Raw genomic sequence first — 55869 nt, 5'->3', positions numbered from 1 at the left:
TGCGGCCGAAGCCGGTCAGAAGCTCGCGCACCTGTTCGCGCATATAGGCAGCGTAGTTGGCGATGTTACGGCCGGCATTCAGCGCCTTGGCGTCGGGATGGTTGCGTAGCGGATGGTGAACGTCGATCGGGAAATCGGGATGGTGCCAGTCAAGCAGCGAATAGTAGAAGCCGATCTTCAGCCCTTCGGCGCGGAAAGCTTCGACCAGCGGCGTGAGCAGATCTTTGCGGCAGGGCGTGTTCGGCGCCTTGTAGTCCGTCACCTTGCTGTCCCAGAGGCAGAAGCCCTCATGATGCTTGGTCGTCACCACGACATATTTCATGCCGGCAAGACGTGCCCGCCGCGCCCACTCCTTGGGATCATAGAGATCGGGATCGAAATTGTCGAAATAGCGCTGGTAATGGTCGTCGGTCAGCTCTTCCCGGTTCTTCAACCATTCGTGCCGGGCTCCTAGGGCATAGAGGCCCCAATGGATGAACATGCCCAGGCGATCCTGGCTGAACCAGGCGTGTTTCTCCGCCCCTCCAGATGCCGGATTTTCCGGCTGGCGTTCCGAACTCGTCACAGGTTTCTCCTCCCTGTTTTCCGGCTCAACATCATATCGAACCGGTTCGGTAAACGATCATCTCGCCTGATCCGATGTCTGTCAAGCCGAAATTCGCGATCACAAGTTCAGAAAGGAAGCGGTGCAAACACGTGTTTTGCAGCACGAACGTTGCGCAGACCAATAATATCGGACATAACAAGCCATTAGAACCGGTTCGATAACCATGACCACCATACGAGATGTCGCGCGCCTTGCGGGGGTTTCAATCTCGACCGTCTCGCTCGCGCTCAACAGCCCGAAGCGGGTCGGCGCCGAGACGCTCGACCGCATCCAGCAGGCGATAAAATCGACCGGTTATCGCATCGACCCGGTGGCCCAGACGCTGGCGCGCGGACGCAGCTCGCTGATCGGTTTCGTCTCGGCCAATCTCGGCAACATGTTCTTCGGCGACATCCGCCGCGAGATCGAGCACCAGGCGCTCGATCACGGATATTTTGTCCTGATCGCCGACTCCTCGGGCAAGGCCGATCTCGAACGGGCGCTACTCGAGCGGCTGGAGGCGCAGAAGATTGCCGGCATTGCGCTGGCGGCAAACGGGCGCGGCGAGGAGTACGCCACCTTCCTGCGCGACTTCAAAACCCCGATCGTGATGTTTGACCAGAAGGTGGAGGGCGCCGAGCGCGATTTTGTCGGTTCCGACAATCCGCTGACCACCACCATCCTGACGGAACATTTGTTGCAACTCGGCCATAGGCGCATAGGCTTCATTTCCGGGCCGAGCGGCCTGCACACTGCCGACGAGCGCCTGAAGGGCTTCATGGATACGATGGCCGGCGCCGGCGTGGACCTTGATCCTTCGCTGGTGGTCGAAGGCGGCTACACCAGAACCGGCGGCCATGCGCAGGCCATGCGCCTGCTAACCCGCCGCGATCGGCCGACCGCCATCATCGGCGCCAACAACATGACGGGTCTCGCAGCACTTCAGGTCATGCAGGAGATGGGTTTCCGCTGCCCTGACGACGTGTCGCTGGCGATGGTCGACGACGTGCCCTGGAGCAACGTCATCACGCCACGCATCACCATGGTGGTGCAGGATGCGCAGAAGCTCGGCGAGCTGACGGCACAACGTCTGCTGGCAAGAATAACAAGCCCGGAGGGCGCCGCAGCACCGCCGCAGGATTTTATCCTGACGCCGAGATTCGTGCGCGGGGAGTCGACCAGGCGGTTGTGAGTGCTTATCTGAGTTCCATCACCGAGGCAAAGGAAGAGGCGCGCGGAAGGATGCCACGATAAAGCTCAAGAGAGCCTCATCCTGAGGTGCCCCGCAAGGGGCCTCGAAGGGCGAGGCGGGCACGCCGGCGGTGCTGAATGCAAGGAGCAAAGTTGCGGCATGTCCTTCGAGGCTTCGCCCTATGGGCTACGCACCTCGGGATGAGTCACCTGGGAGGCTGCCGCGCCAAAACCCAACAGATCATCTGCAACGTACCGCCGTTGTCGGCGATACCGGCAAGCGACAAGCGCGGTTCATCCATTGAAAGACCACCAAATTTGTCATACATGTGTGATGAATCGTGAATTTCGGGTGCCGCGCGTTTGAATGGCACTCGGATCAAAGCCGATGCGGGGGTCAGGCGTGGCTATGCAGATGAAGGATCGCAGCAAAGGCTCGGGGTCGCTGGTCACACAGGTCGGCGAAAGCCTCCGGCAAGCCATATTGAGCGGCCAATATTCCGCCGGCGACAAGCTTCCGAGTGAACATGAGTTGACCGAAACACACGGCGTCAGCCGGACCGTCGTGCGTGAGGCGGTGGCAGCACTTCGCTCCGACGGGCTTGTCGAGGTGCGCCAGGGAGCGGGTATCTTCGTACTCGGTGGCGATCCGGCGCTCTCCGCGCGGAAAGTCGACAAGGCCCGCGTCGCCTCCGATCTTGAGGTACTTGAGATCAGAACACCTGTCGAAATCGAGGCAGCGGGCCTTGCAGCCCTACGCCGCTCGCCGGCACAGGAGGAAGCGATATTCGAATGCCACCGGAAAATCCTCCGGTGCATCGAGAGTGATCAATCCATTCGCGATGCGGATCTCGAGCTCCATGCCGCGATCGCGGAAGCCACGAACAATCCGCTGTTCAGGCAGTTCCTGGAGTCCCAGGGTTCGGCGATCATCCCGCAGTCGAGGCTCGTTCCGGAAACGAGGACGGCCGAACAGACCGCCTATCGAAAGCTGATCCACAAGGAGCACGAGGCGATCGTCGTCGCCATCTCGGACAGGGATGATCAAGCTGCCCGCAACGCCATGCGCGACCATCTGGTCGGCAGCCAGGCGAGATACCGCAATCTCCTGAGGGATCTGCGAAGCTTTACGAGCTGACATCTGATCCCAAGAGCTCACACGTTCCAGCCGGTCATCAGGTGACCTTAACGGCGCGGACAAGACGTCTCACGATTTTCATGTTGAAGCGGTTAGCGCGAGCGCTGAACGCTGCCGATGCGCTCGGAAAAATGCTGGCGCTGTCATTGATGCATGGACGGGATTGGACGGGCTGCCTGCCCGTCTGCGGCTGAAAGCTAGTTGAAAGCTTCGACGTCATAGAAAGGGGCGGCATCGTGGAGGAGACACGGTCAAGGTGGCGAGACGACGATGCACGCAACCACAAGGAGGAGATTTCTATGCGTTATTCACGCAGCCTTTTTCACACCGTCGCTTTTTCCACGCTTCTCGCCGCATCATCTTTCGCGACCAGCGCCGCACATGCGGCCGATAAGATCACCATCATGGTCGGCGGTTATGAGAAGCAGATCTATCTGCCCGCCAAGCTTGCCGAATCGCTCGGTTACTTCAAGGATGAGGGTCTCGACGTCGAACTCCTGAACGAACCTGCCGGTGTCGACGCCGAAAACCAGCTTCTGGCTGGCGCCGTTCAGGGCGTTGTCGGCTTCTACGATCATTGTGTGGATCTGCAGGCGAAGGGCAAGTTCGTCGAATCCATCGTGCAGTTCAGCCAAGCGCCGGGCGAAGTCGAACTGGTGTCGTCGAAGCATCCCGAGATCAAGTCGGTCGCTGACTTCAAGGGACACAGCGCTGGCGTAACCGGCCTGGGCTCTTCTACCAATTTCCTCACCCAATACATGGTCGCAAAGGCCGGTCTGAAGGGCGGGGATGTCACATCGGTCCCGGTCGGTGCCGGAACGACCTTCATCGCCGCCCTGCAGCAGGACGCCATCCAGGTTGGCATGACGACCGAACCAACTGTTTCACGCCTGCTGAAGACCAAGGAAGCTTCGGTACTGGTGGACATGCGCACCATCGAAGGATCGCGCAAGGCGCTCGGCGGAACCTATCCGGCAGCCTCACTCTACATGGAAACGGCGTGGACAGAGGCACACAAGGAAGAGACTCAGAAGCTCGCCAACGCCTTCGTCAAGACGCTGCATTTCATCAATACGCATACCGGCGCTGAAATTGCCGAAAAGATGCCGAAGGATTTCTACGTCGGCGACAAGGAGGGCTACATCAAGGCCCTCGATGCCGGCAAGGGCATGTTTACCGCTGATGGCATCATGCCAGAAGATGGCCCGAAGACGGTTCTGGCCGTGTTGTCCGCGTTCTCCAAGAATATGCAGGGCAAGCAGATCGATTTGTCGAAGACTTATACGACGGAATACGTGAAGCACGCCCAGGCAATGTAAGCGCTGGACCCGTCACCCGCTGCCGTGGGTGACGGGTTACCGGCCTGTACGCCTGTTTCTACCCTTTGAGGAAAAAACATGTCCAATCATAGTCAGGGGGCCGCCATCGAGCTCCTCAATGTCAGCCGGCGTTTCGTCTCGCCGACAGGCAAGTCGCTGACGGCGCTACGCGATTTCACCATGTCGGTGGAAAAAGGTGAATTCGTCGCGGTCGTCGGCCCGACCGGCTGCGGAAAATCCACCACACTCAACCTCGTGACAGGTCTCGCCCGGCCAAGCGCGGGCGAAGTCCGGCTGATGGGCGGTCCGGTCAACGGCATCGACCCACGCGTCGGTTTTGTTTTTCAGACGGATGCCCTTTTCCCGTGGAAAAACGTCATCGACAACGTGATGGCGGGGCCGCTGTTTCGCGGCGCAGCCAAGGCCCAGGCGGAAGCCAGCGCCAAGAATTGGCTTGCCCGGGTCGGACTGTCGAAATTCCTGCATCACTATCCGCATCAGCTCTCGGGCGGCATGCGCAAGCGCGTCTCGCTGGCACAGACCTTCATCAACGAGCCCGAAATTCTGCTGATGGACGAGCCGTTCTCCGCGCTCGACGTTCAGACCCGCACCGTCATGCATGAGGAATTGCTGCGGCTATGGGCGGAACGCAAGGCATCGGTGGTCTTCGTCACCCATGATCTCGAGGAGGCCGTTGCGCTGGCCGACAAGGTCTATGTGCTGACAGCGGGACCGGCGACCGTCAGGTCGGTCTACAAGATCGATCTGCCACGGCCCCGCGTCGTGTCGGAAATCCGCTATGAACCGCAATTCATCGATTACTGCCGAACCATCTGGGAGGATCTTCGCCAGGAGGTGGATGCCGGATACCGGCGTTCCACCGAGGCAGCGTAAGGAGAATAACGATGGCCGATACACTTACCGACACCACGATGGCCCCGCTTTTCCGCCCCGGAACCTCCGATGCGGAAATCGAAGCCGTTGCCACTCGCGCGATCAAGAGACGCAAACAGCATGTGCTGTGCCTGCAGGTCGGCATTCTGGTTGCCGTGCTGGCACTTTGGGAAATTACGTCCAACCTGATGTGGATCGACGCATTCTTCTATTCCAGCCCGAGCGAGATCGTTTATCGGCTCTACGATTGGGCTGTCAACGGGACCAGTGAAGGCTCGCTCTGGTACAATCTCTGGGTCACGATGGAAGAGGCGCTGATCGGCTTTTTCGCGGGGTCCTTTACCGGCGTGATCGTCGGCATCAGCCTCGGCCGGAACCTGTTTCTCGCCGACGTCTTCTCTGTCTACATCAAGGCGATCAATTCCATTCCGCGCGTCGTCCTTGCGCCTATCTTCATCATGATCATGGGCCTCGGCCTTGCCTCGAAGGTCGCGCTCGCTTTTATCATGGTGTTCTTCGTCGTGTTCGCGAATGCCTTTCAGGGCGTGCGCGAGGCCGACCGCAACATGATCGCCAATGCACGCATCCTCGGTGCGTCCAACTGGCAGGTGACGCGCACAGTCGTCATCCCCTCCGCCATGAGCTGGATCTTCGCCAGCCTCCATGTCTCCTTCGGCTTTGCCATCATCGGGGCCATCGTCGGCGAGTTCGTCGGCGCCCGTTTCGGCATCGGCCAGTTGATCTCTATCGCCAAGGGCACGTTCGACGCGGCCGGAATGTACGCCGCCATCGTTCTCGTCATGATCGTCACCCTGATTGCCGAGTTCATCATGACGCAGATCGAGAAGCGTCTCGCAAAATGGCGTCCGCAACAGCACCTTGATACCCAGTGATCAAATCGACCTCCTCCACCTGCATAATTCCTTCAATCGGAATCGATTTATGGATAGAATTGTCCAGCAATTCAAAGTGTTACAGCGTCCTTTGCGCGTCTCAAAAGACGCACGGCGCTGTAAGGCAGATCGACGGAAGGTCGGGCATCATGCCCGGCCTTCTTTCATTTGATGCGGATCAATCTTGAAACGAGGATTTCTTCGAGCTCAGGTTCACGTCAGCGGAAGCCGTACGGTAACGACGAGACCACCGCCTTCTGCATCGTCGAGCGAGACCGAACCTCCCGCACCTTCGACGACCTCCCGAACGATCGAGAGCCCCAGACCGCTCCCCTCGGCTTCGGTTCCCATGACCCGGTAGAATCGTTCGAAAACCTGTTCGCGCTCCGCATCGGGGATACCCGGACCATCGTCCTCGACGGTTACGACGGCGTTGCCGTCCGCCTGCCCGACGGCGACGGTCACCCGTCCATTCGGGCGGGTATAGCGGATCGCGTTGTCTATGAGGTTGACCAACATTTCGCGCAACATCGTCGCGTCGCCTTCGACAATGACCGGGCGGACCGCTTCCAGGCCGACGTCGATGTTGCGCCTGAGCGCCTCTTCGGCATGCGCTTCGAGGATCTCGCGGGCAGCCTTGCTAAGGTCGGCCGCATCGCTGCGCGGGCGCCGGCTTCCGGGCTCGGCTCGCGACAAGGTCAGGAGCTGGCTGGCAAGACGCGAAATCTGCTTCGTGCTGGTGCGAAGAGCGACAAGCGCCTCGTCGCGGCGAGCCGCATCGGCTTCGCGGGCCGCCACGCTCGCCTGGGTCGAAATCAACGCCAGCGGTGTTCGGAGCTGATGCGCGGCATTGGATACGAACCGTCGCTGCGCAGCCATCTGGTTCTGGACACGCTCCATATGGTCGTTCAGGGCATGGACGAGCGGCTGCAGCTCGCTCTGCACCATCTCGGGCGGCAGCGGATCAAGACGATTGCGGCCGCGCTGGCGCACGGCGTCCCGCAGTCTCAGCGCAGGCGCCAAGCCCCGTTGGAGCCCAAGGATGGTCACCAGGCTGGCGACGAAGACGAGCACGAACTGCTTCGAAAAGTCTGAGAGCCACAATTGCCTTCGCATCGCATACTGGCTGTTATGCGTCACGGCGACGGTGACGGAGATCGCGCTGTCATCGGGAAGGCCGACGACAGGATGGTCGAGCATCATGACACGCACATCGGCACCATGGAACGCGCGATCCTCCGCTGCCCGCTGGACGGCCGGCAACGGCAGGTCGGGAAGACCGCTCACCAGACTGCCCCACGCGGTGATCACCTGGTAAAATACCCGGTCGCCGAAGCCCGTATCAAACATCTCCAGCGCGGAAGGCGGCACATCCACCTGAACATTGCCGTCCTCATCGACGCGGACGGCCTCGGCAATGACGCGAGCCGAGGCCAGAAGTGTTCGATCCGTCACCAGCTTTGCCGTCGCGTCGGCCATCCAGAAGCTGTCGTAGAGATTGAAGCCGATCGCGCCGAACAGGGTCAGCAGCACCCAGCAGAGCAACTGCACCCTCAGGCTCTGGCTGAGCCGCTCGATCGTTGCGCCCACCTTGGTGACGAGACTAATGGACATGTCTGAGGAGATAGCCGAGCCCGCGCAACGTCGCAATCTGAACCGAACTGCTCTCGAGCTTCTTTCGCAGTCTGTGGACGTAGATTTCGATGGCGCTCGGATCCGCCTCGTCGTCAAAACCGAACACGCTTTCAGAAAGGGCGGCTTTCGAGACTGTGTTGCCAAGCTTCATGACGAGTTGCTCAAGCACGGCATATTCGCGCGGGGTCAGTTGCAGCGGCTCGCCTGCGACGAAAAACTGCCGCGTCCCACCGGAGAAGCGCAGGTTGCCGACGGTGATTTCCGACGATGCCCGGTCCTGGCCGCGGCGAACCACCGCACGGATCCTGGCTTCGAGTTCGGCGATTTCGAAGGGCTTGGCGAGATAGTCGTCGGCACCGCTGTCAAGCCCTGCAACACGGCCGTCCAGGCTCGCATTCGCAGTCAAGATGATGACCGGCAGCTTGTTTCCGGACTGTCGCAGTCGCTTCAAGAGCGTCAATCCGTCAAGCTTCGGCAGTGCCAGGTCGAGGATCATCGCCGAATACTCCGCAACCTTGAGCATATGCTCCGCGTCCTCGCCGTCGTGGGCGATGTCGATAGCATATTGCGCCTGTCGCAGGGCTTTACCCAGCCAGGCCGCCAGATCCTTGTTGTCCTCCACCACAAGCAGTCGCATCCGACTTCCTTAGCATGTGCGGACCGTCTGGTGGAAGCGTGACACGGCTTCCACCGCCGATGTCTGCCATCGATGGCGCGAATTGTCCGTTATTTGTCCGGCGCGCGCATTTTCCTCTGTCTTCAAATCGCCGAATATGACTTCATGATCAACCTGGATGGAGCAAAAAATGTCCGGCCATGAAACTGTCCTTCTCGTTATCGACGCTCAAGAGTCCTTCCGACACCGCGATTATTGGGATGAAAACCTCGCCTCCGCTTATATTGATCGTCAGCAGGCTCTGATCGACGGCGCCGAAGCCGATGGAATACCCATTATCCAGATCTTCCATGTTGATAAAACCGGGCCGTTTTCGGAAGAATCCGGGTTTGTCAGCACACTCGCCCCGCTCAGGATCGCCCCCAAGGCGACGTTCAGGAAGGGGCGCCATAGCGCCCTAGTCGGTTCCGGTCTCGACGTGTGGCTGACCGAAAATGGCGTCCGTCGTATCCTCGTCTCCGGCATTCGCACCGAACAGTGCTGCGAGACGACCACCCGCCACGCCTCCGATCTCGGCTATCAAGTCGACTATGTCGGCGAGGCGACCCTGACCTTCCCGATGACCGACGCCGCAGGACGCACCTGGAGCGCGAGGGAAATCCGGGACCGGACGGAACTGGTCCTGTCAGGCCGTTTCGCTCGGATCGCGACCGTCGACCAGGCCCTGGCAGGGCGTGGAAAGTCACTCGCCGCATGACGGACGCCACGCAGCCCTTCGATATCCCGGTCTTTGTCGTCGTGCCGCCGCGCGTGCTGCTGCTCGACGTCGCCGGCCCGATCGAAGTGCTGCGCAAGGCGAACCTCGAACAGTGCACAGTGCGCTTTACCGTCACCTATATCGGTCCATCGGCGACGGTCGGCAGCTCGATCGGCCTTGCCGTTACGGGCGTCGCCGCATTGCCGGAACGCTTGCCCGATACCGCGCTTGTCATCATCGCCGGCAGCGCCGATGCCCCGATGGAAAACAGCGCCCCAGGGAACGAACAGGAGCGCGCCGACCAGGCTGCCATTGTCGCATGGCTGAAGCGCACCATTCTTCCGGGAATTCGTCTGGTCTCGATCTGCTCGGGCGCATTGCTCGCTGCCGAAGCAGGCATGCTCGACGGCCGCGATTGCACCACCCATCATGGCTGCATAGAGGATCTTGTAAGGCTCGCGCCCACCGCGCGCGTCCGGGACAACCGGCTCTATGTCGAGGATGGAGATCGCCTCACCAGTGCCGGCATCACCGCCGGCATAGACCTCATGTTGCATATCGTTGCCGAAGCGGCGGGACATGCCTGTGCGCTTGCGGTGGCGCGATATCTTGTCGTCTATCTCAGGCGCGGCGGCTCGGATCCGCAGCTTTCGCCCTGGCTCGAAGGTCGCAACCATATCCACCCGGTCATTCACCGTGCACAGGATGCAGTGGCCGCCAGCCCGTCTGAGGATTGGTCGGTGGCGTCGCTTGCCCGCCTCAGCGGCGCCAGCCCGCGCAACCTTTCACGGCTGTTCAACGAGCAGACGGGCATGAGCGTTACGGATTTCGTCAACCGCATGCGCGTGGCTCTTGCCCGCGAGATGCTCGCCGGTTCGCGGCTGGACATGGAGGCCGTCGCCATGCGCGCCGGCTTCGGCTCGGCACGGCAGCTACGCCGTGCCTGGAACCGCCTGAATGACGGCCCGCCGAGCGCGGCGCGGTCGAGGCTGCCTACAGGCTCATAGCGCGAGAGGAAGGGCGGACGGCTTGAGGCCGGCTTCCTGTACCTCGGTTCCCCAGATTTCGATCTGGGTCAGCGCCGGATAGGGCGAGGCGTCTTCGGCCTTGATCAGACCGTGCAGTTCCACCCACTCGACGACACAGGGCTCTATCGGAAAGGCCTGGGCGGCGCCCGATTTCACCAGAGGAAAACAGCAGGTCTTGCCGTTCGAGAAGGTGACACTGGCCTTTTCCCACCAGGAATCATGCGGAAAGTCAGCCCGGAGATAGAAAACGATCTCGTCGATCCTGACCGGCCTGCCGAATTCCACCGTCAGTGCCGCCTGCGGATCGCGATTGATGCCCCAGCTCGTATAGGGCCAAAAGCCGTGATCATCATTGGCCTTTTCGCCGTCGATCGCATTACGCGCGGCAAAGACCGCTTCTCCGCGGGTCTCGACATTGGCGCGCGCATGCGGAAACACAGCCCGGTTGGCGTGATCGTCCCAGGGATTGAGGGCGAGATTGCGCCGGTGAGCGATCTCCTCCGGCCGCGTGCTTCGCGCTGAAAGCCGGTGGATATCGCCCCTGAAGGCATTCGGCGAATAGGGTTTGCGCTTGTCGCCGAAGGGTACGGCCAGCGAATAGGCGCATTCCTTCATATAGACCAGACCGGGTTGGATCGCGCCATCCAGGGAGAGGTAGACGTGCCCAGGCTCGGAAACCTCCACGATGACGCGATCACCTTCATGATAGTTCTGGCGATAGACCAGGAACGCCTCGTCCCGGCCTGTAGAACTCGCCAGCACCGCCCCATCGGCATCCACGATCTTCAGCGTCAATTCCATGCTTGCCCTCCCCAGAGCATGATGCCGAAAACTGTGAGCGATTTTCGGACGACATCATGCTCTAACTCTTTAGTTTAGAACAGGATTCAGACTTTGGGCCGACCCGGCCTAAAGCCATCCCGTTCTAGACGATCCGCAATCTCAGGAGCCTGTCGGCAAACCTCACACGCAGCCGGTAGATTTTCTCGGGCCAAGCCGATCTCAGCCGGGCGTCCTCCACGACGATCTCGTCGATTTCCATCTCACCGGCGCCCTCAACGAACATGCTGCCGAGGTCGGCTAGGTCGATCCTGTCTGGGCCGACGGTCGGCGGCAGGCATGTCATCAGCGACAGGACCGCCGGCTTGCCGCCGTCATAGGTGTCGACGATCTCGACATGGCGGCCGCGCAGCAGCGAAACGACGCGCCGATAGCTGTGCAGCTGCGCTTCGGACGGATAGGCGCCTGAAATATCGAGCGATATGCGCGCGCTCCCTTCGTCAAACCCGACCTCGACATCGCGCGCGCCAAAAGCTTCGCCGGCCGACTGCATGACGCCGGCGAATGTCGGCAGGTTGTGGAACGCTGACTGCATCGTCCATATCTCATAGCGCCGCGCCGAAAAGGTCTTTGCGGTATAGGTCTCGACGCCGACGTCGATCAGCAACGGACGTCCATTCTTGTAAAGCGTCACGCTCCCGACATCGTTATGATTGTGGCCCTCGCCATTGTTGCCGCCCTTGACGGCAAGCGAAAACTGCTCGTCGCGGGCGATGAACAAGCCGATGCCGGGATAGAAGATATCGCGCTGCGATGCGGGATGAGGTTTGGCGGCAGCGGGAAGCGTCGGGCCGACCAGCAGTTCCTGCACGCGATACCAGAGGTTCCATTCCCCGGGCAGGTGCGGATTGTCGGCCCCAGCCCTGTCGGCTGCGGCGAACTCAGCCAGCATCTCAGAGCCGACCGCCTGTCCGAACAGGTATTCCCGCGCGCTGCAGGGTTCGACCACAGCGGAAGAATCCGCGAAGTTGAAATAGTAGCGGCCGGCCACATGCATATGAGCGATATATTCGGCCATGTTGCGGATCTTCGGCTGCTGCCAGACCCCGGCGAACAGGCCGGGCGCCACGGCGTCCAGGATGATCAACGCACCATGCAGGCAGAGCGCGGCGTGGCGGTAATAAAGCACGCCCTCCTCGCAGGCGCCGTCCTCGGCATAGTCCTTCAGGAAGGCGTCGAGGCTGCCGAGCGCCTTTTTGGCGACGGCGCGGCGCGTGGGCTGGCCCGTTTTCAGGGAGAAGACCGTCAACAGGATGTTCTGGGTTATCCATGCCGTCCAGTTGTTCATCCGCTCCTCACCGCGGCCCATCCACCAGAAATGCCGGCCGAGATAGGGCGAGAGGATGCGGATCTCGATCTCGCGCTCGACGCGTGCCGTAATCTCGGGGCTGATGCCGTCGAGCTCGTTGCGAAGCAATGCGACGATGGTGGCAAGCAGGGCGGCCGTTTCGGCGGCGAAGAGATCGACGACAGGCTGCGAATTGTCGGGAAGCGGCAAGCGTGCGCCGCTTCGTTCATAGGCGTTATGCGCCGGAAGCTGCCAACCGCTCTCCTCCGCGATCAGGAAAATGCCGTCGACGATCTTCGGCAGGAAGCGCGCGCCGCCTTCGACGAGTTCGCCGAGCACCAGATTGTCGAGCATCCGGCGCCGTCTGAAATAAAGCTCCTCGAAGCGCGCGCGGTTGCCGGTTTCGGTGTACTCCCGGTAGTCCGACGCCGTAATCAGCGGCCAGGCGCGCGCAAGCGTCTCTTCGGCTTCGCCAACGACCAGTTCCCGTACCGCCTGCGGCACCGCGCTCCATCTGAGGCGGTCGCCGCAGACCGCCCCGGGCGTGAAATCGCCCAGCACATCGGGCAGATCCTCTGAAATCTCGCTGAACATGTCTCTCCCCGTACCGGAAAAGCATCGATGGGCGTTTGGTCTGCATGCTCACCTATCATATGTCTTTTGCGCTTTCCATGAAATTCGTATGATCTATTTAGAACTTGTTTGACCAATACCGGATATGTGCTATGTGGTTGCAGGAGGAAGAGGAGGCATCGGTGTCCATATCGAATTCAGTCATCGCGACGGATGGCGCTCCGGCAACTTCTCGCCGGAAGGCTGCGGTCTTGTCCAAGCGCCAGCGCAGGATACGCAGCGCGCTCGTCGCCTATTCCTTCATTGCCCCGAATTTCATCGGCTTTGCCGTCTTCACGCTCGGCCCGATCCTGTTCGCCTTCGTGCTCGCCTTCATGCATTGGGACGGCTCGAATGCGATCACATTCGCCGGGCTGGATAATTTCTGGCGGCTCTTCGAGGACAAGGCCTTCATCGCGGCGTTCTGGAACACGGTGATCTATACGGTCGCCTCCGTGCCGGCGACGCTCATCTGCGCGCTCGGCCTTGCCGTTCTCCTCAACCAGAAGATCGCAGGGCGCGACTTCTTCCGCACGGCGATGTTCTTCCCCTATGTCGCCTCGCTGGTGGCCGTCGCCGTCGTCTGGAACATGATCTTCAATCCCGAGATGGGACCGGTGAACATGATCCTCTATACGCTCGGCCTCGATCCCAAGAACATGCCGGGATGGGCGGCCGATCGCCACTGGGCGATGGTGACGGTGATCCTCTTCGGCATCTGGAAGAACATGGGCTATTACATGGTCATCTATCTGGCCGGCCTGCAGGGCATCAATTCCGAACTCTATGAGGCCGCCGATCTCGATGGCGCCAATTCCTGGCAGAAGTTCATCCATGTCACCGTGCCGCAGCTCGGGCCGACGACCTTCTTCGTCACCGTGATGCTGACGATCCAGTCCTTCAAGGTGTTCGACCAGATCTACATGATCACCCAGGGCGGGCCTGGCACCTCGACACTCGTCCTCGTCTACCACATCTACAACGAGGCCTTCATTTCCTGGGATCTCGGCTATTCCAGCATGGTTTCGCTGGTGTTGTTCTTCCTCGTGCTTGCCGTCACCGTCTTCCAGTTCCGGCGCCAGAGGGAGGACGAGGCATGAGGATCGCCGGACGCAAGGTGACCGTCAGATCGGTCGCGATCTACGCCATCGTCATCGCCGTCACGCTCATCATGTTGATGCCCTTTGCCTGGATGCTTTCGGCATCCTTGAAGCTCAGCCGCGACGTGTTCGCCTTCCCGATCGAATGGATACCGTCCGAGCCGCAATGGCATAACTACGTCGATATCTGGACGAAGATCCCGCTCGCCTTGTTCATCTACAACACTTCGAAGCTGACGATCATCGTCACGCTGCTGCAGCTTTTGACCTCCAGCTTTGCCGCCTACGCCTTCGCCAAGCTGAATTTCCCCTACAAGAACACCCTGTTCCTCGGCTACATCGCCACCATCGCCATGCCCTGGCAGGTCTATATGGTGCCGCAATTCCTGCTGATGCGTGAATTCGGGCTCAACAACACCCATCTGGCGCTGATCTGCCTGCAGGCATTCACCGCCTTCGGCGTCTTCCTGATGCGGCAGTTCTACATGTCGATCCCGACCGAGCTCTGCGAGGCGGCGCGCATCGACGGCATGAACGAGTACCAGATCTGGGCGCGCATCATGCTGCCGCTGTCGAAACCCGCGCTCTCGACGCTGACGATCTTCACCTTCGTCACCACTTGGAACGATTTTCTCGGGCCGATGATCTATCTCACAAAGACCGAGCTGAAGACCGTCCAGATCGGCCTGCGCATGTTCATCTCGCAATATTCGGCCGAATACGGGCTCATCATGGCGGCCTCCGTCGTCGCCCTCATTCCGGTCCTCGTCGTCTTCCTTGTTCTCCAGCGCTTCTTTGTCGAGGGCATCGCCTCGACTGGATTGAAGGGTTAAGCCGTGAACGCCGTTTCATCCGTCGCCCCGCAGCCGATTACCGATGAAGAAGTGAAGGCCGCGCTCGATATCGCCGTCGAGCAGGTCAGGCGCAACCTTCCAGAATTCACCCACGCCGCGCAGAACCATTCGAGCATCAAGAATTTCTATCCCCCCGTGGCGAACGATCAGTGGACCGCCGGCTTCTGGCCCGGCGAGCTGTGGCTCGCATTCGAACACAGCGGCGACGCGGCTTTCCGGGATGCGGCACAAATTCAGGTCCAATCGTTCCTGCATCGGATCGTCAATCGCATCGAGACCGATCATCACGATATGGGCTTTCTCTATTCGCCCTCCTGCATCGCCGCCTGGAAACTCGTCGGCGACGAGGATGGCCGCAGAGCCGCGATCCTTGCCGCCGACCAGCTGATCGAGCGCTTCCAGCCGATCGGTCAGTTCATCCAGGCCTGGGGTCGTAAAGGCAAGCCGGAAGAATACCGCTATATCATCGACTGCCTCTTGAACCTGCCGCTGCTCTACTGGGCAAGCCGCGAGACTGGCGATCCGAAATACCGCGAGATCGCGCTCATTCACGCCCGCACCACGCTTGCCAACTCGGTTCGGCCGGATGATTCCACCTATCACACCTTCTATATGGACCCGGTCACCGGAGCGCCGGTGCGCGGCGCCACCAAACAGGGTTACAAAGACGACAGCGCCTGGGCGCGCGGACAGGCCTGGGCAATCGCTGGAATGGCCCTCTCCTATCGCTATGAGCGGGTCGAGGAATATCGCCAAACCTTCGACCGGCTGCTCGCCTTCTATCTCAACCGGCTGCCGGGCGACATGGTGCCCTATTGGGACCTCGTCTTTTCGGACGGCGACGGCGAGCCGCGCGACAGTTCGTCGGCCTCGATCGCCGCCTGCGGCCTTCTGGAGATGGCCGATCTCGCCGAGCCGGAACCGGCAGCACGCTATCGCACGCTGGCGCGGCGCATGATGAAGAGCCTTGCGGATCACTATGCGGTCAAGGATCCCACAGCCTCCAACGGCCTGGTGCTGCACGCCACCTATTCGAAGAAATCGCCGTTCAACAGCTGCCGCGGCGAGGGTGTCGATGAATGCGTCTCCTGGGGAGATTATTATTACATGGAAGCTTTGACGCGCCTTTCGCGCAGCTGGTCTTCCTATTGGTGAATTCAGGAGAACCCGATGGCCAGCATTTCGCTTAAAGAGTTGAACAAGAGCTACGGTGCGCTCACCGTCGTCCACGACATCGACCTCGAGATCGCAGACAAGGAATTCATCATCCTGGTCGGCCCCTCCGGCTGCGGCAAATCGACGACGCTGCGGATGATCGCCGGCCTCGAAGAAATATCGGGAGGAGAGCTCAAGATCGGCGGCGACGTCATGAACGACGTCCCTTCCAAAGATCGGGATATCGCCATGGTCTTCCAGAATTACGCGCTCTACCCGCATATGACCGTCTACAAGAACATGGCGTTCGGCCTGCAGCTCAGGAAGGTGTCGCGCGACTTCATCGATGCCCAGGTGCAGGACGCCGCCAGGATCCTCGACATCTCTCATCTCCTGAATCGTAAGCCGAAGGCGCTTTCAGGCGGCCAGCGCCAGCGCGTCGCGCTCGGCCGCGCCATGGTGCGCAATCCGGCGGTCTTCCTTCTCGACGAGCCGCTTTCCAACCTCGACGCCAAGCTGCGCGGCACGATGCGTTCGGAAATCACCAAGCTGCACAAGCGCCTCAACGCCACCTTCATCTACGTCACCCATGACCAGGTCGAGGCCATGACCATGGCGGACCGGATCGTCGTCATGAAGGACGGGCACATCCAGCAGGTGGATACGCCGCAGAACCTCTATGACCGCCCCGTCAATATGTTCGTCGCCGGCTTCATCGGCGCGCCGCAGATGAACATGCTGCCCTCGACCATTCTGCGACGGGGCGACGGCTACGTCGCTGTCTTCGATGGCCGGGAACTGCCGCTTCCCGCCCATTTCGACAAGGGCAGGATCGCGCCCTACGAGGGCCGCGAGCTGATGCTCGGCATCCGTCCGGAGAATTTCCACGAGCTGCCGCCGGCCGACATCGCGCCCGAGAACCTGGCGCCCCTCAAGGCGATCGTCGAACTTGCCGAACCGATGGGCTCGGAAGTGCACCTGAACATGGTGGCAGGCGGTCGCAATCTCATTGCCCGTGTCTCGCCGCGCTACCGGCCCGATATCGGCGAGGAGGCGACGCTGGTTGCCGATATGACCAATGCGCAACTGTTCGACACGGAAACGGAACGCTCGATTCTATACTGAGGCGCCTGCGGGAGACGGCTATGCAGTGGTTGCGGGACATGTGGACGAGGGAGGGACCGGGCATTCCGAAGGATGCTCCGAAGAGGACCGGCCTTGCGCTGTTCGCCGAGATCCTCGTCCGCGAATGGTGGGAGATGGTCAAGCTGAACATGTTGTTCATCCTGACCGGCCTCTTCGTCGTAACGCTGCCGGCAGCCCTCGCCGCCATGGCCCGGGTCTCGGTGGCCCTCGTGGAAGACCGCAACTCCTATCTACTGCGGGACTTCACGGAAGCCTTTCTGCGCTACTTCTGGCGCGCCACCGCCTGGGGCCTGGCGTTGGGTGGCGCCCTCGCAATCGGTCTTTATGCGATCGTCACCTATGCCGCAGGCGCACGCGACAATCTGTTGCTAAGCGCACCGCTGACGATCGCCCTCGTCGCCACCGCCTTCGTCGCGGTCCTCGCCTGTCATCTCTTCGTTTTGATGGTGATGCGCGATCTGCCGGCTCTCATGCTGCTGCGCCTCGCCGCCCTCGCCTCCATTGTCCGTCCTTTCCCGGCGCTTGCAGCGCTCGCCTTTACCGCCAGCCTCTGGCTGGCTCACATCCTCTTCTATCCGGTTTCGGTGTTCATGCCGGCAATCTTCAATTTTTCACTCGGAATGTTCGCCGTCGCATTCGGCGTCCATCGGGCGGCGGTGACGGTTCTACACCTGCCAAACGCAACACAGCCGCACCGCGAACCGCATAGACGAGACGCTTCATAAAATAACTGATCCAGAGATGATCCAGGGAAGGAGAACGGGAATGTATTTGGAAAAATTCGGGGGGACGGTGAAACTTGCCGTGGCGGGTTTCACCTTGGCCGCAATGACGGCCGGCGCAGCGCTTGCTCAGGACGCCGTGACGCTCAAATGGGCTTTGTGGGACTGGGACAAGACCGCTTATTACAAGCCGCTGATCGAGGCCTATCAGGCCAAACACCCTAACGTGAAGTTCGAACCGATGGACCTCGGCTCGCAAGACTACCAGCAGATGATCTCGACGCAACTGACCGGCGGCTCCAAGGACATCGACATCGTCACCGTCAAGGATGTGCCGGGCTACACCAACCTGGTGCGCGCCGGCAACATCGCCGATCTCAGCGGCTTCATGAAGGATCAGAAGATCGATCCGGCGCCTTATGGCGGCCTGATCGAAGAGCTGACCATCGACGGCAAGATCTATTCGCTGCCGTTCCGCTCCGACTTCTGGATCGTCTATTACAACAAGGACATCTTCGACAAAGCCGGCGTCCCCTATCCCACCAATGACATGACCTGGGCGCAGTTCGACGCGACCGCCGAGAAGCTTACGGGCGGCATGGGCACCAACAAGACCTATGGCGCGCTGCTGCACACCTGGCGTTCGACCGTCCAGCTGCCCGGCATCCTTGACGGAAAACACACGCTCGTCGATGGCGACTACGCCTTCCTGAAGCCCTGGTACGAGCGGGCGCTGACCCTGCAGAAGGACGGCGCCATTCCCTCCTACGCCTTCCTCAAGACGTCGAACACGCATTATTCGGCGCTCTTCTTCAACGGCACGATCGGCATGCTGCCGATGGGCACCTGGTTCGTCGGCACCCAGATCGCCAAGGTGAAATCGGGTGAATCGAAGAGCAAGAACTGGGGCATCGTGAAGTTCCCGCATCCGGACGGTGTTGCAGCCGGCACGACGGCTGCACAGATTTCGGGTCTGGCAGTCAACACCAATTCCGGGCACAAGGATGCAGCCCTCGACTTCATCAAGTTCGTCACCGGTCCTGAGGGCGCTGCCGTCATCGCATCGACGGGCACCTTCCCAGCGCTCAAGACCGCCGATGTCAGCGCAAAGATCGCGGCAACACCCGGCTTTCCCGAGGACGCGGCCAGCAAGGAGGCGCTGATACCGTCGAAAGCCTATTTGGAAATGGCGGTCAATCCGAACGCCGCCAAGATCGAGGTCGTTCTCAATCGCGTGCATGACGCGATGATGACCGACAATACCTCCATCGACGACGGATTGAAGGAAATGACCGAAGGCGTGAAGGCCATCAAGTAGGCGTCCAGAAATGTCGACGGCCGCGGGCAATATTTGCCTGCGGCCGATTTGGTTTGAGGAATTTCGAGCTGACGATGATCTATGATCCCGCAAGGGCCAATCCGCTTTTCGGCAATCCCCTGAGGACACGCGACGACCTGGCCAAGGCCGTCACCGATCTCTTCGAGCCGCTGCTGCCGTATTTTTCCGAAGGCGGCGCCCGTGTGCGCCTCGGTGCGGCCGGCGCGATCTTCGATCGGGCGGCGGCGGATCTGGAGGGATTTGCACGGCCGCTCTGGGGGATCGTTCCGCTTGCTGCCGGCGGCGGCACGTTTCCGCATTGGGATCTCTATCGCCGCGGCCTGGCAAACGGGACCAATCCTGCTCATCCCGAATATTGGGGCGATCTTGCCGACCGCAACCAACGGCTGGTCGAGCTCGCCGCCGTCGGCTTCGCCCTGGCGCTCGTTCCCGAGCACATCTGGGAACCGCTTGACGACAGCGAGAAGAAAACGGTCTCTGCCTATCTTCTCAGGGCGCGCGAGTTGGAATTCATCGATAACAACTGGAAATTTTTCCGTGTGCTCATCGATCTCGGGCTGGAACGCGTGAGCGTGGCGTTCGATCACCGGAAAACCCTCGCCTATCTCGACGAATTGGAGGCCTTCGACCTCGGGTACGGCTGGTATCGCGACGGGCCGGTTCGGCGGGTCGATCATTACATTCCCTTCGCCATGCATTTCTACGGCCTGATCTATGCCGTGCTGGCCAAGGGCGACGAGGCGCGCAAGGATCGCTTCCGGGGTCGCGCCGAGATCTTCGCCAGGGATATCCGCCACTGGTTCGGCCCGGATGGCGCAGCCCTTGCCTTCGGCCGCAGCCAGACCTACCGCTTTGCGGCGGGCGGCTTTTGGGGCGCGCTTGCCTTTGCCGGCGTCGAGGCGCTGCCCTGGGCTGAGATCAAGGGCTATTACATGCGCCATATCCGCTGGTGGTCCGCCATGCCGATTGCCGATCGCGACGGCGTCCTTTCGGTCGGCTACGGCTATCCGAACCTCTTCATGAGCGAGAGCTACAACTCTCCCGGTTCACCCTATTGGGCGCTGAAATTCTTCCTGCCGCTCGCTCTTCCGCAGGCTCATCCGTTCTGGACCGCCGAAGAGGCACCGCAGCCGGAATTTCCGGAACCGGTTGCGTTGACGCCAGCGGGAATGGTCGCCATGCACACGCCGGGAAACGTAGTCGTACTCTCCTCAGGGCAGCAGCACGACAAGATGCTCGGCGCAAACGAGAAATATTCGAAATTCGTCTATTCCACCCGCTACGCCTTCAACATCGAAGCCGACGACCGGAATTTCTCCGCCGCAAGCTTTGACGGCATGCTCGGCCTCTCCGATGACGGCGTCCATTTCCGCACGCGGGAAACTCTCGAAGAGGCGTTGATCGCTGGCGACCTGCTCTATTCGCGCTGGCGCCCCTGGAGCGATGCCACCATCGAAACCTGGCTGCTTCCCGAAAACCCGTGGCACATCCGAATTCACCGCATCGCCACGCCGCGCACCCTGCTGACCATCGAGGGCGGCTTTGCAATCGAACGCGCGGATTTCAATGCCGATCGCTCCGATGCAAGCGATGGCCGGGCCGTCTGGTACGGACGGACCGACGTCAGCGCCATCGTCGATCTATCGCCCAATCCGAGGGCCGGCCATGCGATGAGCCCGATCCCGAACACCAATCTCATCCACGCCAAGACCCTGCTGCCACAGCTGCGCGGCGAAATCGGCCCAGGCACCACCGTGCTGGTGACCGCCGCGATGGCCCTGCACACTCGCGAGAATTGGGCAAAAGCGCTCGATAACCCGCCCGCCTGTCCCCGCCTCGACGAGGTGGAGCGGCTCTTTCGCGAAAAAGGCACCCGGGTGCCTGCATTCGCCCTCGGGACGTAGCTTGGAGGCACTGGCTTCCGGGGTTCAACCGGGAGCCAGGAGATTGATTATCGTGCGGTCAGCTCGGAACGGTATGCTTCAGCGATACGCTGCGCCAACTGTGCCATTTGATCGTCAGGTATCTGCAAAACCCCGTATTCCGCCATCAGTGCATGGTATTGCTGCTCTTCAAGAGGTACACCTGAAGGCAAGGGAACGACATGAAAATGCAGGTGGCTATTGGCTTGTTGGCTGCCGAGCGAAAGCACATAAATTCGCTCGGCGTCGAAGACGCTCTTGAGGGCGCGCGCCAAGACATGCACCTTCTCCTGTAATTGAAGATATTCATCCGTCGACATGTCCCGCGCCAGATCCTCACGGTGCTCCCTCGGACAGACGATGCAATAACCCGGTAGAGTGGGATATTTGCTCAGGAAAATGATCGTCTCGTCGTCTTCAAAAACGCGATGGTGAAAGAAGTCAGGGTCGTTCCTGACCAAGCCGCAGATAAAGCATGGCCTTGTTCCGATGTCGTGCCCATAAGCCTTGAGATCAAATGGTTGGCGTTCGGTCATTCTGAGCCTCTGTCGTCTCACGCGCGGCGGTCCCGGACGCCGGAACTATTGCAAAAGCCATCGTCGCGAAAATAACACGCGCCAAGACCGGCTGCCAACCGTAATATTTTCGGATTACTCCAAGTAATTATATTTATATCTTCGATAAAATAGCAAAATATCCGTTCATCGTAATATTGTTGAACTACAGCCGGGCAAAGCGTAGGGATGTACTGGCCTTTCATTTTTCAAGGCCAGAGGAGGATGCAATGCCAACCATAATGGTCCATCACAATGTCAAGGACACGAAACACTGGCTCGCTTCACCGATGCGCAAACAGATATTCGAACCGATCGGCGTCACGAACATTCGCACGTTTACGGATCCTCAGACGTCCAACCATGTCGGCCTGGTCATGGACGTTGCTGATATGGATAAGTTGATGGCCTTCATGCAGACCAAGGCGGCGGCCGATGCGATGGCGAGTGACGGCGTCTTGCCCGAGACCATGACGTTCCTCGTGCAATCGTAACACGCGTCTGAACCGAACTTGAAAACGCAACGCGGGAGGATGATATGACGACATTATTCGTGAGGCACGAGGTTTCCGACTACGCCACTTGGCGCAAGACATATGATGCGTTTCATCAGGTGCAGAAGGCCAACGGGGTGACGGCGCAGGCCGTATATCGCGCCATCGACAATCCGAACGATATTACCGTCACCCACGAGTTCGCCACGTTTGAAGCGGCGCAGGCATTCAGCAAGTTGGACGAACTGAAGGCGGCGATGCGTACGGCAGGTGTGCTCGGCGCGCCGACGATGTGCTTTGCCAACAAAGCATGAAATGGGCCAAAATGGCCTCCGCCGCTGTGCCACGGAGGCCGCCGGCGTTCGATGCATGACATGAAGGCGGGTAGTGGACGCTTGCCCGATTGCCGACCTTGGTGACAGTGCCGGCGAACTGCGTAAAATTATGATCCGCTCGTTATGTCGCGCAGGAGATCCAGTCCGCGCTGGTATTTTTCCGTTTTCTTGCCGGCCTGTTCGGCCTGCCGGAGATTGTCTTCGAGATCGGCCCGTTTGACGGGCAAGGACAGCGGGTTTGATGCCGCACGCCTGACGAAGTCGTCGTCCGGCTCGTCCGGCCGCCGTGTCAGAGCATTTACCGCGGAGATGATCGCCGGCGGAAAGCCTTCCTCCCTCAGCCTGTCGAGCGTCCAGCCGTTTCCCTTCTCGACGACGTCATGAAGGTAGGCAACCGTTCGTGGCTCGTCGCCGGAAACGAGAAGGGCTACCCGCTGGCAGTGCTCGAAGAACGGCTGGCCGGTCTTGTCTGACTGACCTTCATGGGCCGTAAGTGCGATTTGGATGGCATGGTCGAGATGCTGCATGACGATCACGGCCCTTCGGTCTTCCTGATCTTCCGCGTGGAAGGTCTTTCGCCCGTCGTCATCTCGATGTCAGGCACCGGAGCCTTGGCGGCCTGGCCAGGCCTCGTTCTTGGCCGATCGAAATCGCCGCTTTCACCGGCGCCCTGAAGCAGGGCCGCATCATCCCTGTCGTCTTCATCGAGCAGGTCCTGCAGCGTCTCGTGCTCATCCTCACCGGCAAGTTCGTCGCAGGCTTGCAGCCAATGGCGCTTGTCGGCGCCCTCCGGGCGGCCCTCGGCCTCCCAGATTTCGTAGGCGCGCTGGCGAATCTGCTCGTGCTTGTCTATAGCCATGGCCTTCTCCAAGCGCATTGGGATGAGCCGTCCGAAGAGCGACTCTTCAAGGCGTGTTGATGGTTGGAAGGAAATCCTCCACCTGTTTGCGTTGATCCTTTGGAAGCGTTTCCACCTGTTCCTTCCAGAACCGTTCCGCCTCCGGCGGATCCTCATCCCATTGGCGAACGTCGGTGATATTGTCGTCGATCATGGATCGGCGGTGGCCACCGAGGCTAAGATAGTCCATTGCAAGCTTCAGGCTTGGGGTTCCGGTGCCGCTATCGTGATCTGATGCCGACCTCGCGTTGCGCAGGGCGTTTGCCAATGCCCTTTGGCGATCGATCTCGGCCCGTTCGGTATCGGCGGACCGGGCATCGTCCGTGCCGCTCTCTGGCGGCACGTTGGATCTAGAAGTCGTCATGGATCACCTTTCGATGTTGTGATCCAATAACCTCTGCAAACGAGGAGAGTTCCGCGCGCGTGTAGAGAATGATTGGGCGGGTGGCGAGCCGCATCGCCCGGGGCGCGATCAATGCACGGCAATGCTCACCATCCGATAGGGGTGCACGGCTTCGAATTGTGAGATCATCGCCGTTGCCTGCTGCAATACCAGCTCGGCATTTTCCGGATCGTCACGGGCGAGTTCGTCGGCGTTGACGCGGATCGCTTCGGCCATGTTGTTGGAAAGTGCCGCAAAATGCGTATTGCCTTCGACAAGGGCCTCACGCGCCGTGTCCTCCAGCGTACGAGCGATATCGACGAAGATTTCCTCGCGTTCCTCGATACTGAGGTCTTTGATCAGTTTGGTGTTCTCTTCCATGTCACTCACTCCTAAAGACGTGGGACGGTGGCCGAGCTCATCAAGCCTCGGCCACCACAGAACTAGGAATGGCGAAATCCGGATTCAAGCCTCAATGCCATTCGCCTTTTTATTCGAACGCAGGAGCGGATTGTCTGTTCCCTGTCGGGCGTTAGCAGTCTCCGACGGAGAGTGCTAATTTTTCTTTCGTCGCCTCTTGAAATTGCTGAACCCTCGAACCAGATCATTCGCGCAAGGCGCGCGCGCGAACCTGCACCCGCCCGGATCGGTTATCCGGTCCGGCCGCGGGAACAACGTCATCATTGTTTGTCGATGGAGGAAGATATGTCGTTCCGACCGCTTCATGACCGCATTCTCGTCCGCCGGGTCGATTCACAAGAAAAGACAAAGGGCGGCATCATCATTCCAGACACCGCCAAGGAGAAGCCGCAGGAAGGCGAGGTCATCGCCGTCGGCCCCGGCGCGCGCAACGAAGCCGGCCAGATCCAGTCGCTCGACGTTAAGGTCGGCGATCGCATCCTGTTCGGCAAATGGTCCGGCACCGAGATCAAAATCAATGGCGAAGACCTGCTGATCATGAAGGAAAGCGACGTGATGGGCATCATCGAGGCCCAAGGCGAAAAGAAGCAGGCCGCCTGAGGTCCCTGCTGACATCGGTCGATGCTGGAGCGCTTCAGCTTTTCATGGAAACGCAGAACCGTTCCAAGCTTTTATTTTACGCAATTCCGAGCGAAAACGCACTTTTCCTGGAATTGCTCTGGCTGCCTATGAAGGAGTGAGGACATGGCTGCTAAAGAAATCAAATTCAGCACCGAAGCCCGCGAGAAGATGCTGCGTGGCGTCGACATCCTGGCCAACGCCGTGAAGGCGACCCTCGGCCCGAAGGGCCGCAACGTCGTGATCGACAGGTCGTTCGGCGCGCCGCGCATCACAAAGGACGGCGTTTCGGTCGCCAAGGAAATCGAACTCGAAGACAAGTTCGAAAACATGGGCGCCCAGATGGTCCGCGAAGTTGCTTCGAAGACCAGCGACATCGCCGGCGACGGCACCACGACCGCAACGGTGCTGGCCCAGGCAATCGTCAAGGAAGGCGCCAAGGCCGTTACGTCGGGCATGAACCCGATGGACCTGAAGCGCGGCATCGATCTAGCGGTCACCGCCATCGTCGCGGAACTGAAGGCCAACGCCCGCAAGATCTCCAACAATTCCGAAATCGCCCAGGTCGGCACGATCTCCGCCAATGGCGATGCCGAAATCGGCCGCTTTTTGGCCGATGCCATGGAAAGGGTCGGCAATGATGGCGTCATCACCGTCGAAGAAGCCAAGACCGCCGAAACCGAACTCGAGGTCGTCGAAGGCATGCAGTTCGACCGCGGCTACCTCAGCCCCTATTTCGTGACAAATGCGGACAAGATGCGGGTCGAGTTCGAAGACCCCTATATTCTCATCCACGAGAAGAAGCTGTCGAACCTGCAGTCGATGCTGCCGGTTCTCGAGGCCGTCGTCCAATCCAGCAAGCCGCTGTTGATCATCGCTGAAGACGTCGAAGGCGAAGCGCTTGCTACCCTCGTCGTCAACAAGCTGCGCGGCGGCCTCAAGATCGCTGCCGTCAAGGCACCTGGCTTCGGCGACCGCCGCAAGGCCATGCTCGAAGACATCGCCATCCTGACCGCCGGCACAGTCATCTCCGAAGATCTCGGCATCAAGCTCGAATCCGTGACGCTCGACATGCTCGGCCGTGCCAAGAAGGTTTCGATCGAGAAGGAAAACACCACAATCGTCGATGGGGCAGGCGCCAAGACCGACATCGAAGGCCGTGTTGCCCAGATCAAGGCCCAGATCGATGAAACCACCTCCGACTACGACCGCGAGAAGCTGCAAGAACGCCTTGCCAAGCTCGCCGGCGGCGTTGCCGTTATCCGCGTCGGCGGCTCGACCGAAGTCGAGGTGAAGGAGAAAAAGGATCGAGTCGACGACGCGCTTCATGCAACCCGTGCCGCCGTCGAAGAGGGCATCTTGCCCGGTGGCGGCGTAGCGTTGTTGCGCGCCGTCAAGGCGCTCGATAATCTCAATACGGCCAACCAGGACCAGCGCGTTGGTGTGGAGATCGTCCGCCGCGCGGTCGAGGCACCGGCTCGCCAGATCGCCGAAAACGCCGGTGCAGAAGGCTCGATCGTGGTCGGCAAGCTGCGGGAGAAAAGCGAGTTCTCCTATGGCTGGAACGCTCAGACCGGCGAATATGGCGACCTCTATGCCCAGGGCGTCATCGATCCGGCGAAAGTGGTGCGCACCGCGCTGCAGGATGCGTCCTCCATCGCCGGTCTGCTCGTCACGACGGAGGCCATGATCGCCGAGAAACCCAAGAAGGACGCGCCGCCGCCTATGCCTCCAGGCGCCGCCGGCATGGATTTCTAAAAAGGCTGCCGGCCCGCCCGCACCCCCAGGCGGGCCATGTCTAAGGGAAAAGAGATGGTTCAAACGATCAAAAGCCGATCGCAGGTACCGCTGGACTCCCGCGATCTCGGCATCTGCCAGCAGGTCTTCGACAAGCTCAGATCCGAATACCAGGTGGCAAAGGACAGCGACGAAGCCGAACGAATGGCGAGTATCGTCATCGAACTCTACCGCCAGGGTGTGCGCGACCCCAATCACCTGCGGTCGATGGTCGAGGCGGCCCGCGGCCTCTTCGAAACGAGCGATCGGTAGGAAATGCGGTGCCTGCAGGTCACAAGCACCGCGCGGTATCACACATAACGATGATGTCAGCGTGGATGCCGTCCGGAGGATTTACCCCGAAGAACGGTCATCTGCTCCTGCTGCACTTCATTTTCATCGTTCAAAACGGCTTGCCAAAGCCTATTGCCGAGCCGAAGCGACACCCGTTTCGTCCCCTCGTGTTCAGCTGTCCCGACTTCCACGGAGCTGACGACGGAACCATGGCGCATGTGGCGGCGAAGATCGGCCAGCGACAATCCGAACCGCTCCGCCAGTTCCGATGATTCCAGGATAAAATCGCCATTTGAATCGCGCTCGATCAGCACCGACTTCTTCTCCAGCTAAGCTCCACGTCCACGCCTCAGGCCACCGCCGCAATAGCATTGTCCTCCTTTGGCAGCAGCCGCGCCACTGCGCTCAGGAGATCCGTTTGCGATATCAGGCCAAGAATGCGGTAATCGCCATCGACAATGATAACGGCATGCGTGCGCCCGTCCGTCAGAACGGGCAATAGCGACAGAGCAGGATCCAACGGTCTAGCCACCGCCGGCCTCGAGATCGCATGGGCGATGGTCTCAGTGCTCATCGACAACTCCCGTAAACCGACAGCGCCGACGAGACGGCCCTCTGGATCCTTCACCGGCAGTGTACGGATATTATGCTTGAGCAGAAGGTGCCGAGCGGCATCCGGTTCCGAAGCCTCCCCAATGGCGATCACGTCGCGCGACATGATATCGGCACAGCTGATCTTGCCGTTTGAGCGGATGGCCGCTTGCAACTCGACCTGCTGCAGTAGCCGGCCGAGGTCTGCCCGGTCGATATCGAAAGTTTCGTCAAGCGCTTCGAGGGCCGCATCGACATCTTCCTCGCGGAAACCCACACGCACCGAGGATGGCGGGTCGATCGTCTGATGGGTGTTCTCCGCCGGCTTTGGAACGACGTGCGGATAATTCCGCTTGGACAGCCTGTGGAACAGCAGGCCAAGACCGACGAGAATGCAGGAGTTCAAAGCGACGGGCACGAAGGGAAAGAGGAGCCCCCAGCCGGCAACGACAGGGCCGCCGAGTACGGCGGTCAGTGCGGCGGCTCCTCCTGGTGGATGAAGGCACCGCGTGAAGGACATCGCGCCGATGGCAAGCGAAACGCCGACACCGGTCGCGACGATCGGATCACGAATGAAATAGGCGGCAATGATTCCCATCAGAGCGGAAATCGTATTGCCGCCGATGATCGACCATGGCTGCGCCAACGGGCTTGCCGGCACCGCGAAAAGAAGCACCGCGGACGCCCCCATCGGCGCGACGATCAAGGGAAGATGCGGTCCCTGTCCGAACAGATAGCCGCTGATGACGCCGGTGAAACCGATGGCCAGCAAAGCGCCGAGACATGCAATCAATCGCTCTCGTAAGGTCGCACCGGCCAGAATAGGTGAGAACAAACGGAAGCGGCGGAAGCGGCTCGGTCCCAGCTTTGGGGAAACGGGATACTGCATGACAAGACCAATTTTAAGCGAGGATTATCTGGCGGCGAAGGAGAAAGGCGTGCGGACTAGTTTGTTGTCAACCGGGGACCTCTGCCTTTGGTCGCGCTGAGGACTTCGTGGAATGCGTTGAACGCGCTGGGGCGATCATTCCTGCGATAGACGAGCAGCGTCTCAACGAGCCCCAATTGATAGGTCTGGACAGGCGTCGGCCAGTGCATGAGGTCAAGGACGGATCGCGGCATGACACCCGCCGTATTCCCGGTCGCAACGCTCGCCAGGATCGCGTGGTAGGAACCGAGCTCGCTCGTCGGCAGCGCGCTCGATTTGCGCGCCCAGTTTTCGGCGATCCTGCGATAGGTGCAGCCGGGCTCTAGAGCGGCGAGTGATCCGACACGCAGGTCTGCGGCGGATTTGATGGAGGGATGCCCGGATGGCAACACAATCAACAGCTCTTCGACGAAGATCGGCTCCATCTCCAGCGCCTTGAGTTCGGCATCGAAACCTGAATCCTCCTCGCGCATCGTCTTGGGTGGGCGGGCAATCAGCGCGCAATCCAGCACATCGGAGAGAACGTCGCAGGCAAGATCGCGGGAGGCCCCCATTGTCAGATGAAGTGACACATCAGGCCACATCTGATTGAATTGCGTCAGCGCCGACGGCAGTCTGCTTGCCGCCGTGCTTTCCATGGTGCCGACCCGCAATATTCCCGATGGGGCGAGAGGCCGCACGGCCTGGCGCGCTTCGAGCGCAAGCGCCATAAGCCGGTTGGCATAGGCAAGAAACGTCTCGCCCTCCCGTGTCAACGTCATCTTCTTGCCGTCACGGCTGAAGAGGGAAACGCCGAGGTCCTCCTCCAATTGCTGGATGCGCGTCGTCACATTCGACGGCACCCGCCCTACAGCCTTGGCAGCCTTGGTCACGCTGCGGTCGCTGGCAACGGCGAGGAATATCTCGATCGACGAAAGGTCCAATGAAAAGATCTCGTTTTCGAAATTAAGACGATTGATAATTCTCTATATAAAAATCATCATGCCAACTCAAGCCGGTTTCGGCGTTGAACGAAAAACGCCATCCGCGGACCGGGACAGGCAAGCGACTGCCGAAAAAAGGATCGCGACGCCGAGCAAATAGCCACGCAGGCGGCGACATTGTCTCCGTCGGATGAGGATTTGCGGGTTTGAGGCTGGCATGCGGTTTGCATCTGCCGAACGATCTGCAGATCGATCGGCGACGACCACATGTTGCACCTTGTCTTGACCTGTCTTCTTCTGAGCGTCGCTTCAGGCTTGAGCATGCGCCGTTTTCTGCTGCCGTATTTCTCAGATGGCGATCTCGCCGAGAAATCCGCCCCAGTGACCATCGTCGCAAGCGCCGTCTTTCTGGCGGCAATCGCTTTTACCGTCTCCGATCAGAATCTCTGGGCAAAATCTGCCATCCTGATGCTCGGCCTTTCGCTGGCGGCGATGTTCGACGATGCGAGACCCAGGCTGACGATTGCCCTCTCCGCCGTCAGTTTGGCGGCCTATCTCGGGCTGCGTTCAATTAGCTGAGCCATCCCACTTCCAGGGGATAATGCAGCCTTGTTGGCGGTGCCGAAGCCCTTATCGAGATGCTGCATCCAGAGACGAAAGTCATTCGTCAGCAACGCCACATCGTACAGCCACTCCGCGCGCAAAAGCTCCCAACGACTTGCTTCCCCATTATCGAGCAAGGTGCGGACTCTTTGCCGCAGCTTTTCGAACGCCTCATCACGAGGAAAGGGCGCGAGGCGGCGCAACGCGGGATGCAGTCGGTTTTCCATGAAGTTCGCTCCTCAACAATCGGTGCATGTTGATAATATATCGTATTACGATATAATTTCAAGATGCCTTGAGTAGAAGCCGGAGGTTTGGGTGCGGGGAAAGCAACCCTCTTGGATTTCGGCGCCTGAAGCCCTTCCCACTGACAAAAGAGATTTCAGGTCACGCGAACACCGATCTCTATTGAAGAATGGTATCGCGCTGTTATTCTCTATTTGAATATGAAATGAGGACGACGAACAGAAAAGAAACGCTCCATGAGTGACGATGTCAGGAAAATCAGTGCCGATGGCTACGCCTCACCGGCCTGCTTCATGCACGAGGTCGATCCGGTTTACATGGGGCTTGAGTCGCACCCGGAAGCTGTCCGGGAGTGGCGGAAGGCTGAACGCCGTCGTCTGATAGAGCGCCGGACGCTGCTCGGCGCGAATGAGCGGGAGCAGCGAACATCTCTGATCCGCCATCATCTGGATCGGCTTTTGCCGAAGATCGCCGGCCGCAACGTCAGCCTGTACTGGCCGTTTCTGGGTGAGCCGGACCTTCGCGGCTGGATGCAGTCGGCGGCAGCTTGCGGCGCCACCTGCCTGTTGCCAGTGGTGACGGAAAAAAGGACACCCCTCAGCTTCCGCTCGTGGAGCGTCGGCGAGGAACTGACACGCGGCATCCTGAACATCCCGGTTCCACTTCGCGGCGAAGAGCGCCTGCCCGATATCGTCGTCGCGCCGGTCGTCGGATTCGATGCGCAATATTACCGGCTCGGATTCGGAGGCGGCTATTTCGATCGAACGCTGGCCTCTCTCCATCCCCGGCCTTTCGCGATCGGCGTCGGTTTCGACTTCCAGGAGATCGACACCATCCGTCCTCAGGACCACGACATCCCCATGGATGCGATCGTAACCGACGTCGAAATCCGATTTCGCCAAGGCGTTGGCTCCTTTGCCGCAAGGATGTTCGAGGGTTAGCCGATGATGAGGAGACGAGCGATGACCCTGGACGGGAGACCTGTAAGAAATATCTGGTCGCAGTGGTATGCGTAGCATTCTGTGTTGCCGATCGATGCCTCAGTGTTCTCGCTCGAGACCATGTACCGCTGGGAGAGCCCGGTAGGGTTCTGAGAATACCACTCGCTCCGACCGGAATTCGAACGTCAGCAGGTTTTGACCTGCCTCCACGTCTGTCCCTACGCTTGATGCATGGCGAATGCCGGTTGCATCGGCGCCTATCCGGCCTGCGTCAACCGAGTGCCTGGCTGACGAGCGCATAGGTCCTCGGCTCGTGTCCCGGAACCGGGAGCCAGGGGCCGCCGAGCGACATGGTCGTCACGATATCGTGGACAGGAAGACCGCAGCGGGAGAGGAAATCGGAAAAGGTCCCGCCCTGCTCGCGTGTGTCGAGGCGCAGGAACGCCCCTGCATGCTCGGCCGCATGCGGGCGGACGACGGCGATCGCGTCCGCGTCACTGCACGCAACAATGGGACCGATGACATGGCCACGCCCGAACCGCCGGCAAAGCGAGAAAGCCTCGATCCGGCCGGCGCGGGTCAATACGATGCCTTTGGAGTTTGCCATCAGCCTGGCCAAGAGCAGCTTACGATCGGTGCCGAAGGCCACGCAATCCAGTTCGGCGATCGCTTCCAGATCGCTGGCCTCAACTGCCCGTATTGCGGCACCGGGCGGCAGCTCCACACCCGGCGGCGATATCGCTTCTCCCTGGCATTGAAAGACGAGCGCCTCGCGAACAAAGTTCAGGGAACGATAGAGACGTCGCGCTGCGCGCGTCGCATTCAGCCCGAGGTTCCGCCCGGCGACCTGCTCCAGCGCGTGGCCCATGAGCCATTGCCCGGCGCCATTGGTTTGAAGACGCGGCGAGGTGATGACCATACCGATCGTGGCAAATTGGGCATCGTAGGGAAACCACATCGCAGAGCCCAGGATGCGGCCGATTTCATCGATCGCCACGATACCCTGGCCGAATTCCCGCAAGAACTGCCAGTCTTCGCCACGATGCGGCCAGGCGACGGTCATCGACAGCGCATGCAACTTGTCGAGGGCAACGCTGTCGATCCCGGCGATATGTGTCTCGAAACTATCGACGAACCTGGATTCGGATGTCAGTTCACTCACTCCCACCCCCTGCCGCATTTTTCTGGCCAAGCCGGCATCTGGAAACTTCTCTGCCAAGACTAGAACAGATCGTTCGATACAATTCACTGGTGAGGCCGGCGCAAACACAACAATCGACCAAATCCGCTACACTTTCGGCAAATAAAGCCTGGAGCGTCCTCTAAAGTCATTGGCTAGGCCAATCGGCCGCTGTCGCCGTTCACCTTAAGAGCCCGGAAATGCCGTCTCCCGTCAGCCCAGTTGCAGGCACCTCGAAGATCCCCGCACTGTGAGGAATCCCATGCAGGCAATTGAAATTCTCGAAAGGCTCGTTGGTTTCCCCTCCGTCGTCGGCACGCCGAACGGCGAGATCGTGGCGTGGATCCGGCACTATCTGCAAAGCCACGGCGCTGTCGTCACGGAGCTCCCCGGCCCTGAGGGCGATCGGTCGAATCTCTTTGCCACGATCGGCCCGAAGGAAACGCCGGGCTATATCCTCTCAGGCCATATGGACGTGGTCCCCGCCGCCGAAAGCGGCTGGACCAGCGACCCTTTCCGCTTGCGGGCCGAAGCAGACCGCTTTTACGGTCGCGGCGCTACCGACATGAAGGGTTTCCTGGCCGCCGTTCTTGCGGCCGTTCCGGCGCTGGCGGAAACACCGCTTCGCCAGCCCGTCCACCTTGCCCTTTCCTATGACGAGGAGGCGGGCTGCCGCGGCGTACCCCACATGATCGCCCGCCTGCCCGAGCTCTGCGCCACTCCGCTTGGCGCGATCATCGGTGAGCCGAGCGGCATGCGGGCAATCCGCGCCCACAAGGGCAAGGCCGCCGCCCGGCTGACAGTCAGGGGCCGCTCCGGCCACTCCTCGCGTCCGGACCAGGGACTGAACGCAATCCATGCCATTACCGATGTTCTGGCTCGCGCCCGCGCCGAAGCCGAACGGCTCGCCTGCGGCCCGTTCGATCCTGTCTTCGAACCGCCCTACTCCTCGCTTCAGGTCGGCACGCTGAAGGGCGGCCAGGCGGTCAACATCATTCCAGACAGTTGCGAGGCAGAGTTCGAAGCGCGGGCCATTTCCGGCGTCGATCCCGCCGCGTTGCTAGCGCCGCTCCGCACGGCGGCCGAGGGGTTGTCGCAGCGCGGCTTTCAGGTGGAATGGCGCGAGCTCAGCGCCTATCCGGCGCTTTCGCTGGCCGCCGATGCGCCGCTTGCAGCACTGCTTGGCGAACTGACCGGCGCCGAGCCGCTCGCCGCCGTCAGCTACGGCACGGAGGCCGGGCTTTTTCAGCGCGCCGGCATCGATGCGATCATCTGCGGACCGGGCGACATCGGCCGCGCCCACAAGCCGGACGAATTCATCCTCGCCAGTGAACTTTCGGCCTGCCAGGCGATGATCGAGGCACTCGGCCGCCGTTGCGCCTGATGACATGATCGAGGATCGGATCCAATGACCTTTCTCTTCAATGCCGATGCGAAGCGCGGCGCCATATTTGCCGAAGCCTTCGCGCGGGAACTGCCCGACATTGCCTTCTCCATGGATCCCCAGTCGGTCGAACCGGACGCCGTGCGCTACCTGATCACCTGGACCGTACCGGAGGACCTCGCGCGCTATCGCAATCTCGAAATCCTGTTTTCGATCGGCGCCGGCATCGACCAGTTCCGTATCGATACGGTGCCTGCATCGGTCAAGGTCGTGCGCATGGTCGAGGACGGCATCATCAGGATGATGCAGGAATATGTGACGCTGGCGGTCCTTGCGCTCCATCGCGACCTGCCGGCCTATCTCGACCAGCAGCGCCGCCGGACCTGGCAGACCATCGCTCCTAGGCAAGCCTCGGACCGCCGCATCGGCGTGCTCGGCCTCGGCATGCTTGGAAGCGCAGTGCTCGAACGTCTGCAGCCCTTCGGCTTTCCGCTTTCGGGCTGGAGCCGCAGCCCGCGCGAGATCGACGGCATCCGATGCCTGAGCGGCCAGGACGGTCTCGATACTCTGCTTGCTACCACCGACATTCTCGTCTGCCTGCTGCCGCTGACGGATGAGACGCGCGGCTTCCTGAATGCCGAGCTCTTCGCCGGACTGCCGGCCGGCGCAGCCCTCGTCCATGTCGGCCGAGGCGCCCAGCTCGACCACCAGGCGCTCGTCGACGCGCTCGACGCCGGACATCTCTCCGGCGCCGTCGTCGACGTCACCGAGCCGGAACCGCTGCCTGAGGACCACGCCTTCTGGAACCATCCGAAGATCCTGCTGACGCCGCACATTGCGAGTGCCACCCAAGCTGAAACCGCCGCGGCTGCCGTGATCGGCAACATCAAACGGCACCAGGCGGGCCTCGATCCGATCGGGCTGATCGATCGCAGCCGCGGCTACTGAGTTCTCAACCCAGGAAAGCAAAATCATGTCCCTCCTCAAGACGATCGATACCAACCCGACCTTCGCGCCGCGCGAGTCCGGCCCGCTCCCGGAACGGCTGATCTCGGGCGATCCGGCCTTCAAGACCTGGGCGCAGGACATCGCCCGCGGCGAGACGGTTCATAGCGGCGTCTGGGAAGCCACACCCGGCGAGACGCGCTCAATCAAGGGCGAGACGTTCGAGTTCTGCCACATCCTTTCCGGCCTGGTCGAAATCACGCCGGAAGGCGGCGAATCGGTGGTCTACAAGGCCGGCGACAGCTTCGTCATGAAGCCAGGCTTCGTTGGCGTCTGGAAGACGATCGAGACGGTACGCAAGATCTACGTGACCGTGACCTAACGCCGACGCCGTAGATTTGACTGCGGCGGCGGCGAAAACGCAATTTTTCGCCGCTGCGGCACTGCCGGTCGATGCATGCTGCTCGCCTTCCCCGGTTAGGCTTGCCTCAGCCCATCCCGAGGACATGCGATGACACTCAGCTTCGATCCGAACACGATTTCCCTGCCCGTCGGACATTTCATCGGCGGCCGGCTGGTTCCGGCCGAGGCCGTCATCGACATGCATCGCCCATCCGACGGCAAGGCTTATGCAGGCTGCCCGCTGGCCGACGAGGCCCTTGTCGACCAGGCCGTCGAAACCGCCAGGACCGCATTGAAGACGAGCAACTGGGGTGGCGTACGGCCACGCGAGCGAACCGTGGCGCTGCAGCGCTGGGCGGACATGATCGAGGTAGAGGCGGAAACCCTCGCCAGGCTCGAAGCGCTCTCCTCGACACGGCCCGTCGGCCATCTCGTCGCCGGCGACATCGCCGTCACCGCCGAGCAGATCCGCTTCTTTGCCGAATTCGCCGATAAGGAAGGCGGCGACCTCGTCCCAACCGACGACGCGAACTTCGGCATGATCATGACCGAACCCTATGGCGTCGTCGGCGCCATCACGCCCTGGAATTTTCCCTTGTCCATGGCCGGCTGGAAGCTCGGCCCGGCGCTGGCGGCGGGCAATGCGGTGGTGCTGAAGCCGTCGGAAATGACGCCGTTTTCGACGCTCTATCTCGCCGAACTTTCGGTGCGAGCCGGCCTGCCGGCCGGTCTCGTCAACATCGTGCTCGGCGACGGCCCAACCACCGGAAATGCGATCACCGGACATCCGGGCATCGCCAAGGTCAGCTTCACGGGCTCGACTGCGGCCGGCTCGGCAATCATGACCAACATCGCCCGCACCGGCGTCAAGCCGATGACGCTGGAACTCGGCGGCAAAAGCCCGCAACTGGTCTTCGCCGATGCCGATCTCGAGCTTGCAGCCGGCGCAATCGCCGGCAGCATTCTCTCCAACGCCGGCCAGGCCTGCGTTTGCGGATCCCGCCTGATCGTCGAGGCGAAGGTGGCGGACGCGCTCGCAGCCGCACTCGTCAAGAGGCTCGCGGCCATCCGCCCCGGCCCCACCTGGGATGAGGCAACCGATTATTCGCCCGTCATCTCCGAACGCCAGATTGCCCGCATGGACGGTATCATCCGCGCAGCCATCGACGACGGCGCCGAATGCCTCACCGGTGGCCGCCGGCTCGACCGCGAAGGTTATTTCTACGCACCGACCCTGATATCAGGCGTGACGGCAACATCGCCGGCGGTTCTTGAGGAAATCTTTGGACCGGTGCTGACCATTCAGACCTTTGAGGATGAGGAAGAGGCGTTGAGCCTCGCCGATCATCCGGCCTATGGGCTTGCCGCCGGCCTCTTCACTCGCGATCTCTCGCGTGCCATCCGCGTGACCCGCCGCCTGCAGGCCGGCACCGTCTGGGTCAACCGTTACGGCCGCTCACGCGACCATATCCTGCCGACCGGGGGCTACAAGCAGTCCGGCATCGGCAAGGATCTCGGCCGCGACGCCTATCTCGCCAACCGCAAGAGCAAGAGTGTGCTCATCAGCCTGGAGGACCTGCGATGAAAACCTACAAGATCGCCCTTCTGCCCGGAGACGGCATCGGCCCCGACGTGACGGCTGCAGCCTGGGCCGTACTCGAAAAGGCAGCCGGCCTGAACGGATTTTCTCTTGATGCAACCAGCTATCCCTGGTCCTGCGACTACTATCTGGAGAACGGCAGCATGATGCCCGCCGATGGCATCGAAACGCTCCGATCCTTCGATGCCATCCTGCTCGGCGCCGTCGGCTGGCCTCGCAAAGTGCCGGATTCGGTGTCGCTGCATGGGCTTTTGCTGCCGATCCGCAAGGCCTTCGTGCAATATGCCAATATCCGCCCGCACCGGCTGCTGCCGGGTGTGCAGGGACCGTTGCGGTCTGACGGCTTCGACATCCTCTGCATTCGTGAAAATACCGAAGGCGAATATTCCGGCGCCGGTGGCCGCGTCCACCAGGGGACCGATAATGAAGTGGCTGTGGAGACCTCGATTTTCACCCGCACGGGAGTCGAGCGCATCCTGCGCTTCGGCTTTGAGCAAGCACGGGCGCGACGCGGCAAGCTTGCCTCTGTGACGAAGTCCAACGCGCAGAAATATTCGATGGTCTTCTGGGACGAGATCACCCAGAGGCTTTCAGCCGAATATCCCGATGTCGAGGTGACCAGCTACCATATCGACGCCATGGCCGCCCGCATGGTCATGGCGCCCGATAGTCTCGACGTCGTGGTCGCCTCCAACCTGTTCGGCGATATCCTGACCGACCTCGGCGCCGCTATCCAGGGCGGGCTTGGCTTTGCAGCCTCCGCCAATATCAATCCCGATCGCTCGGCGCCATCGATGTTCGAACCGGTCCACGGCTCGGCGCCCGATATCGCTGATCGCGGCATCGCCAATCCGATCGCCGCCATCTGGTCGGGCGCGATGATGCTGGAGCATTTGGGAGAAACGGCTGCCGCCGCAAGGGTGATGGCATCAATCGAGGCGACGACGGCAAACGGCATCGGCGCAATTCCCGGTAAGGACAAGACCGACGCGATCACGGCATCGGTGCTTTCGGCACTTGGCTGATCAATGGAGAACAGAATGAACGGACTAAGGGATAGCAGCCTGTTTCGTCAGCAAGGGCTGATCGACGGAGAATGGCGCGGGGCTGAAACCGGGCGCACGATCGAGGTGATCGATCCGGCGACCCAGCATATGCTGGGCACTGTGCCCGACATGGACGGAGCCGATACGAGGGCGGCAATCGCCGTCGCGGAAAAGGCCTTTGCTCCATGGCGCGCCAGGACCAATGCCGAGCGCGGCGCATTGCTGGAAGCCTGGCACGATCTGATGCTCGACAATATCGAGGATCTGGCGCTGATCCTCACCCGTGAGCAGGGCAAGCCGCTGACGGAAGCGCGCGGCGAAATCCGCTACGGCGCCTCGTTCATCAAATGGTTCTCCGAGGAGGCGCGCCGCATCGGCGGGACGACCATTCCCTCACCGACGGCGGATCGGCGGATCGTCGTTCTGAAGGAGCCCGTTGGCGTGTCGGCGATCATCACGCCGTGGAATTTTCCGAATGCGATGATCACCCGCAAGGTCGGGCCGGCGCTCGCCGCAGGCTGCACGGTCGTTATCAAGCCATCGGACCTCACCCCCTTTTCGGCACTGGCGCTCGGCGTCTTGGCGGAGCGCGCCGGCATCCCGAAGGGGGTGATCAACATCGTCACCGGCATGCCGGCCGGCATCGGCGACGAACTGATGGCGAACCAGACCGTCCGCAAGATCTCTTTCACCGGCTCGACCCGCGTCGGCTCGCTGCTGATGCGCGGCGCGGCCGACAGCGTCAAGCGGCTTAGCCTTGAACTCGGCGGCAACGCACCCTTCATCGTCTTCGACGATGCCGATCTCGATCTTGCCGTGGAAGGTGCTATCGCCTCGAAATTCCGCAATGGCGGGCAGACCTGCGTCTGCGCCAACCGGCTTCTCGTCCAGTCCGGCGTCTACGAGGCCTTTGCCGCCAAACTTTCCGCGCGCGTATCGGCCATGAAGGTCGGGGCCGGCACGGATGCCGGCACGGATATCGGGCCGATGATCAACAGAGCGGCGATCGAGAAGATCAAGCGTCATGTCGACGATGCGGTGGAAAAGGGAGCGCGGATCCTCGCCACCGCAGGTTCCGTGCCTGAAGGCGATCAATATGCGGTGCCGATGGTGCTCGGCGGCGCGACGACCGAGATGCAGCTTGCCAGCGAAGAGACCTTCGGACCCGTTGCCCCGCTTTTCCGTTTCGACAATGAGGAAGAGGCGATCCGCATCGCCAACGCCACGCCCTTCGGCCTTGCGGCCTATTTCTACACCGAGAGCCTGAAACGCTCCTGGCGGGTCGCCGAAGCGCTCGAATTCGGGATGCTCGGCCTGAACACGGGGGCGATCTCGACTGAGGTGGCTCCCTTCGGCGGCGTCAAGCAATCCGGCCTCGGTCGTGAAGGCGCCCAATGCGGCATCGACGAATATCTGGAAATGAAGAGCTTCCACATCGGTGGGCTCGCCTAACTACAAGAAAACAAAAAAGCGCCGGGACATCATTCCGGCGCTGGATGATCGGAGCGACGGTCGATGCTCCTGCTGGAGCAACTCCGACACATCATTTTGAGTACTCCGCAGCCTTGGCGGATGTCTGCAAAATTGCGGTGCCCAAACAACATTTCTTTGACGCTGCTTTGACGGCAGGTTGTTCTACAGCATGTTAAGATTTGGGGGACGCGCTGGTGAAAGCGCTTCGGCAAGAAGACGCCAGCAGAAGCAAATATCAGCCTCCCGCGCTGCTGAGCCAGGTTGACATGCGCGGCTGTAATGCTAGCCTCGGTAGGCGACAGTCTCGTCGCTTTACTATAGGTGGTGATATGAAACATGATGATTCACTCGCCAAGCAGCGAGTTGCGTACAAAGCAGCTGACTTTGCCGACGCCGGCAATGTTCACATCGCCAACAAAAGCCCCATGTTTGCCATCGGCGATTTCATCGATGATGGCAAAGTGCATATTGCAAATAAAAGTCCTGCATTTGACATTGCCGATTTCGTTGATGACGGCCGAGTCCATATCGCGAACAAGAGCCCTGCTTTTGATGTCGCCCTGATGGACGAAGCAGCGTAAGGGTTGCAATCAGATCATGCGCAGCTTGGTTCAGCCGGAGTCCGACGGTGACGTCGGCATAACATTTTTGCGCATGATCCCGTCGGCTGTGAAGCCGATCCCTGCGGATTCCTCAGCCTCGGGTACGCTTCCTGTTCGAGCCTACAGATATTGCGAGCCGATCAGGCTGGCATCGCAGCTGGGGTGGTACGTATTTCCGCCCATAGACTTCCGCGTGGTATGGGATGGAAGGGTCATTCTATTCAAATGCGCGGGCATCGACAGTTGGATACAGGCGGACACTCTCCAGTTTCCAAAATTCAAGGCTCACTTCAATGCCTCCGCGCCTGCCGAGGTGCAAGGATATTCTCCGCCGTTCATATCCTCCGTGCCGGAGGGCGGTTCGTTCCAATTGTGGAGCGGGCTCGTCCTGAAAACGCCCCCCGGAGTTTTCGCTTATGTTCGCGCCCCCATCAATCACACTCCCAACAATCACACATTCACGTACGAAGGCATCGTCGAGACGGACGCCTGGTTCGGCCCGCTCTTCACGAACATCAAAATCCTGAAGACCGACACCGAGATCATCTATCGGCGAAACCAGCCGATCCTGCAGGTTTTTCCGGTAAATTTCGATTTCCTGTCCCTTGGGACCGTCAGAGACTTCGGCTTCGTGGAATCCCTCGATGAGTTCGGGGAGGATGACTGGGCGGCGTACAAAAGCACGATTGTCGATCGCGTGGGGCCAAAGCGGGAAAAGGGCAGCTACGCCAAGCAATCACGAAAGTCCAAACGGACATGAGGGAGAGGCCGTCAGGCGGAAGGCTGCTCTTCCTGTCGGTGCTCTCGGCCGCATCTGCCTACACAGCCGATATCTCTATTTTCCCGATCATATTGGCAAGCTTGTCTAGGGGATACGAGATGAGCGCCGCAGACAGCATTCTTCTCGCCTATTCCTATAATATCGCCTTGGTTGCGGGCATCGTTCCTTCGTATTTTGCCCGGACTCCGCATATCCTTCTGAGCCTGTTTCGATTGGGGCTTGTCCTGTTTTTGGCCGGGGCGGTTCTGCTGTTCGCTTCGGGCGCCTTTTACGGTCTCTTGTCAGCGCGGATTCTGATGGGCCTGGGAGCGGGGATTTTCTCACCGCTTATCCCTTCCATCATTTCGATCATGTACAAGGAAAAGGCAAAGTATCTTTCCTACTGGGCGACGACAACAGGAGCCGTCTGCGTGATCGCGCCCCTGGCGTTGATCATGGCCGCGCAGCTGTTCGCTCTTCGCAGTTCGGTTATTTTGATCGTTCTCTTATCGATTCTGGCTTTCTTTCTAGCTGGGAAATCCACGGCGGTGGTGTCTGAAAGGGCCTCCTCCACGGAGGTCACCGGATCGCCGTCGATGTCATGGAAGGGCCTGCTGTCGGTTCTTGTGACGGTTTTCGTCATCTACGGCCAAGTGACCTGGCTCATCTGCTCCGTTCCGCTTAGGGCTGCTCATGGCGGGGCCACCGATACCTATTTGGCGCTCCTCGGAGCGTCGCCGTGGGTTTCATTCACCATCGTCTGCTATATGATGAGCAGGGTCAGCCGTGTCTATTTTCCGAGTGTTTGATGGTCTCGGCAATCCTGGCTGGCGCGGGTCTGATCATTTTCATGCACTTGTCAATAGATTCCGCAAGCGGCCTCTTCTTCGTCATGTTTGTCGCGGGCGCCGCGATGGCGATCGCCAACATTCCGTCAACGGCCCTCGCGTTCTCCTATGTCGATGCATCCAGATTGGGATTGATTTCGTGCCTGGACATCCTGGCGGCCCGGCTTGGCGGGGCTTTCTATCTCTATCAATTCGACTGGGCGTCGCCCGGTGTCGAAATCGTATGGTCAGGGATACCGCTGATGCTGTCGCTGGGTTTCATACTCATGCCGCAGCGTAAGCTTGAATAGCGTTGTCAGTCGGCTAGGATGATTTCAGGCATGTTCGGCCCAAAATCTGAATCCTATTCCAAATTAAATAATTAGAGTATGATGTCGTCCGAAAACCGCTCACACTTTTCGGCATCATGCTCTAGAACAGTGGCTGCAAGAACTGATCCGGCCTGTTACTGGAAGCGATCGAGGGTCTTGTAATAGAGCCCGACGAGCGGCAGAAACCAAGGCTTTCCGAAATGGCCGGGGACGGCGGGCCAGTCGAGACCCTTGATCGGGTTACGGTCGGCCTTGCCGAGGATGGCGTCGGCCATGATCATGCCGAGATGGGTGGAGAGCTGGGCGCCGTGGCCGGAATAGCCCATGGCATACCAGACACCATCGACATAGCCGGCGCGCGGATAGCGGTCCTTGGTCATGTCGACGAGGCCGCCCCAGCAATAGTCGATCTCGACGCCGGCAAGCTGTGGGAAGATTTCAGCCAGGCTGGCGCGGAGAATGTCGCCGCTCCTTGCGTCTGATCGTTGATCGGACGTGGCGGAAAACCGGGCACGACCGCCGAAGATCAGCCGCTTGTCCGGCGACAGCCGGAAATAGTTGCCGATGTTCATTGAGGTGACGCAGGTGCGGTTGCCCGGCATCGTAGCGGCGATTTCGGCATCGGTCAGCGGGCGGGTGGCGATCAGGAAGCTGCCGACGGAAACGATCCGGCGGCGAAAATAGCTGAAGAGCGACGGCGTATAGGCGCCGGTCGCGACCAGGACGTGGTCCGCGGTAACTGTGCCGCGTGCCGTCGTCAGGCTGTGGCGACGATTGCCCTGCCGGTGCGCGGTCACGGCTGCCTTTTCGAAGATGACGGCGCCGTGGCGGACGGCCGCGGCGGCCAGCCCGGCGACATAACGGCCCATATGCATCATCGCGCTCTTCTTCGAGAGCATGGCGCCATGGAAAGGCGAGCCGACCTCGTTTTCCAGGTCGCTCGCCGTCAGAAGTGCCGTGTCCGGATCGACTTCTCTGTGAACAGCCTCGAAATTGCGGGCAATGGCATCGAAATGCTGCGGCTTGGAAGCGAGCTTCAGCTTGCCGGCGCGGCGGAAATTGCAGTCGATTCCCTCTTCGGCAATGATCGCCTCGATCGTATCGATGGAATCGTCGAACGCCTTGTAGAGGGCAACGGCCCGCTCCACGCCGAGTGTGGACTTGGCTGAGAGGAAACTATGGGCGAGCCCATTGTTAAGGTGGCCGCCATTGCGTCCCGACGCTCCCCAGCCGACCCGTTCGGCCTCCAACGCGACGACCTTGACGCCGACTTTAGCAAGCTGGCGCGCCGCGGCAAGCCCGGTGAAGCCGGCGCCGATGACGGCGACGTCATAATGTCCTTCGACAGGGCCTTCTGCGCCGCCGGCAAAGACTGGTGCCGTGTCGTGCCAGTAGGATTCGAACTGCATCCGCGTGTCTCCGTCAGAGCCCGACGACGCCAGGCAGGCCCGAGATGTCAGGAATTTCGACATAACCGTAATAAGGATTGGCCGGCTCATGGCCGCGATTGACCCAGACCTTGTTCTTGATGCCGAGATCGTGGGCCGACATCAGGTCGTAGCGGAAGGAGGACGAGCAATGCAGCACGTCTTCCGGCCCGCAGCCCAGCATATCGAGCATATATTCAAAGCCCCTGAAGCGTGGCTTATAGGACTGCGCCTGCTCGGCGGTATAGACCGCATGGAAGGGGGCGCCCAGTTTTTCGACATTCGACATGATCTGCGAATTCATGGCGTTGGAGAGGATGACCAAAGGGATTTCCTTGGCGACCTTGGCGAGACCGGCCGGGACATCTGAATGTGGCCCCCAGGTCGGAACCCGCTCATAGATCATCCGGGCGGCTTCATCGCGAAATGTCACGCCATTGCGCTTGCATGTCCGCTCGAGCGAATTGTGCACCACCTCGGCATAGGGTTTCCAGGCGCCCATGATCTCGTCGAGACGATAGGCAGCGAAATTCTTGATGAACTCCGCCATGCGTGGCTCGTCGAGCTCTTCGCCGTAGAGGTCGCGCGCCGCCTCCGCCATCTGAAAATTGGTCAGCGTGCCGTAGCAGTCGAAGGTAATGTATTTCGGATGAAACGTCGTCATCTGCGTATCCTTGAACGATCGGAGCTGTCACAATCATAGGCACCGCTTCACCCACAGCTCGCCTGAATTGGCGGCATCGGAAGCAGAATCTATCGTATCGAAAGCAGGGTTTGGCAGAAGGTTGCGCGTCTGCCCGCGGTAACGTCCGGCGGAGTGACGCCTTCAATCGCCGTCGTGATCGTGATCGTGATGCGACGGAAGGTCGAGGCCGAAGGTGTTGACGAGATCGGCCACCTGCGCCGGGCTGAGGAAACGAGGATTGAGGTTGCGCAACAGCAGATAGAGCTTCGCCGTTTCCTCCAGTTCCTCGGTCGCAAAGACCGCCGCCTCCAGGCTGTCGCCGGCGACAACAGGTCCGTGATTGGCCAGCAGCACCGACGAATACTTGCCCGCCAGCCCACGGATCGCGTCGGCCACTGCCGGATCGCCGGGACGATAATAGGGCACCAGCGCGGTTTCGCCGGCGCGCATGAGATAATATGGCGTCATCGGCGGCAGGGCGGCGCGCGGATCGATCTCCGGCAGCATGGTCAGTGCCACCGCGTGGGTGGAGTGAAGATGGACGATGGCGCGTGCGCTGCCGCGCGTATCGTAAAGGGCAGTGTGCAGCGGAATTTCCTTGGTCGGCTTGTCGCCGGACAGGAGCCGGCCCTCGGCATCGAGCCTGGAGATCCGCGCCGGGTCGAGAAAGCCGAGCGAGGCGTTGGTCGGCGTAACCAGCCAGCCGCCATCCTCCAGCCGCAACGATATGTTGCCCGATGAACCGGGCGTCAGCCCGCGCTCGAATAGCGAGCGGCCGTATCGGCAGATTTCCTCACGCAGGCGCGCGTCGGACATGACAGTTCCTCCAATATTACGCGGTTGCCCCTTCGATCAGTTCAAAGCCGAGATCGACGGACTGCGGCGGCGCATTAGCGACGACCAGTTGCGCGGCTATCTCCCCGGTCGCCACGCGCGGCGTTCGGATGGTCGACAACGGCTGTGGGGTTGCCCGGCCGATATCGAGGCCGTTATAGCCGAAAATGGCGAGCTTCGAGGGGATCGCGATCCCCTCGGCCAGACAATGAAAATAGCCGCCCAGCGCCATGTCGTCGTTGGAGAAATAAACCGCATCGAGATCGGTCGTCCGGGCAAGCAGCCGCTCCAGCCCCAACCTGCCGTTTTCCACGGACGAAGCGCCTGGGAGAATTTCGCGAGCGACGAGCGGGGCGTCATGCGCATCGAGCGTTTCGCAGAAGCTGGAAAACCGCTTGCCAGCGCGGGTATCGCGGTTCAGGTCGTGACCGACATAGCCGATCCGGCGATAGCCCCGCTTGAGCAGGAAGGCAGCGCTCTCCCGCCCGGCCGCGCGGTTCGAGAAGCCGACGGCGATATCGAGAGCATCGCCGTCGAGATCGAGCAGTTCGACGACCCGGCACCCGCTGGCGCGCAGCATCTTCACCGTGCCCTCGGTATGCTCGCATCCCGCCAGCATGACCGCCGCCGGCCGCCAGGCGAGCATCGCGGCGGCGAGCGCTTCCTCCTTGCCCGGATCATAATCGGTCACCGAGAAAACTGCCTGATACCGGTTTTCCTCCAGAACGGCGCTGGCACCGCGCAGCACATCGGGAAAGACGATGTTGGACAGCGAGGGAATGACGAAGGCGACAAGACGCGAACCGGTGGAGGCGAGCGTTCCCGCGATCCGGTTCGGCACATAGCCCAGCCGCTCGACGGCGGCCATTACCCGCTCGCGCGTCTTGCCGGAAAACGAACCGTGGTTGCGCAACACGCGCGACACCGTGCTCTCGCCGACACCGGCCGCTTCCGCGACCTCGGCAAGCGTCACCGTCGCCTGATGTTTGAATTCCATCGTTACGTTTGAACCCGACTGTTGAGGTGGTTACCCGGCCTGCCCGCCCGATGACCACCGCTCTGCACCCATTTTTCACCGCTCCCGCCAAGAAGCAAGGTTTTTTTGGCAGCGCTACCAATTTACCATTGGCAGCGCTGCCAAAATGGTTTAATTAAAATGGCAGCGCTGCCAACAAATGGTTCGGCGTGCCGCGGGAGGATCGACAGGAGACCGCGGCAACAATCGGAGGAGAAAAATCATGACGCTGCAGACGCAGGCGCCAGCCGTTGGCGCACATCCCGCCCAGACGCTAGAAGACCGTGCCTATGGCAAGGTATTCTTGCGCATCGTACCATTTTTTTGATGCTGTGCTACGTGGTCGCCTATCTCGACCGCGTCAATGTCGGCTTTGCCAAGCTGCAGATGTCGAGCGAGCTCGGACTTTCGGAAGCCGCTTATAGCATCGGCGCCGGCATTTTCTTCATCGGCTATTTTCTGTTTGAAGTGCCGAGCAACATCATCATGAACAAGGTTGGCGCACGGGTGTGGATCGCCCGTATCATGCTCACCTGGGGCATCATTTCCGCCGCTTTCACGTTAACCTCCTCGGAAACCGTCTTCTATGCCCTGCGTTTCCTGCTGGGCGTTGCCGAAGCCGGATTTTTCCCAGGCATCATTCTTTATCTGACCGCCTGGTATCCGGCCCATCGCCGCGCCAGGATCATCACCACCTTCATGTCCGCGATCCCGATATCCGCCATTTTCGGCAATCCGCTTTCGGGCCTCCTGATGGACAGTTTCCACGGGACGCACGGCCTTTCCGGCTGGCAGTGGATGTTCCTGATCGAAGCCATTTCAGCCATTCTTTTCGGCGTTGCGACGTTCTTCTACCTTGATGATACGATCCAGGGCGCGAAATGGCTGAACGATGAGGAAAAAGGCGTGCTGACGGCCAATATCGAGGCGGAGAACCGGGCCAAGACGGCAAGCCCGCACAGTATCGGCGCAACGCTGACCGACCGTCGCGTCTGGCTGATGTGCCTGATCTATTTCTGCTTCGTGCTCGGGCAGTATGGCCTGAATTTCTGGATGCCCACCATCGTCAAGGCCTCGGGCGTCAACGGAAACCTCAATATCGGCCTGATTTCGGCGATCCCTTATATCTGCACATTCGTCGTGATGCTGGCGCTTGGACGTTCCGCCGACAGGCTGCGCGAACGCCGCTGGCACCTCGTGGTCCCGGCACTCATCGCCGCCGGTGGCTTTGTCGCGGCGACGATGGCGACGAGCACGGCGGTCTCGATTGTCTGCCTCTCGCTGGCTGCTGCCGGCGCCATCAGTTGCGCGCCGCTGTTCTGGTCGCTTCCGACGGCATTTCTCGCTGGCACGGGCGCTGCGGCCGGCATTGCCTGGATCAATTCGGTCGGCAATCTCGCCGGGTTTCTCGGGCCGTTTCTGGTAGGCTATCTCAAAGACTTCACCGGCACCAACAGCGCCGGCCTGTATCTGCTGGCGGCTGCCTTGGTCATTGGTTCGCTGGCCGTGTTGACGGTTCCCGCGAAAACCGTCAATCGCTGAACAACAGCCCTTCCGGGATAGCACCCGGAGGGGCGCAGACCTTTCTCAAGATACCGGAGAAGCTCCTCATGTCACCGCTTGCTGAAAACTCGGGCTCGGCCGTTGTCGCGGCCGTCATCGGTCTTGGTTCCATGGGGCTTGGAATGGCCCTGTCGATGAAGCGCGCAGGTCTCGACGTCGTTGGATATGATGTCACGCCGGCGGCAGTGGACCGCTTCGTCGACGAGGGTGGACGTGGCGCAGCTACCCCCGCTGATGCGGCAAAGGACGCCGACATTGTCGTCTCCGTGGTCGTCAACGGCGCGCAGACCGAGGCCGTGCTGTTCGGACCTCAAGGCGTCGCGCATGCGATGAAGCCCGGCGCCGTCTTCATCTCGTCGGCAACTATGGATCCAGCCGTCGCGCGCGATCTGGCACAGCGGGTGGAAGCTCTCGGCCTGCATTATCTCGACGCGCCGATTTCGGGCGGCGCGGCCAAGGCGGCGCGTGGCGAACTGACGATCATGGCATCCGGCTCCAGACAGGCCTTCGATACGGCGCGCCCGGGTCTCGACGCCATGGCCGCCAAGGTCTATGAGCTCGGCGACGAGGCCGGAAAAGGTGCTGCCTTCAAGATGATCAACCAGCTTCTCGCCGGCGTGCACATCGCAGCCGCCTGTGAGGCCATAACCTTTGCCGCCAAGCAGGGCCTAGACCTCGACAAGGTCTATGAGGTGATCACGGCTTCGGCCGGCAATTCCTGGATGTTCGAAAACCGCGTGCCGCATGTGCTGGCCGGAGACTATACTCCGCTCAGCAGCATCGAGATTTTCGTCAAGGATCTCGGTATCGTCCAGGACATGGCCCGCTCCGAGCGCTATCCGGTACCGCTCGCAGCAGCGGCCCTGCAAATGTATCTGGCCGCCTCCGGGGCCGGCATGGGCCGTGACGACGATTCCTCGCTCGCGCGGCTTTACGCCAGGCTTTCCGGCGCTGAATTGCCCAGCTCGACCAAAGAGCCGCAGAGCCTGTAAAAGGAACGCTAGACATGCCAGTTTTCGCCGCCAACCTGACGATGATGTTCAACGAATGGGCGTTCCTCGACCGCTTCGACGCCGCAGCCGAGGCCGGCTTTGCTGCGGTCGAATATCTGTTTCCCTATGAAGCCACGCCGGAGGCAATCGCCGAACGGCTTGCCCGCAACAATCTGCAGCAGGCCCTGTTCAACCTGCCGCCGGGCGACTGGGCAGCAGGCGAGCGCGGCATTGCTGCCCTTCCCGGACGGTTCGATGCGCTGAAAGCCGATGTCGAACGGGCACTGGACTATGCGGCGGCGACGGGGGTCAGACGGCTGCACCTGATGGCAGGGATCGCCGACCGTCATGACGAAGACGCCTCCTCCTGTTACTGGCGCTCCGTCACCTATGCCGCCGGGCGGCTTGCGGAAAAGGGCATCGATCTCCTGCTCGAGCCGATCAACGGCCGAAACATGCCTGGATATTTCCTCAACGACTTCGCCGCCGCCGAGCGGCTGATTGCCGAATGCGGCCTGCCGAACCTGAGGCTGCAGTTCGACATCTATCACCGCCAGATCATCCACGGCGACGTCACTATGGCGTTGCGACGTCTGCTGTCGATCACCGGCCATATCCAGATCGCCAGCGTGCCGTCACGCAACGAACCGGATGGGGAGGAGTTGAACTATGCCTATCTGTTCGGCGAAATCGACCGCCTTGGGTATGACGGTTTCATCGGCTGCGAATACATCCCACGCGGCCACACACTGGACGGTCTTGGCTGGTTCAAGCCTTTTGCACGGAGCTAGACGATGGCTATTTTGCTCGGATCAATCGCTGACGACTATACGGGCGCCTCCGACCTCGCCAACACGCTGACGAAGAACGGCCTGCGCACGGTGCAGACGGTCGGCATCCCCGATCCGTCGCTGGCACTACCGGATGTCGACGCCGTGGTCGTTTCGCTGAAGATCCGCTCCGTCCCGGCCTCGGACGCCGTGACGGCGGCGATGAGCGCCGAGCGATGGCTGCGCCAGCGGGACGCCGGCCATGTGCTCTACAAGATCTGCTCGACCTTCGATTCCACCGACGCCGGCAATATCGGTCCGGTCACTGAAGCATTGAGCGATGCTGCTGGCGGCGGTGTCGTGCTGGTGACGCCCGCCTTTCCGGAAACGGGACGCACCGTCTATCTTGGCCATCTCTTCGTCGGCGGGCAGCCGTTGAATGAAAGCCCGCTCAAGGACCACCCCCTCAATCCGATGCATGACGCCAATCTCGTTCGGGTTCTCACCCGCCAATCGCGCAATGCCGTCGGATTGATCGATCTCACCACCATCACGGCCGGACCCGGCGCCGTCAAGGCGAGGCTTGACGCGCTCCGCGCGGCAGGCGTCACTGCTGTCATTGCCGATGCAATTTTCGAACGCGACCTTGAAACGCTCGGCGAGGTCGCGTTGGAAACGCCGGTCTCCACCGGTGCGTCCGGCCTCGGACTCGGCCTGGCCCGCGCGCTCGTCCGCTCCGGTCGGATATCCTCCGGCGGTGCGACGACGGCTGACGCCATTCGTCCCGTGGGCGGACTTTCCGCGATCGTTGCCGGCAGTTGCTCCAAGGCGACGCTACACCAGCTCGACATCGCCGAACGGTCGATGCCCGTTTTGCGGCTCGACCCGGAGCGGCTGCTTGCCGGTGCCGATGAGATCGCCGCGGCGATTTCCTGGGCTGGAGACCGCATCTCCGCCGGCCCCGTCGTCGTCGCCGCGAGTGCTGCGCCTGAAACCGTGTCCCGGCTGCAATTGCTTTATGGACGAGAGGCCTCCGGCCACGCGATCGAGACCGCAACGTCGATCATCACAGCCGAACTGGTGGAAAGAGGCGTGCGCCGCCTTGTGGTCGCAGGCGGCGAAACCTCAGGAGCGGCGGTCGACAGGCTCGCCATTCCGGCATTTCTGATCGGCCCGGAGATTGCGCCCGGCGTGCCGGTGCTGCGCACGATCGGCAATGCGCAGGGCGATATGCTTCTGGCGTTGAAATCAGGAAACTTCGGAGGCGAGGATTTCTTTACCGCAGCGCTGGCAATGATGCACTGACAGGGTCTGGATCCGATGAATATCGATCGGTTCTAGCATAAGATGCGGCGGCCCATGACAGCAGCGCCATTCCGGCATTTCTGATCGGCCCGGAGATTGCGCCCGGCGTACCGGTGCTGCGCACGGTTGGCAATGCGCAGGGCGATATGCTTCTGGCGTTGAAATCAGGCAACTTCGGAGGCGAGGATTTCTTTACCGCAGCGCTGGCAATGATGCGCTGACAGACCCGGGATCCGATGAATATCGATCGGTTCCAGCATAAGATGCGGCGGCCCATGACAGCAGCGCCATAAGATACTGCTTCAACCATGGCCTTCAGACGATCTGCCCGCCGGCGCTCCGGCAGACTGGCGGGCACGACATGAAGGACGCCCCCATGCAAGCAAGTCAGATCGAAATCGTCCCGTTCGGCCCCGATCATCTGGAAGCCGCCGTTGCGCTCTCAAGACAGGCGGGCTGGCCGCATCGGACGGAAGACTGGCAGCTGGCGCTCGCCTTGAGCGACGGGATGGTTGCGGTCGAGGATGGCAGGGTCGTCGGCACCGTCCTCGTCACGCCTTACAAGTGCGATTGTGCGACGATCAATATGGTCATCGTCGACGAGACGATGCGCGGCAGGGGTCTCGGCCGGAAACTCATGGACGCCGCATTGCTGGCCGCGGGAGACCGGCCGTTGAGGCTGGTGGCCACGACGGCAGGGCTGCCGCTCTACCAAAAGCTTGGCTTCCACGAGACGGGAACGGTGCTGCAGCACCAGGGCCTTGCCGGAGACATCGCCGCGCCGGCGGAAACGCAAGCCGCCACCGACGCCGACCTTCCTGCTATCGCGGCACTCGACCGCCTTGCCTTCGGCGCCGACCGCGAAGGGCTGCTCTCTTATTTCACCAAGATCGGCGAATTCGCCGTCATTCGCCGTGACGGCCGCATTTCCGGGTTCGCTTGCCTGCGTCCTTTCGGCCGCGGCGAAGTGATCGGCCCCGTGGTGGCTGCCGAGCTCGGGCAGGCGAGGAAACTCATCGAACATTTCATCGCCAGGCGGCCCGGACGGTTCCTCAGGGTCGACACCACTGATGAGACCGGGCTTTCCCCATGGCTCGCCGAACAGGGGCTCGCCCATGTCGGCGGCGGAATCACGATGACAAAGCCGTTGATTCGCGACGCCGCCGATCCGACCGCCACCACCTTTGCCCTCGCCAGCCAGGCACTCGGCTGATCCGGAGATTTCCATGTACAGTAATTCCCTCATCGAACTCGATCGCGCCCACCTCATCCATCCGGTCGCCTCCTATCGCGGCCATGAAAAGCTCGGCGTGCGTGTGCTGGCCTCTGCCAAGGGCGCGACGGTCACCGACGCATCGGGCAAGCAACTGATCGACGGCTTCGCCGGTCTCTGGTGCGTCAATGCCGGTTACGGCCACGAAAGCATCGTCGAGGCGGCGGCCCGGCAGATGCGCGAGCTTCCCTATGCTACCGCCTATTTCGGCCTCGGCTCGGAGCCCGCGATCCGGCTTGCCGGCGAACTCGCCGACCGCGCGCCGGGCGATCTCAACCATATCTATTTCACCCTCGGCGGCTCCGATGCGGTGGACAGCACGATCCGCTTCATCCGCTACTACTGGCATGCCCGTGGGCAGCCTCGGCGCGATCAGTTCATCTCGGTCGAACAGGGCTATCATGGCTCATCGACGGTCGGCGCGGGCCTGACCGCGCTGCCTGCCTTCCATGCCGGCTTCGGTCTTCCCTTCGACTGGCAGCATAAGATCCCGTCTCACTATGCTTATCGCAACCCGGTGGGGGACAATCCGCAGGCGATCATCGACGCCTCGCTTGCGGCGCTGAAAAGCAAGGTCGAGGCGATCGGGCCGGAACGCGTTGCCGCTTTCTACGTCGAACCGATCCAGGGCTCGGGCGGCGTTCTGGTGCCACCGAAAGGCTGGATGAAAGCCATGCGCGAATTCTGCCGCGAGTATGACATCCTTTTCGTGGCGGACGAAGTGATCACCGGCTTTGGCCGCACCGGCCCGCTTTTTGCCTGCAGCGAGGATGAGGTCGTGCCCGACCTCATGACGACGGCCAAGGGTCTCACCTCCGGGTACGTCCCAATGGGCGCCGTCTTCATGGCCGATCATGTTTATGAAACGATCGCCGAGGGCGCGGGTGCTGCCGCCGTCGGCCATGGCTATACCTATTCGGCCCATCCAGTCAGCGCCGCGGTCGGCCTCGAAGTCCTGAAGCTTTATGAAAACGGCCTTCTCGAAAACGGCGTCAGGGCCGGCGCACGGCTCATGCGGGGCCTGGAGTCGCTGAGAGATCATCCGCTCGTCGGCGATGTCCGTGGCCGCGGCATGCTCGCCGCCGTCGAACTCGTGGTCGACAAGGTGAACAAGACGCCGTTGCCGGCATCCGCCGAACCCTCCCGCCGCATCTTCGATCGCGCCTGGGAGAACGGCCTCGTCATCCGCGCCTTCGGCAATGGTGTGCTTGGCTATGCTCCGCCGCTCTGCTGCACCGAAACGGAGATAGACGCGATCGTCGAGCGCACCCGCATCACGCTGGACGAGACCCTGGAGGACCCCGATGTGCGTCGGGCGCTGCAGGCTTGAGAATATCGCGAAACCGTCAGATTCGGTATTTTGTGCCGCCTCATGCCGCCTATTCGGAGAATTCGGCGCGGTGCAGGTGACACACTGAAATCAACGAAAGGCCCGGATCCCGGCAAATGCGGGCCTTTCATGCAAGAGCGGGACAATGACCCCGCCAGCGGAACAGAATTTTCTTCTTCGAGAAGCCGCGCTCCCATCGGAGCCGAACACTGGGGAATTCACGTGAGCAAAAGCCTTTCGGAATTCAAATATATGACCTTCGACGTCGTCGGCACGCTCATCGACTTCGAAGGCGGCCTCAAGACCTGCCTAACCGAGATCGCGGCCGAGGCGGGGACTGAAGTCGACGGCGAGCAGGCTCTTAGCCTTTACCGCGCAGCCCGCTACTCCGAAGACGCCGATCTCTTTCCCGACGACCTCGTTCGCGTCTACCTCGCGATCGCGCCGAAGCTCCGCCTGCCCGCCGAGCAAAAATATGGCGAACAGCTGCGGGATTCGGCAAAGAGCTGGAAGGGTTTTGCCGACAGCGCCGCGGCGCTGGCTAGACTTTCAAAAGATTACCGCCTCGTTGCGATGACCAACGCCCGCCGCTGGGCATTCGATTTCTTCGAGAAGGAACTCGGAAATCCCTTTTATGCCGCCTTCACAGCGGATGATACGGGGACCGAGAAACCCGATCCCGCCTTCTTCGAGAAGGTGGTCGACTATGTCGCCTGGGAAGGACATTCGAAAGACGACATCCTGCATGTCGCCCAGAGCCAATACCACGATATCGGGATCTCCAGGAAACTCGGGCTGACCAATTGCTGGATCGAGCGGCGACATGCCGAGAAGGGTTACGGCGGCACGATCGAACCGGCCGAGTTCACCAAACCCGACTACCATTTCACCTCCATGGCCGGCCTTGCCGATGCCGTGGCCGCCGCGCGCGCCTGACTTTGAAAACCGATCGGGCCAGCCCGCAACGGGCAGCCCGCCACACAAGAAAAGGGGAATGAGATGAACGACAAGATCACCAATTGGACCAGATCCGACGACGCCATGGTCGAAAGCGCCATCCGTCGCGGCGCCACCCGTCGCGAATTGCTGCATATGATGCTTGCGGGCGGCGTGGCGCTGTCTGCCGGCGGGCTCGTGCTTGGCCGCGCCGGCAAGGCGCTCGCCGCCGCGCCCGTTTCCGGCGGCGCGCTCAAGGCGGCCGGCTGGTCGTCCTCGACGGCCGATACGCTCGACCCCGCCAAGGCGTCGCTCTCCACCGACTATGTCCGGTGCTGTTCCTTCTATAACCGGCTCACCTTCCTCGACAAATCAGGCACGCCGCAGATGGAGCTTGCCGAAGCGATCGAGTCCAAGGATGCGAAGACCTGGACGGTCAAGCTGAAGACCGGCGTTACCTTCCATGACGGCAAGCCGCTGACCGCCGATGACGTGGTTTTCTCGCTGAAGCGCCATCTCGATCCGTCCGTCGGCTCGAAGGTCGCCAAGATCGCCGCACAGATGACCGGCTTCAAGGCGGTCGACAAACAAACCGTCGAGATCACGCTGGCCAGCCCGAATGCCGACCTGCCGACCATACTGTCGATGCATCACTTCATGATCGTTTCCGACGGCACGACCGATTTCACCAAGGCCAACGGCACCGGCGCTTTCGTCAAGGAAGTCTTCGAACCGGGTGTTCGCTCGGTCGGGATCAAGAACAAGAACTACTGGAAATCCGGCCCGAACGTCGATTCCTTCGAATACTTCGCTATCAGCGACGACAATGCCCGCGTCAACGCGCTGCTTGCGGGCGACATCCATCTCGCGGCCACGATCAATCCGCGCTCTATGCGCCTCGTCGAGGCCCAGGGCGACGGCTTCACCTTGTCTAAGACGACGTCCGGCAACTATACCAACCTCAACATGCGACTGGATATGGAGCCCGGCAACAAGCGGGATTTCATCGAGGGCATGAAGTATCTCGTCAACCGCGAACAGATCGTCAAATCGGCGCTGCGCGGTCTCGGCGAGGTCGGCAACGATCAACCCGTTTCACCGGCGAACTTCTATCATGACGCAGAGCTGAAAGCGCGGACCTTCGATCCCGACAAGGCGAAGTTCCATTTCGACAAGGCCGGCGTTCTCGGACAATCCATCCCGATCATCGCCTCCGATGCGGCGAGTTCCTCGATCGACATGGCCATGATCATCCAGGCCGCCGGCGCCGAAATCGGCATGAAGCTCGATGTCCAGCGAGTGCCATCCGATGGTTACTGGGACAATTACTGGCTCAAGGCGCCGATCCACTTCGGCAATATCAACCCGCGCCCGACCCCTGACATCCTCTTCTCCCTGCTCTACACCTCGGACGCACCGTGGAACGAAAGCCACTACAAATCGGAGAAATTCGACAAGATGCTGATCGAGGCGCGTGGTTCTCTCGATCAAGAGAAGCGCAAGACGATCTACAACGAGATGCAGGGCATGGTCGCCCAGGAAGCTGGTACAATCATTCCGGCCTATATCTCGAACGTCGATGCCACGACCGCCAAGCTCAAGGGCCTGGAAGCCAACCCGCTAGGCGGCCAGATGGGATACGCTTTCGCGGAATATGTCTGGCTTGAAGCCTGATTAAGCAAAGCAGACTGGGGCTGCAGCCGCGCCCCAGTTCGTCCATCTGCATTGATGGAACTCAACTCGAACGCAAAGGGAAGACGCCCGTGAACCGCCAGGTCTTATCCCTTGTATTGAGCAGATTATTCGTCGCCGTGATCACCCTGGTGATCGTCTCCTTCGCCGTCTTCTTCGCGACAACGCTGTTGCCTGGAGATACGGCGACGATCCTGCTCGGCCAGGCCGCCACGCCGGAAGCCGTCGAAGGCCTGCGCAAGGCCATGCATCTCGACGAACCGGCGCTCTTTCGTTTCCTGCGCTGGTTAGTCGGGCTGTTGCAGGGTGATCTCGGCACGTCCTATGCCAACCAAATGCCCATCGCAGCTCTCATTGCCGGCCGCTTTGTCAACACGCTGAAACTTGCAGGCGTCACCGCGCTTTTCTCCGTACCGATCGCGCTGACGCTCGGGATCACTGCGGCGATGCTGCGCGGC

At 60.9% G+C, this 55869-nt stretch carries 58 protein-coding genes and 2 pseudogenes (2 of these 60 cut by a window edge); 41 read left to right on the top strand and 19 right to left on the bottom strand.

All coding sequences use genetic code 11. From position 1 onward, the window contains the following. Nucleotides 1–565, bottom strand: partial view of an alpha-L-fucosidase gene (locus tag N1937_RS26325; RefSeq protein ID WP_260059362.1) — the 5' portion only. Its footprint begins 758 nt before the window's first position; 565 of the gene's 1323 nt are visible here — the first part of the coding sequence; its start codon is at nucleotides 563–565; its stop codon lies off the left edge, out of view. A 205-nt stretch (nucleotides 566–770) separates the two neighbouring features. Here N1937_RS26325 and N1937_RS26320 point away from each other — a divergent pair, with 205 nt between their 5' ends. The 5 genes from N1937_RS26320 to N1937_RS26300 all read left to right on the top strand — a co-directional run bounded on the left by N1937_RS26320 (nucleotide 771) and on the right by N1937_RS26300 (nucleotide 6021). Then, nucleotides 771–1778, top strand: a complete 1008-nt coding sequence (locus tag N1937_RS26320; protein WP_260059360.1) for a LacI family DNA-binding transcriptional regulator — start codon at nucleotides 771–773, stop codon at nucleotides 1776–1778. A gap of 408 nt (nucleotides 1779–2186) precedes the next feature. Continuing rightward, entirely contained in the window at nucleotides 2187–2915 is a 729-nt protein-coding gene (locus tag N1937_RS26315; RefSeq protein WP_260059712.1) for a FadR/GntR family transcriptional regulator, read from the top strand. A 299-nt stretch (nucleotides 2916–3214) separates the two neighbouring features. Next, the gene (locus tag N1937_RS26310) at nucleotides 3215–4234 is read left to right on the top strand and encodes an ABC transporter substrate-binding protein (RefSeq protein ID WP_017967479.1); all 1020 of its coding nucleotides are present in this window, start codon (nucleotides 3215–3217) and stop codon (nucleotides 4232–4234) included. 78 nt (nucleotides 4235–4312) lie between these two features. Next, nucleotides 4313–5128 (top strand): ABC transporter ATP-binding protein, encoded by an 816-nt coding sequence (locus tag N1937_RS26305; protein WP_170259626.1) that lies wholly within the window; start codon nucleotides 4313–4315, stop codon nucleotides 5126–5128. An 11-nt stretch (nucleotides 5129–5139) separates the two neighbouring features. After that, nucleotides 5140–6021 (top strand): ABC transporter permease, encoded by an 882-nt coding sequence (locus N1937_RS26300; RefSeq protein WP_162116313.1) that lies wholly within the window; start codon nucleotides 5140–5142, stop codon nucleotides 6019–6021. A 213-nt stretch (nucleotides 6022–6234) separates the two neighbouring features. On the opposite strand, the gene N1937_RS26295 is transcribed toward N1937_RS26300, so the two are convergent. Together N1937_RS26295 and N1937_RS26290 are read right to left on the bottom strand one after the other, a co-directional pair. Continuing rightward, entirely contained in the window at nucleotides 6235–7635 is a 1401-nt protein-coding gene (locus N1937_RS26295) for a sensor histidine kinase (protein ID WP_260059358.1), read from the bottom strand. Beyond that, the gene (locus N1937_RS26290; protein WP_162116311.1) at nucleotides 7625–8293 is read right to left on the bottom strand and encodes a response regulator; all 669 of its coding nucleotides are present in this window, start codon (nucleotides 8291–8293) and stop codon (nucleotides 7625–7627) included. Before N1937_RS26290 ends, N1937_RS26295 begins: the two co-directional genes overlap by 11 nt. Nucleotides 8294–8450: 157 nt before the next feature. Here N1937_RS26290 and N1937_RS26285 point away from each other — a divergent pair, with 157 nt between their 5' ends. Both N1937_RS26285 and N1937_RS26280 read left to right on the top strand, forming a co-directional pair. Next, a complete protein-coding gene (locus N1937_RS26285) occupies nucleotides 8451–9029 on the top strand; it encodes an isochorismatase family protein (RefSeq protein ID WP_260059357.1) in 579 nt (192 codons plus the stop codon). Next, nucleotides 9026–10036, top strand: a complete 1011-nt coding sequence (locus N1937_RS26280; protein ID WP_260059356.1) for a GlxA family transcriptional regulator — start codon at nucleotides 9026–9028, stop codon at nucleotides 10034–10036. The genes N1937_RS26285 and N1937_RS26280 overlap by 4 nt, the downstream gene beginning before the upstream one ends. Here the strand turns inward: N1937_RS26280 and N1937_RS26275 are convergent. Continuing rightward, complete coding sequence (locus N1937_RS26275; RefSeq protein ID WP_260059355.1) at nucleotides 10031–10858, bottom strand: carbohydrate-binding protein; 828 nt, start codon at nucleotides 10856–10858, stop codon at nucleotides 10031–10033. The two genes, N1937_RS26280 and N1937_RS26275, sit on opposite strands and share 6 nt — an antisense overlap. A 124-nt stretch (nucleotides 10859–10982) precedes the next feature. Continuing rightward, complete coding sequence (locus N1937_RS26270; RefSeq protein WP_260059354.1) at nucleotides 10983–12779, bottom strand: heparinase II/III-family protein; 1797 nt, start codon at nucleotides 12777–12779, stop codon at nucleotides 10983–10985. Between the two features lie 131 nt (nucleotides 12780–12910). On the opposite strand from N1937_RS26270, the gene N1937_RS26265 reads away from it, so the two are divergent. The 7 genes from N1937_RS26265 to N1937_RS26235 all read left to right on the top strand — a co-directional run bounded on the left by N1937_RS26265 (nucleotide 12911) and on the right by N1937_RS26235 (nucleotide 21017). Beyond that, a complete protein-coding gene (locus tag N1937_RS26265; RefSeq protein WP_017967488.1) occupies nucleotides 12911–13897 on the top strand; it encodes a carbohydrate ABC transporter permease in 987 nt (328 codons plus the stop codon). Further along, a complete protein-coding gene (locus N1937_RS26260) occupies nucleotides 13894–14730 on the top strand; it encodes a carbohydrate ABC transporter permease (protein ID WP_017967489.1) in 837 nt (278 codons plus the stop codon). The genes N1937_RS26265 and N1937_RS26260 overlap by 4 nt, the downstream gene beginning before the upstream one ends. 3 nt (nucleotides 14731–14733) lie before the next feature. Further along, nucleotides 14734–15906 (top strand): glycoside hydrolase family 88 protein, encoded by a 1173-nt coding sequence (locus tag N1937_RS26255; RefSeq protein ID WP_170275977.1) that lies wholly within the window; start codon nucleotides 14734–14736, stop codon nucleotides 15904–15906. Nucleotides 15907–15921: 15 nt separating this feature from the next. After that, complete coding sequence (locus N1937_RS26250; protein ID WP_017967491.1) at nucleotides 15922–17031, top strand: ABC transporter ATP-binding protein; 1110 nt, start codon at nucleotides 15922–15924, stop codon at nucleotides 17029–17031. A 20-nt stretch (nucleotides 17032–17051) separates the two neighbouring features. Then, nucleotides 17052–17777, top strand: a complete 726-nt coding sequence (locus N1937_RS26245; RefSeq protein ID WP_222295773.1) for a YesL family protein — start codon at nucleotides 17052–17054, stop codon at nucleotides 17775–17777. A 40-nt stretch (nucleotides 17778–17817) separates the two neighbouring features. Beyond that, complete coding sequence (locus tag N1937_RS26240; RefSeq protein ID WP_222350890.1) at nucleotides 17818–19092, top strand: ABC transporter substrate-binding protein; 1275 nt, start codon at nucleotides 17818–17820, stop codon at nucleotides 19090–19092. Between the two features lie 74 nt (nucleotides 19093–19166). Beyond that, nucleotides 19167–21017, top strand: a complete 1851-nt coding sequence (locus tag N1937_RS26235; protein ID WP_260059351.1) for a DUF2264 domain-containing protein — start codon at nucleotides 19167–19169, stop codon at nucleotides 21015–21017. 47 nt (nucleotides 21018–21064) lie between these two features. Here the strand turns inward: N1937_RS26235 and N1937_RS26230 are convergent, their stop codons facing one another. Next, nucleotides 21065–21571, bottom strand: coding sequence for an HIT family protein (locus tag N1937_RS26230; RefSeq protein ID WP_260059350.1), 507 nt, complete (start codon nucleotides 21569–21571; stop codon nucleotides 21065–21067). Nucleotides 21572–21819: 248 nt separating this feature from the next. On the opposite strand from N1937_RS26230, the gene N1937_RS26225 reads away from it, so the two are divergent. Continuing rightward, nucleotides 21820–22083, top strand: coding sequence for a hypothetical protein (locus tag N1937_RS26225; protein ID WP_170259615.1), 264 nt, complete (start codon nucleotides 21820–21822; stop codon nucleotides 22081–22083). A gap of 44 nt (nucleotides 22084–22127) precedes the next feature. Continuing rightward, entirely contained in the window at nucleotides 22128–22397 is a 270-nt protein-coding gene (locus N1937_RS26220; RefSeq protein WP_260059349.1) for a cyclase, read from the top strand. 128 nt (nucleotides 22398–22525) lie between these two features. Here N1937_RS26220 and N1937_RS26215 read toward each other — a convergent pair whose 3' ends face one another. From N1937_RS26215 to N1937_RS26200, 4 genes are all read right to left on the bottom strand, one after another. Then, the gene (locus tag N1937_RS26215; protein WP_170259734.1) at nucleotides 22526–22945 is read right to left on the bottom strand and encodes an HD domain-containing protein; all 420 of its coding nucleotides are present in this window, start codon (nucleotides 22943–22945) and stop codon (nucleotides 22526–22528) included. A 5-nt stretch (nucleotides 22946–22950) separates the two neighbouring features. Beyond that, the gene (locus N1937_RS26210) at nucleotides 22951–23277 is read right to left on the bottom strand and encodes a DUF2934 domain-containing protein (protein WP_260059348.1); all 327 of its coding nucleotides are present in this window, start codon (nucleotides 23275–23277) and stop codon (nucleotides 22951–22953) included. A 46-nt stretch (nucleotides 23278–23323) separates the two neighbouring features. Continuing rightward, a complete protein-coding gene (locus N1937_RS26205) occupies nucleotides 23324–23680 on the bottom strand; it encodes a hypothetical protein (RefSeq protein WP_260059346.1) in 357 nt (118 codons plus the stop codon). A gap of 108 nt (nucleotides 23681–23788) precedes the next feature. After that, complete coding sequence (locus tag N1937_RS26200) at nucleotides 23789–24079, bottom strand: hypothetical protein (RefSeq protein ID WP_260059345.1); 291 nt, start codon at nucleotides 24077–24079, stop codon at nucleotides 23789–23791. A 324-nt stretch (nucleotides 24080–24403) separates the two neighbouring features. Between N1937_RS26200 and N1937_RS26195 the strand changes: the two genes are divergently transcribed. From N1937_RS26195 to N1937_RS26185, 3 genes are all read left to right on the top strand, one after another. Continuing rightward, entirely contained in the window at nucleotides 24404–24718 is a 315-nt protein-coding gene (locus tag N1937_RS26195; protein WP_170259611.1) for a co-chaperone GroES, read from the top strand. Between the two features lie 144 nt (nucleotides 24719–24862). After that, nucleotides 24863–26494, top strand: coding sequence for a chaperonin GroEL (groL, locus tag N1937_RS26190; protein ID WP_260059343.1), 1632 nt, complete (start codon nucleotides 24863–24865; stop codon nucleotides 26492–26494). 54 nt (nucleotides 26495–26548) lie between these two features. Further along, a complete protein-coding gene (locus N1937_RS26185; protein WP_260059342.1) occupies nucleotides 26549–26785 on the top strand; it encodes a hypothetical protein in 237 nt (78 codons plus the stop codon). Nucleotides 26786–26841: 56 nt separating this feature from the next. On the opposite strand, the gene N1937_RS26180 is transcribed toward N1937_RS26185, so the two are convergent. The 3 genes from N1937_RS26180 to N1937_RS26170 are packed head-to-tail and all read right to left on the bottom strand — an operon-like array spanning nucleotide 26842 to nucleotide 29248. Next, nucleotides 26842–27120, bottom strand: coding sequence for a DUF6522 family protein (locus tag N1937_RS26180; RefSeq protein WP_017967505.1), 279 nt, complete (start codon nucleotides 27118–27120; stop codon nucleotides 26842–26844). Between the two features lie 35 nt (nucleotides 27121–27155). Beyond that, nucleotides 27156–28286 carry an HPP family protein gene (locus N1937_RS26175; protein WP_260059341.1) on the bottom strand — a complete coding sequence of 377 codons (1131 nt, stop codon included), beginning with the start codon at nucleotides 28284–28286 and terminating at the stop codon, nucleotides 27156–27158. A gap of 56 nt (nucleotides 28287–28342) precedes the next feature. Beyond that, nucleotides 28343–29248, bottom strand: coding sequence for a LysR family transcriptional regulator (locus N1937_RS26170; protein ID WP_260059339.1), 906 nt, complete (start codon nucleotides 29246–29248; stop codon nucleotides 28343–28345). Between the two features lie 267 nt (nucleotides 29249–29515). On the opposite strand from N1937_RS26170, the gene N1937_RS26165 reads away from it, so the two are divergent. Beyond that, nucleotides 29516–29827: a hypothetical protein gene (locus tag N1937_RS26165; RefSeq protein WP_170275984.1), complete on the top strand. Its 312-nt coding sequence runs from the start codon at nucleotides 29516–29518 to the stop codon at nucleotides 29825–29827. Here N1937_RS26165 and N1937_RS26160 read toward each other — a convergent pair. Beyond that, nucleotides 29800–30078 (bottom strand): hypothetical protein, encoded by a 279-nt coding sequence (locus N1937_RS26160; RefSeq protein WP_260059338.1) that lies wholly within the window; start codon nucleotides 30076–30078, stop codon nucleotides 29800–29802. The genes N1937_RS26165 and N1937_RS26160 overlap by 28 nt on opposite strands. A gap of 255 nt (nucleotides 30079–30333) precedes the next feature. Here N1937_RS26160 and N1937_RS26155 point away from each other — a divergent pair, with 255 nt between their 5' ends. Next, nucleotides 30334–31038, top strand: coding sequence for a 5-formyltetrahydrofolate cyclo-ligase (locus N1937_RS26155; RefSeq protein WP_260059337.1), 705 nt, complete (start codon nucleotides 30334–30336; stop codon nucleotides 31036–31038). Between the two features lie 271 nt (nucleotides 31039–31309). On the opposite strand, the gene N1937_RS26150 is transcribed toward N1937_RS26155, so the two are convergent. Then, nucleotides 31310–32218: a GNAT family N-acetyltransferase gene (locus N1937_RS26150; protein WP_260059711.1), complete on the bottom strand. Its 909-nt coding sequence runs from the start codon at nucleotides 32216–32218 to the stop codon at nucleotides 31310–31312. A 262-nt stretch (nucleotides 32219–32480) separates the two neighbouring features. On the opposite strand from N1937_RS26150, the gene argE reads away from it, so the two are divergent. From argE to N1937_RS26100, 10 genes are all read left to right on the top strand, one after another. Continuing rightward, on the top strand, nucleotides 32481–33602 hold the full coding sequence (argE, locus tag N1937_RS26145) for an acetylornithine deacetylase (protein WP_260059336.1): 1122 nt from the start codon (nucleotides 32481–32483) through the stop codon (nucleotides 33600–33602). A 24-nt stretch (nucleotides 33603–33626) separates the two neighbouring features. After that, nucleotides 33627–34550 carry a 2-hydroxyacid dehydrogenase gene (locus N1937_RS26140; RefSeq protein WP_260059335.1) on the top strand — a complete coding sequence of 308 codons (924 nt, stop codon included), beginning with the start codon at nucleotides 33627–33629 and terminating at the stop codon, nucleotides 34548–34550. 25 nt (nucleotides 34551–34575) lie between these two features. Then, a complete protein-coding gene (locus tag N1937_RS26135) occupies nucleotides 34576–34929 on the top strand; it encodes a cupin domain-containing protein (protein ID WP_260059334.1) in 354 nt (117 codons plus the stop codon). Nucleotides 34930–35058: 129 nt separating this feature from the next. Further along, nucleotides 35059–36534, top strand: a complete 1476-nt coding sequence (locus tag N1937_RS26130) for an aldehyde dehydrogenase family protein (RefSeq protein WP_260059333.1) — start codon at nucleotides 35059–35061, stop codon at nucleotides 36532–36534. Further along, nucleotides 36531–37574, top strand: coding sequence for a tartrate dehydrogenase (locus N1937_RS26125; RefSeq protein WP_260059332.1), 1044 nt, complete (start codon nucleotides 36531–36533; stop codon nucleotides 37572–37574). The genes N1937_RS26130 and N1937_RS26125 overlap by 4 nt, the downstream gene beginning before the upstream one ends. A 15-nt stretch (nucleotides 37575–37589) precedes the next feature. Beyond that, nucleotides 37590–39047, top strand: coding sequence for an NAD-dependent succinate-semialdehyde dehydrogenase (locus N1937_RS26120; RefSeq protein WP_260059331.1), 1458 nt, complete (start codon nucleotides 37590–37592; stop codon nucleotides 39045–39047). A gap of 350 nt (nucleotides 39048–39397) precedes the next feature. After that, nucleotides 39398–39649, top strand: a complete 252-nt coding sequence (locus N1937_RS26115; RefSeq protein ID WP_170279615.1) for a hypothetical protein — start codon at nucleotides 39398–39400, stop codon at nucleotides 39647–39649. A gap of 16 nt (nucleotides 39650–39665) precedes the next feature. Next, the gene (locus tag N1937_RS26110) at nucleotides 39666–40430 is read left to right on the top strand and encodes a DUF6065 family protein (protein ID WP_260059330.1); all 765 of its coding nucleotides are present in this window, start codon (nucleotides 39666–39668) and stop codon (nucleotides 40428–40430) included. A 119-nt stretch (nucleotides 40431–40549) separates the two neighbouring features. After that, nucleotides 40550–41239, top strand: coding sequence for a hypothetical protein (locus N1937_RS26105; RefSeq protein WP_260059328.1), 690 nt, complete (start codon nucleotides 40550–40552; stop codon nucleotides 41237–41239). Continuing rightward, nucleotides 41239–41568 carry a hypothetical protein gene (locus N1937_RS26100; RefSeq protein ID WP_260059326.1) on the top strand — a complete coding sequence of 110 codons (330 nt, stop codon included), beginning with the start codon at nucleotides 41239–41241 and terminating at the stop codon, nucleotides 41566–41568. The genes N1937_RS26105 and N1937_RS26100 overlap by 1 nt, the downstream gene beginning before the upstream one ends. A 155-nt stretch (nucleotides 41569–41723) precedes the next feature. On the opposite strand, the gene N1937_RS26095 is transcribed toward N1937_RS26100, so the two are convergent. The 4 genes from N1937_RS26095 to N1937_RS26080 all read right to left on the bottom strand — a co-directional run bounded on the left by N1937_RS26095 (nucleotide 41724) and on the right by N1937_RS26080 (nucleotide 45532). Then, entirely contained in the window at nucleotides 41724–42998 is a 1275-nt protein-coding gene (locus tag N1937_RS26095) for an NAD(P)/FAD-dependent oxidoreductase (RefSeq protein WP_260059325.1), read from the bottom strand. Between the two features lie 13 nt (nucleotides 42999–43011). Continuing rightward, nucleotides 43012–43680, bottom strand: coding sequence for a haloacid dehalogenase type II (locus tag N1937_RS26090; RefSeq protein WP_222280754.1), 669 nt, complete (start codon nucleotides 43678–43680; stop codon nucleotides 43012–43014). Between the two features lie 162 nt (nucleotides 43681–43842). Continuing rightward, the gene (gene otnC, locus N1937_RS26085) at nucleotides 43843–44517 is read right to left on the bottom strand and encodes a 3-oxo-tetronate 4-phosphate decarboxylase (RefSeq protein ID WP_017956779.1); all 675 of its coding nucleotides are present in this window, start codon (nucleotides 44515–44517) and stop codon (nucleotides 43843–43845) included. A 16-nt stretch (nucleotides 44518–44533) separates the two neighbouring features. Next, a complete protein-coding gene (locus N1937_RS26080; RefSeq protein WP_260059296.1) occupies nucleotides 44534–45532 on the bottom strand; it encodes a LacI family DNA-binding transcriptional regulator in 999 nt (332 codons plus the stop codon). Nucleotides 45533–45773: 241 nt separating this feature from the next. Between N1937_RS26080 and N1937_RS26075 the strand changes: the two are divergent. The 10 genes and pseudogenes from N1937_RS26075 to N1937_RS26030 form a co-directional block, all read left to right on the top strand. Further along, nucleotides 45774–47092 (top strand): annotated as a pseudogene (locus tag N1937_RS26075) (MFS transporter). A 68-nt stretch (nucleotides 47093–47160) separates the two neighbouring features. Further along, on the top strand, nucleotides 47161–48105 hold the full coding sequence (ltnD, locus tag N1937_RS26070; protein ID WP_260059294.1) for an L-threonate dehydrogenase: 945 nt from the start codon (nucleotides 47161–47163) through the stop codon (nucleotides 48103–48105). A gap of 14 nt (nucleotides 48106–48119) precedes the next feature. After that, the gene (otnI, locus tag N1937_RS26065; protein WP_260059293.1) at nucleotides 48120–48896 is read left to right on the top strand and encodes a 2-oxo-tetronate isomerase; all 777 of its coding nucleotides are present in this window, start codon (nucleotides 48120–48122) and stop codon (nucleotides 48894–48896) included. A gap of 3 nt (nucleotides 48897–48899) precedes the next feature. Further along, entirely contained in the window at nucleotides 48900–50180 is a 1281-nt protein-coding gene (gene otnK / locus N1937_RS26060) for a 3-oxo-tetronate kinase (RefSeq protein WP_260059292.1), read from the top strand. A 47-nt stretch (nucleotides 50181–50227) separates the two neighbouring features. After that, a pseudogene (locus N1937_RS26055) lies at nucleotides 50228–50401 on the top strand (nucleotide-binding domain containing protein); the annotation flags it as partial. Nucleotides 50402–50556: 155 nt separating this feature from the next. Further along, complete coding sequence (locus N1937_RS26050) at nucleotides 50557–51393, top strand: GNAT family N-acetyltransferase (RefSeq protein WP_260059291.1); 837 nt, start codon at nucleotides 50557–50559, stop codon at nucleotides 51391–51393. Nucleotides 51394–51406: 13 nt separating this feature from the next. Further along, nucleotides 51407–52783 (top strand): aspartate aminotransferase family protein, encoded by a 1377-nt coding sequence (locus N1937_RS26045; RefSeq protein ID WP_260059290.1) that lies wholly within the window; start codon nucleotides 51407–51409, stop codon nucleotides 52781–52783. Between the two features lie 222 nt (nucleotides 52784–53005). Continuing rightward, a complete protein-coding gene (locus N1937_RS26040; RefSeq protein WP_260059289.1) occupies nucleotides 53006–53719 on the top strand; it encodes an HAD-IA family hydrolase in 714 nt (237 codons plus the stop codon). Nucleotides 53720–53782: 63 nt separating this feature from the next. Next, nucleotides 53783–55393: an ABC transporter substrate-binding protein gene (locus tag N1937_RS26035; RefSeq protein WP_260059288.1), complete on the top strand. Its 1611-nt coding sequence runs from the start codon at nucleotides 53783–53785 to the stop codon at nucleotides 55391–55393. Nucleotides 55394–55482: 89 nt separating this feature from the next. Then, a protein-coding gene (locus N1937_RS26030) for an ABC transporter permease (protein ID WP_260059287.1) crosses the window boundary here: on the top strand, nucleotides 55483–55869 show its 5' portion. 564 nt of this gene lie beyond the right edge of the window; only the first 387 of its 951 coding nucleotides appear in the window; the start codon lies at nucleotides 55483–55485; its stop codon lies off the right edge, out of view.

The sequence above is a fragment of the Rhizobium sp. WSM4643 genome, from assembly GCF_025152745.1.
GTDB classification, from domain to species: domain Bacteria; phylum Pseudomonadota; class Alphaproteobacteria; order Rhizobiales; family Rhizobiaceae; genus Rhizobium; species Rhizobium leguminosarum_I.
The sequence above is the reverse complement of the archived record's forward strand: the minus strand, read 5'-3'. Positions and strand labels throughout refer to the sequence as shown.

Bases quoted from the DNA above. Each gene is read 5' to 3' on its own strand.
- N1937_RS26320 (WP_260059360.1), top strand. From the start codon at position 771: ATGACCACCATACGAGATGTCGCGCGCCTTGCGGGGGTTTCAATCTCG.
- N1937_RS26315 (WP_260059712.1), top strand. From the start codon at position 2,187: ATGCAGATGAAGGATCGCAGCAAAGGCTCGGGGTCGCTGGTCACACAG.
- N1937_RS26310 (WP_017967479.1), top strand. From the start codon at position 3,215: ATGCGTTATTCACGCAGCCTTTTTCACACCGTCGCTTTTTCCACGCTT.
- N1937_RS26305 (WP_170259626.1), top strand. From the start codon at position 4,313: ATGTCCAATCATAGTCAGGGGGCCGCCATCGAGCTCCTCAATGTCAGC.
- N1937_RS26300 (WP_162116313.1), top strand. From the start codon at position 5,140: ATGGCCGATACACTTACCGACACCACGATGGCCCCGCTTTTCCGCCCC.
- N1937_RS26295 (WP_260059358.1), bottom strand. From the start codon at position 7,635: ATGTCCATTAGTCTCGTCACCAAGGTGGGCGCAACGATCGAGCGGCTC.
- N1937_RS26290 (WP_162116311.1), bottom strand. From the start codon at position 8,293: ATGCGACTGCTTGTGGTGGAGGACAACAAGGATCTGGCGGCCTGGCTG.
- N1937_RS26285 (WP_260059357.1), top strand. From the start codon at position 8,451: ATGGAGCAAAAAATGTCCGGCCATGAAACTGTCCTTCTCGTTATCGAC.
- N1937_RS26280 (WP_260059356.1), top strand. From the start codon at position 9,026: ATGACGGACGCCACGCAGCCCTTCGATATCCCGGTCTTTGTCGTCGTG.
- N1937_RS26275 (WP_260059355.1), bottom strand. From the start codon at position 10,858: ATGGAATTGACGCTGAAGATCGTGGATGCCGATGGGGCGGTGCTGGCG.
- N1937_RS26270 (WP_260059354.1), bottom strand. From the start codon at position 12,779: ATGTTCAGCGAGATTTCAGAGGATCTGCCCGATGTGCTGGGCGATTTC.
- N1937_RS26265 (WP_017967488.1), top strand. From the start codon at position 12,911: ATGTGGTTGCAGGAGGAAGAGGAGGCATCGGTGTCCATATCGAATTCA.
- N1937_RS26260 (WP_017967489.1), top strand. From the start codon at position 13,894: ATGAGGATCGCCGGACGCAAGGTGACCGTCAGATCGGTCGCGATCTAC.
- N1937_RS26250 (WP_017967491.1), top strand. From the start codon at position 15,922: ATGGCCAGCATTTCGCTTAAAGAGTTGAACAAGAGCTACGGTGCGCTC.
- N1937_RS26245 (WP_222295773.1), top strand. From the start codon at position 17,052: ATGCAGTGGTTGCGGGACATGTGGACGAGGGAGGGACCGGGCATTCCG.
- N1937_RS26240 (WP_222350890.1), top strand. From the start codon at position 17,818: ATGTATTTGGAAAAATTCGGGGGGACGGTGAAACTTGCCGTGGCGGGT.
- N1937_RS26235 (WP_260059351.1), top strand. From the start codon at position 19,167: ATGATCTATGATCCCGCAAGGGCCAATCCGCTTTTCGGCAATCCCCTG.
- N1937_RS26230 (WP_260059350.1), bottom strand. From the start codon at position 21,571: ATGACCGAACGCCAACCATTTGATCTCAAGGCTTATGGGCACGACATC.
- N1937_RS26225 (WP_170259615.1), top strand. From the start codon at position 21,820: ATGCCAACCATAATGGTCCATCACAATGTCAAGGACACGAAACACTGG.
- N1937_RS26220 (WP_260059349.1), top strand. From the start codon at position 22,128: ATGACGACATTATTCGTGAGGCACGAGGTTTCCGACTACGCCACTTGG.
- N1937_RS26215 (WP_170259734.1), bottom strand. From the start codon at position 22,945: ATGCAGCATCTCGACCATGCCATCCAAATCGCACTTACGGCCCATGAA.
- N1937_RS26210 (WP_260059348.1), bottom strand. From the start codon at position 23,277: ATGGCTATAGACAAGCACGAGCAGATTCGCCAGCGCGCCTACGAAATC.
- N1937_RS26205 (WP_260059346.1), bottom strand. From the start codon at position 23,680: ATGACGACTTCTAGATCCAACGTGCCGCCAGAGAGCGGCACGGACGAT.
- N1937_RS26200 (WP_260059345.1), bottom strand. From the start codon at position 24,079: ATGGAAGAGAACACCAAACTGATCAAAGACCTCAGTATCGAGGAACGC.
- N1937_RS26195 (WP_170259611.1), top strand. From the start codon at position 24,404: ATGTCGTTCCGACCGCTTCATGACCGCATTCTCGTCCGCCGGGTCGAT.
- groL (WP_260059343.1), top strand. From the start codon at position 24,863: ATGGCTGCTAAAGAAATCAAATTCAGCACCGAAGCCCGCGAGAAGATG.
- N1937_RS26185 (WP_260059342.1), top strand. From the start codon at position 26,549: ATGGTTCAAACGATCAAAAGCCGATCGCAGGTACCGCTGGACTCCCGC.
- N1937_RS26175 (WP_260059341.1), bottom strand. From the start codon at position 28,286: ATGCAGTATCCCGTTTCCCCAAAGCTGGGACCGAGCCGCTTCCGCCGC.
- N1937_RS26165 (WP_170275984.1), top strand. From the start codon at position 29,516: ATGTTGCACCTTGTCTTGACCTGTCTTCTTCTGAGCGTCGCTTCAGGC.
- N1937_RS26160 (WP_260059338.1), bottom strand. From the start codon at position 30,078: ATGGAAAACCGACTGCATCCCGCGTTGCGCCGCCTCGCGCCCTTTCCT.
- N1937_RS26155 (WP_260059337.1), top strand. From the start codon at position 30,334: ATGAGTGACGATGTCAGGAAAATCAGTGCCGATGGCTACGCCTCACCG.
- N1937_RS26150 (WP_260059711.1), bottom strand. From the start codon at position 32,218: ATGCGGCAGGGGGTGGGAGTGAGTGAACTGACATCCGAATCCAGGTTC.
- argE (WP_260059336.1), top strand. From the start codon at position 32,481: ATGCAGGCAATTGAAATTCTCGAAAGGCTCGTTGGTTTCCCCTCCGTC.
- N1937_RS26140 (WP_260059335.1), top strand. From the start codon at position 33,627: ATGACCTTTCTCTTCAATGCCGATGCGAAGCGCGGCGCCATATTTGCC.
- N1937_RS26135 (WP_260059334.1), top strand. From the start codon at position 34,576: ATGTCCCTCCTCAAGACGATCGATACCAACCCGACCTTCGCGCCGCGC.
- N1937_RS26130 (WP_260059333.1), top strand. From the start codon at position 35,059: ATGACACTCAGCTTCGATCCGAACACGATTTCCCTGCCCGTCGGACAT.
- N1937_RS26125 (WP_260059332.1), top strand. From the start codon at position 36,531: ATGAAAACCTACAAGATCGCCCTTCTGCCCGGAGACGGCATCGGCCCC.
- N1937_RS26120 (WP_260059331.1), top strand. From the start codon at position 37,590: ATGAACGGACTAAGGGATAGCAGCCTGTTTCGTCAGCAAGGGCTGATC.
- N1937_RS26115 (WP_170279615.1), top strand. From the start codon at position 39,398: ATGAAACATGATGATTCACTCGCCAAGCAGCGAGTTGCGTACAAAGCA.
- N1937_RS26110 (WP_260059330.1), top strand. From the start codon at position 39,666: ATGCGCAGCTTGGTTCAGCCGGAGTCCGACGGTGACGTCGGCATAACA.
- N1937_RS26105 (WP_260059328.1), top strand. From the start codon at position 40,550: ATGAGCGCCGCAGACAGCATTCTTCTCGCCTATTCCTATAATATCGCC.
- N1937_RS26100 (WP_260059326.1), top strand. From the start codon at position 41,239: ATGGTCTCGGCAATCCTGGCTGGCGCGGGTCTGATCATTTTCATGCAC.
- N1937_RS26095 (WP_260059325.1), bottom strand. From the start codon at position 42,998: ATGCAGTTCGAATCCTACTGGCACGACACGGCACCAGTCTTTGCCGGC.
- N1937_RS26090 (WP_222280754.1), bottom strand. From the start codon at position 43,680: ATGACGACGTTTCATCCGAAATACATTACCTTCGACTGCTACGGCACG.
- otnC (WP_017956779.1), bottom strand. From the start codon at position 44,517: ATGTCCGACGCGCGCCTGCGTGAGGAAATCTGCCGATACGGCCGCTCG.
- N1937_RS26080 (WP_260059296.1), bottom strand. From the start codon at position 45,532: ATGGAATTCAAACATCAGGCGACGGTGACGCTTGCCGAGGTCGCGGAA.
- ltnD (WP_260059294.1), top strand. From the start codon at position 47,161: ATGTCACCGCTTGCTGAAAACTCGGGCTCGGCCGTTGTCGCGGCCGTC.
- otnI (WP_260059293.1), top strand. From the start codon at position 48,120: ATGCCAGTTTTCGCCGCCAACCTGACGATGATGTTCAACGAATGGGCG.
- otnK (WP_260059292.1), top strand. From the start codon at position 48,900: ATGGCTATTTTGCTCGGATCAATCGCTGACGACTATACGGGCGCCTCC.
- N1937_RS26050 (WP_260059291.1), top strand. From the start codon at position 50,557: ATGCAAGCAAGTCAGATCGAAATCGTCCCGTTCGGCCCCGATCATCTG.
- N1937_RS26045 (WP_260059290.1), top strand. From the start codon at position 51,407: ATGTACAGTAATTCCCTCATCGAACTCGATCGCGCCCACCTCATCCAT.
- N1937_RS26035 (WP_260059288.1), top strand. From the start codon at position 53,783: ATGAACGACAAGATCACCAATTGGACCAGATCCGACGACGCCATGGTC.